We start from the raw sequence: 44,152 nt of genomic DNA, 5'->3' as shown, positions 1-44,152 counted from the left end.
CTCCTACCCCCCTCCCCCCCCCCCCCCAACTCGCTGACCTACACCCCCTCCCCCCCCCGGGTTTCCCCCCCCCCCCCCCCCCCGGGGGCCTGGACCCGGGCCAGCGGACCGGCGAAGATCACCGCCAGCGCATCACAGCGTGCAGTTGATCAATTACCCAACACTTTCTGAGCCGAAGGGAAGTGCCAGACCCATGTCGACCGATGCCGCCGTCCTGGTGCGGCGACCGTCCGGTCCCGCGCTCACCGCCCGGGAGATCGCCGACGTCCTCGTCCCGGCCGCCGACCCGCGCACGGCTCCCTGGCACCACCGCGTGGGCGCCGACGGATCGCGGTTCCGGTTCCGTCTGAGCGCCGCGCCCGGTGACCTCTCCGGACCGGTGGTGGACGGAACGTCCTCGGGCGGAGAGCGCGACTACGACTGCTTCGTCCATGCCTCCATCTACCGGACGGGCGAGGGTACCGACGACAGCCTCGGCGCCCTGCGCGCGTTCTGCCGGTCACTCGTCGCCGAGCTGCACGCCGTGTGGCCGGAGGCGGAGTCGGCGTGGGAGGTCGACGAGGCCTACAGCTACCGGGGCGCTCCTCCGGGGCCGATGGAGGGCGTGGTGGCCCTGCGGCTCGCGAGCGAGGCTCTGCCCGCGGAGTCCGAGTTCTCCCTGGTGGAGGCGGCCAACCGGGCCGCCTCGGGTACCGGGCTGGTCTTCACGGAGGACGACCCCGGGCGACACGTGGTGCCGGCGGGCGAGGCGGACAACGCGGTGAGCTGGACGCTGTCCTCCCGGGCGGAGCAACTCCCCTTCGCCGCCGCAGCCCGCTCCACCGCCATCGCTCCGCTCGACGCCCGTCGGCTGGGCGAGTTCACCGAGCGCCTGCTCGCCGAGCTCGCCCGGCACACCTCTGGCGCCGACCTGGCCTGCTGGGTGAACGGCCGGCTCCACCGCTACGAGGTGGCGCTGCCCCCGCTACCCGACTGACCGGATGCGACAAGCTCAGGGCGTCAGCGATCAAGGCCCAGGGCCTCCGGAAGGCCACGGATCCAGGCGGCTCGATCCGGCTCCTCCGCGGCAAGGCACTCCAGCCCCTCGATGAACCGTCGGCGCTCCCCCGATCCACCCGCACGGGCACTCAGGGCGTCGTCGACGACGCCCTCATGCCGCACGAGGCCCGCCCGGGTTCGAGGCCGACGGCGCGGCCCGATTCACCACCCGCGCATCGCATTGCGCGCCCTCTGACGGCCATTTACCTCCCCATTACGTCGTCGGAGAAGGTATTTCGGCCAACTTGTGGCCGCACACGGTGACGCGTCCACACCAAAGCTGACACTGTACCGTCACATCTCATTCGAACCACCAGCTCTACCGGACGGCACCACCCTCGGCCGCCGCCCGGCTGACTCCGGCCATCCGAATCCGGCCGTCGCAGAAGGAGTTCAGTGTGACTCGATCCCCACGAAAGTCCACCGCCGCAGGCGCGTTGATCGCCGGCGCCGCAATGATCATGGCTGCTCTGACGCCCGGCGTCGCCGCCGCCGAGACCCCCGCCGCCGAGGCCCCCGCCGGGGCGCAGGCCTTCGCGGGCGCGCTGCCGGTGCAGCTGTCGCCCGAGCAGCGCGGCGCGTTGCTGGCCGCCGCGGACGCCTCCCTGGCGCAGACCGCACGGTCGCTGAACCTGGACGCGAAGGAGGCGCTGGTCGTCAAGGGCGTCACCAAGGACGCGGACGGCAGCGTGCACACCCGCTACGAGCGGACCTTCGACGGCCTCCCGGTGCTCGGCGGCGACCTGGTCGTCCACACCGCCCCCGACGGCTCCACCCGGGGCGTCACCAAGGCCACCGACGCGGACATCGCCGTCGACACCACCCCCAAGGAGAGCGCCGAGGCGGCGAAGGGCCTCGCGCTCGACAGCGCCGGGAGCGCGAAGGTTGCGGAGGCGGCGGCCGACGACGCCCGCAAGGTGGTCTGGGCCGCGTCCGGCACCCCGCGGCTCGCCTGGGAGACGGTGGTCACCGGCACGCAGGAGGACGGCACGCCGTCCGAACTGCACGTCATCACCGACGCCGACTCCGGCAAGAAGATCTTCGAGTACCAGGGCATCGAGACCGGCATCGGCAACAGCAAGTACTCGGGCCAGGTCACCATCGGCACCTCGGCGTCCGGCAGCGGCTTCGCGCTGACCGACAACACCCGCGGCGGCCACAGCACCTACGACCTGAACGGCACCACCGGCACCAGGACGCTGTTCACCAACCCGACCGACACCTGGGGCGACGGCACCGTCGCCAACCGGCAGACCGCCGCCGTGGACGCCGCCTACGGCGCCCAACTCACCTGGGACTACTACAAGAACGTCCACGGCCGCAACGGCATCAAGGACAACGGCGTCGGCGCCTACACCCGGGTCCACTACGGCAAGAACTACGTCAACGCGTTCTGGTCCGACAGCTGCTTCTGCATGACGTACGGCGACGGCACGGGCAACGTCAAGCCGCTGACCTCGATCGACGTCGGCGCCCACGAGATGACCCACGGCGTCACCTCCGCCACCGCCAACCTGATCTACAGCGGCGAGTCCGGCGGTCTGAACGAGGCCACCTCCGACATCATGGCCGCCGCCATCGAGTTCTGGGCCGGCAACCCCGAGGACAAGGGCGACTACCTGGTCGGCGAGAAGATCGACATCCGGGGCAACGGCACCCCGCTGCGCTACATGGACAAGCCCTCCAAGGACGGCAAGTCCCGGGACTCCTGGTCGGCCGACCTCGGCTCGGTCGACGTGCACTACTCCTCCGGCCCGGCCAACCACTGGTTCTACCTGGCCTCCGAGGGCAGCGGCGCCAAGACCGTCGACGGCGTGTCCTACGACTCCCCGACCTCCGACGGCCTGCCGGTGACGGCCATCGGCCGGGACGCGGCCGCCAAGATCTGGTACCGGGCGCTGACCACCTACATGACCTCGTCGACCAACTACGCGGCGGCCCGCACCGCGACCCTCCAGGCCGCCGCCGACCTGTACGGCAAGACCAGCGCGACGTACCAGAACACCGCCAACGCCTGGGCGGCCATCAACGTCGGCCCGCGCGTCGTCGACGGCCTCCTGCTGGACCCCGTCGCCAACCAGATCACCGCGATCGGCACCAACGCCGACCTCCGGATCGAGGCCACCAACTTCAACCCCGGCGTCGTCACCTACCACGCCACCGGCCTCCCGCTGGGCCTGACGCTCCACCCGGTCACCGGCCGCGTCACCGGCGTCCCGGCCCTCCCGGGCACGTACACCGTCACCGTCACCGCCAAGGCCTCCCACCACAGCAGCCTCGCGACGACGTTCACCTGGCGGGTCTCCCCGGGCATCTTCGCGAACACCACCCCGCTGCCGATCCCGGACGGCGGCCCGGCGGTCTTCTCCGACATCGTCGTCGACCGGAACCTGGGGCAGGCGCCGAGCGACCTCAAGGTGGCCGTGGACATCAAGCACACCTGGCGCGGCGACCTGGCCATCGACCTGGTCGGCCCGAACGGCACCGTGTACCCGCTGAAGAAGGCCAACCTCGGCGACTCGGGCGCCAACGTCCTCGAGACCTACACGGTGGACGCCTCCGCCCAGCCCTCCAACGGCACCTGGCGGCTCCGCCTGCAGGACACCTACCGCACCGACGCGGGCCAGCTCGACAACTGGAAGATCATCTTCTGACCGCACCCGCACCCGAGTACTGAGCACCGAGCACCGAGGCGAGCCGGTCGGCGACAGCACCCACGTCGCCGACCGGCTCACCTCTCACCCGTCCGGCACGGGCCGCCGCCGCATGACGGTGAGTCAGATCGGCAGGTTCCAGCCCGGTCCGTCCTCGCTTCCGATCCAGACCCGCTGCCCGGTCGCCGAGACCGTGAGGCCGAACCCCTCCTGGTGCGGCTCGCCGACCCGCTGCCAGGCTTCGACGGCATTCTCCACCTGGTCCCAGAGCCGGAGCGGGCCGCGCTGGACCACGGTCCACCCTCCCGCCGGGACGGGCATGGTGCGGGCCTGCGATCCGGTGGCCACGTCCCAGAGGATCTGGTGCCCGCCGGCGCCCATCCGTTCGGCCGAGGGCGCCGCGAGCTGGGCGACCCAACTGCCGGTCCAGGTGGTGATGACCTCGGGGTCGATCCGGGACGGGCGTTCGTCCCCGAGGAGCAGGGAAAGGCTCTGGCGCGGCGGTCGATCGTGCGGGCGGGCGATCATGAAACTCGTGCAGCCGGGCATGAACACCCCCGTTCCCTCGCCAGGGGCCGTCACGACCACGCGCACGAGCCCGAACCCGAACCCCCATCCGGACAGGGTCGCCAGGATGACGCCGCCGGGCTTCACCTGGTGCAACCAGCGGGGCGGCAGGTACCGCACCGCACAGGTGGCGATCAGCCGGTCGTACGCGTCCCCGTCGGGGTCGCCGAGCAGCCCGTCGCCGACGACCAGCCGGGGAGCGAACCCGGCCGCCCCGATCGCGGCGGCGGCACGCCGGGCCACCAGCGGGTCGTACTCAATGCTGGTCAGGTTGGTGTCCCCGAGACGGTGCGCGCCGAGGGCGGTCGAGTAACCGGTCCCCGTGCCGATCTCGAGCACCCGATGACCGGCCTCGACGCCGAGCTGCTGCCACATGCCCAGCACCAGGGAGGGCAGGGTGGAGGATGACGACGGGGTCCCGGTGGCGGTGCCCTCGGTCACGTCCTCGGGACGGACGTGACCGTCGAGCTGGGTGATCAGCGTCTCATTCGAGTACACCTGCTCCAGCCATCCGGGGTCGCTCCCGTGCACGGGACGGTAGGCGGTCGGGTTGCTGCCCGGGACAGGCACGAAGAACGATCCCACGAACAGCTCCCGCGGCACCGCCAGCGCGGCAGCCCGCCACGCCGGATCGTCCACCGCGTCGTCGCCCGTGAGGCCGTCCACCAGGGCGGCGCGCAGCTGAGCCGATGTGCTCACGAGTCGGGGCCCTTCTCCAGGAGGTCGGCGATCGCGTGGGCGATCGCCGCGGTGGTGCCGGTCCCCTGCCAGGCCCACTGCCCGTTGGGGTTGCATTCGAGGAAGTACCAGTCGCCGGCGGCGGTCACCGCGAAGTCGAACGCACCGTAGACCAGCCCCAGTTCGCCCAGGTAGGCGGCCACCGAGCGGGCAACGGGTTCCGGGACCTCGATCGGCGCGCACGTCATCAGGTCCTGCCGCTCACGCCAGTCGAGATCGGGACTGGTGATCCGGATGCCGAACAGCCGGGCCCCCACCGCGGTCACCCGGGCGTCGAACGCCTTCGGCACGGTTGCTTGGAACATGTGCGGGCAGAGGGAGACCGCGTCGGTGATCTCGGCCGGATCGACCTTCCGCACCCACACCGTCTGCGCTGTGCCGTCGGCGGCACGGAACCGGCTGTCCCACACCGGCTTGTACACGGCTCCGCCGGCCTGGCCGGCACAGAAGCGGCGCGCTTCGTCGGGGTCCGTGGTGATGACCGTGTCCGGCACCAGGAACCCGTTCCGATCGGCGGCGGCGAGTTGTGCGGGCTTGTACTCCGCGTTCCGGATGTGCCAGGGGTGGTTCACGTAGTGGGCGCTCGAAAGCGACGCGAGGACACCACCGGCGCCCCAGAACGCTTGTGCGGCAGCGAACTTGGAGGCCTGTTCGGTCGGTCCGGGCGGTGCCTCGTAGGGCGAGGGGCGGCGGACCCAGACCGACCGCACCCGGGTGAGATCGAGTTCCCGATTTGACGTGCGGAGGGCGCCCCGTTGCTCGCCCGTGCCGTAGCGGGCGGTCAACGAGGCGCTCCCGAACAGGTCGACACCCGGGTCCACCCGGACGACCGGAACCCGGCGCTCGGACAGGATGCGGAGCACCAGGTCAGCCGTCACGTCGTGCGTGTTGGTCAGGACCAGGACGGCCGGGTGTCGATTCGGCGCCATGTCAGCCCGTGCCCTGGTCCTGGTCGTTCGCCGGCATGCTGTCCATGTCGGTCGGCGCGTTCTGGCCGCCGCTGCGACCGTCGCCGCCGCCCGTGTTCGTGGGCGTGCTGGTCTCCGTGCTGGTGCCGTGCGCCCCCATCTCGACCTTTCGGCCCCGACCGTCCACGAACACGGCAACCTGCGTTTCGGGGTCGATCACGGCCGAGACGGCGGGGATCGGGGCGGTGTCCGGGTACGGCCCCATTCGGGTCGTGCCCCACGGTGCGGTTGTCATCGGTTCCGCGCCTCCTCATCCATGGTGCGAGCAGCACCATCGACGGTAGAGAGCCACTGCGCCCGGCCTCAAAGAGATTGCGGGTTATTGCGCCGATTCACCCGAGAGAGTCCAGCGCGTCCCCAATCACGGCACGGGCCGCGTCCCCGAACACCGCCGCATCGGAGAGCTGGGTGAACGCCCTGCGGTAGTCGCCGAGTTCGCGGGGCTGCTTGACATTGATCTCGGCCGTCAGGGTCTCCACCACGACGTGCCGGCCGTCGAACATGTAGAAGGCCTCCAGCGGCCAGACGGAGCGCTGAGCAGTGAACGGGATGATCCCCAGCGAGACCGAGACGAGCGGCATCACGGCGAGCAGGTGCCGGAGCTGGCCACGCATCACTTCGGCATCGCCGATGCGGTACCGAAGTACGGACTCCTCCATGAGCACCACGTACCGGTGCCCGCCCTCGTACAGGAACCGGCTGCGGGCCATCCGGGCGGCGACGGCCTCCGCCACATCGTCGGGAGTGCCCTGGAACTGCGTGATGGAGCGCATCAAGGCCGTGGCGTAGGCCGGCGTCTGGAAGAACCCGGGCACGACGTTGGACACGTACACCCGGCACAGCCGGGCCACGTCGTTCAACGCATAGACGTTCTCCTGGACCTTCCGCATGCCGTCGCGTTGGAGCCGACGCCATTCCACGTACATCGAATCCACCGCGCGCACGGTGGCGACGAGATCCTGTACCTGGTCGTCGGCACCGCAGGCGACACACCAGGCACGTACGTCCGCATCCGACGGGGTCGCCTTCGCGGAGAGGATGCGCGAGGTCTTCGCCGGGTGCCACCCACACCGGGCGGACAGCTCCTGCCCGTTGAGGCCTGCGCCCAGCATCAGTTCGCGCAGACGCGCGGCGACGGCCTGCCTGGCAGCTTGGACGGACGACGACTGCGGCGAGGAAGGCACTGGCTTGTCGCGGCGCTCAGACGGTGTACTTCGTGTGGTCGATGCCACGCTCCCAGACGGCCTCGAAGGCTGAGACGCAGAGCTTCACCACGGCCGGGTCCTCGGACAGCTCGTACCTGGGGTCGGCCCAGTCTCCGACACCCGTGAAGTGGTTGAACTCGACCAGCCGACCGTCGAAAACCCAGAAGTCATTGCCCGGCAACGCGATGTCCGACGCCTGGCGGCGCGGAAGCCAGCGCACCTGTTCACCGGCCTTGATGTTCACGGCGGTCCCGGCATGCTCGAAGCGGATGTAGTCGGTCACCGGTTCCGAGACGATCCGGGCCCTGCGCATGATCACGCCACGGCTGAGAGCGTCCCGAACGAGTGGCACCCACCCGGCCCAGCCCTCGGAATCGGGGTCGAGGTCGGGGTGGACTCCGGTCTGTTTGAACCTCTCGAAGTCCGCCGACTCATCGCCCACGCCGTACCAGTCACGCATCTCCAGGTGCACGGCCGAGTGCTGAGCAGCACTCAGGAGATCAGAGAAGTCCGGAACGTTCTGCGTCATCGAGCGCCTTCCTCAGGATCGCCGCCATGCGAAGCGGGACGCGGACTACGCCCTCGCCCTCGGGAATGCCGCTCACGTGGCCCGGAACCCACTCGGTCGTGCTGATCGCGGCCAGCAGTTCCTCGCTGGGCTTCCAGCCCTGGAGAACCAACTCCCGTTTCTCCTCGTCCACCCAGATTGTCGGCGATCCGTTTCCCTGGGTCTCCGGGTCCATCCCGTGGAACCGTAGTGCCATCGTGCCCTCCCGTGCCAAGTCGGGTTGCGCACCCCTGCGTTACCGCTTCCCAGAGACGCGTAAACGCCGACGTGTCGAAGATGCGACGCTCTACAGACTCCTGGAAACCGCCACCACCCGGGCCACTCTCATTCTCCGGTCAGTCCTCGAGCGGGAACTCGCCCTGCCGGATCGCGGTGAGGAAGGAGTCCCAGGCGGCGGCCGGGAAGACGAGCGCCGGACCGTGCGGGTCCTTCGAATCACGCACGGGGACAACGCCGGGCAGGAATTCGGCGGCCACCTCGACGCAGTCGCCGCCGTTGCCTCCACTGTGGCTGCTCTTACGCCAGACCGGCCTCATACCGGGAACTCGCCCTCCTGGACGGCCGTAACGAAGGCCTCCCACGCAGCGGCCGGAAACACGAGCGTCGGACCGTGCGGGTCCTTCGAATCACGCACGGGGACGACGCCGGGCAGGAGTTCAGCGGCCACCTCGACGCAGTTGCCGCCGTTCGTCCCGCTGTAACTGCTCTTGCGCCAGACCAAGTTCATACCGGGAACTCGCCCTCCTGGACGGCTACCACGAACGCCTCCCACGCGGCAGCCGGGAAGACGAGCGCCGGGCCCTGGGGGTCCTTCGAGTCACGCACGGGGACGAGGCCGGGGAATCCGGGGGCCACCTCGATGCAGTCGCCGCCGTCCGGGCCGCTGTAGCTGCTCTTGCGCCAGCTGGCCGCGTCGAGCTCGTTCCGCATCATCTGTGAACCCCTCCAGCGCCTCGGCGATCAGCGCGAGCGATTCGCTCGCCGTGAGCGCATCGCCACGCAGCCGATCATAGCGCCGCCGGTGCCCGGAAACGACGGCCGGATCGTCGCTGGGGAATCCCCTCTCAAGGCTCTCCGAGTACACCGAGTGCCGCCCGTCCGGCATCTCCAGCAGGACCATCGAGGTCTTGATGATCGTCGCCCGGGCCGTGAACGGCACCACCTGGATGACGATGTTGTCGCGTCGGGCGATGTCCAGCAGGTGCTGCATCTGGCGTGCCATCACCTTCGGCCCGCCGACCACCGATCGAATGGCGCTCTCGTCCAGGAGGACGACCAACTGCGGTCCGTCCTCGGCGAGGAACCGCGTCTGCCTCGCGAGCCTCACCGCGACTCGCTCCTGGATCACCTCGGGACGCTCATTCGTCCCGCCCGCCTCGAACATCGCCCGCGCGTACTCCCTGCACTGAAGCAGCCCGTGCATGTAGTCGGTCTGGTAGACATGGGCCCCGACCGCCTCGGCCTCCGTGTCGGCGTGGCTCTGGAACCAGTCCGGATGGTCGACTCCTACGGTCCAGTCCACCCGGTCCCAGAGCCGCTTGAGCGATCCGCCCGTGTCGAGCAACTCGTCGGCCCTCACGACCAGGTCCGGGGGCATGCGCCGCTGGCCGGACTCGTACCGGGTGATGTTCGGCCTGCTGCAGTGCAGCAGCTTCGCCAGCTGCTCCTGCGTGAGGCCGGCCATCTCCCGGTAGAACCGCAGCTCCTCGCCGAAGATCCGCGCCGAACTGGCCGTCACTTCGTTCTTCAGTCGCCGGTGTGCCATGCCAGACCCCCTGACGTACCGCACGTGCGTGGTATCCGATTTCGGCCATCACCGTACCTCCGCCCCCAGGCCGTCAAGACCGGAACGCAATCATCTGCATGCGCAGCGTGACGGCGCGCGCTCCCGTCGCACGCCCCTCCGCCCCCTGCCGACCGCCCGCGCACGAGAAGTCGGCCCCGCCGACTTCCTGCGTACCGACCGGGAAGCCACCGAGGCGGAAGCGGGCCCACGGCGACCTGATGCTCTCCACCAACTCCACCAGTACCCCCGGCGGGGATCGTCGCACGGGCCCTACCGGTCGATGAGCTCTGCGGCCAGAATCTCCACCTCCTCGTTCGGCCCGATGATGGTCAGCCACTGCAGCGAGCGGCGGTTGTCGTGGTGACTCAGCAGATGGCGGGCTTCGGGCGGCCACGGCCCGTACTGAGGCAGTTCCCGCACCAGGACCTCGGCCACGAAGCCGCCGTCCGGGTCGCCCAGGTCGGCTCTCGCATGCACGATGCCCACCAGGCGCAGGGTCGCGCCGGCACACTCCGAACTCAGCTCGATGACAGCCTCGCCGGGTCGCAGGTCGGTTCGAATGACGACCGAGGTCAACCAGAAGAAGTGGCCGCGCAGTTCCTCAAGGCTCACGGCCGAACACTACGACACGGGGACAGTCATGGCCCCGCTTCACGGGAAGTCGATCGGTCCGATTTCCCGCGCGTCCCAGCGGGCACCCCAGCAGGGCATTTGACCGCGGGCAGTCAGCGTTGTGACGCTATGTCAGAACCGTTCGCACTGCTGACTCCCGGGGGGAACCGTGGACGAGCCGCTCCGCATCCGTGTCACCGACGCCGACCAGGGCGCGGCGGCCTCCCTGCTGTCCTGGCTGCGCGCGGAGGACGAGCTGCGCGGGTACGTGGAGCTGGTGGCCCCGCCGCCGCAGCCCGGTTCGCTGGGCGCGCTGGCGGACGTGCTCACCGTCGCGGTCGGCGCGGGCGGGGCCGCGTCCGGTCTGACCAGCGCACTGATCGCGTGGATCCGGCGGCGGACCGGCGAGACCGTCGTCCAGGTGACCCGGGCCGACGGCAGCTCGATCGAGCTGCGGGCGACGGCCGTCCGCGCCCTCGACGCCGACGACGTCGCCGCGCTCGTGCGCGAGGTGAGCGCGTCGCTCGCCGACGGCCCCGCCCCGACGGCACCCCGGGCCAACGCACTCCCGCCCGGCGATGAGTGACCCCGCGCTGCCTCTGGGGCTCCCCGGCGCCCGGGCGCTGGTCATCGGGACCGGCACCCACGTCCCCGGTTCCGTCCTGCCCGACGTCCCGGCCGCCGCCGAGACCGTACGGGCGGTCGCGCAGGCGCTCGTCGACCACTGCGGCCTCGCGCCCGAGCACGTGCGCACCCTCGTCGACCCGGAGAACCCGGTCGAACTCGGTGAGGAGCTGACCCTCGCCGCCGAATCGGCGGACTCCGTCCTGCTCGTGTACTACGTCGGCCACGGTCTGGTGGACGAGCACCGGGAGCTGTACCTCGCCACCCGGGTCACCGACCACCTCACTCGCGGGCTGGCCTACAAGGGACTGCCCTACGCCACCCTGCGCGCGACCCTGGCCACCTCCCGGGCCCGCTCCGTCCTCCTCGTCCTGGACTGCTGCTTCTCCGGCCGGGCGGTGCCCGTCGCCGCCGCCGCGAACCGCTTCGAATCCGCCCTCCCCGGCGGCGGGTTCGTGCTCGCCTCCGCCGCGCCGGAGGAACTCGCCCTGGCACCGGCCGGTTCGCCGTACACCGCGTTCAGCGGCGAGCTGCTGCGCCTGCTGCGCGACGGCGATCCGGTCGGGCCACCGCTGCTGACGCTGGACCACGTGCACCGCGCCCTGGAGCGCAGGCTGCGCGACCGCGGATTCCCCGTGCCCCGCCGGCGCTCGGAGGGCCAGGCCGGGGAGCTGGTGCTGACCGTCAACCCGGCGTACCGGCAGCCGCCCCCGGAGATCGTTCCGCCACAAGACCGCGACGGCACCGGCCCCGCGCTGGCCACCTGCCCGTACCGGGGCCTGGCACCGTACGGCTCGGAGGACGCCCGGTTCTTCTTCGGCCGCGACGACCTGACCGCCGACCTGCTGTCGCGGGTGAACGCCCAACTCTCCGCCGGCGGGCTGCTCGTGGTCATCGGCCCGTCCGGCGCCGGCAAGTCCTCGCTGCTGCGCGCGGGCCTGCTCCCGGCGCTCGACCGGGGCCTGCCCGAGGAGCTGACGCCCTGGCGCTGGCCGCGCCTGGTCCTCACCCCCGGCGAGCACCCGGTGACCGGGCTCGCCCACGTCCTGGCCGAGTTGCACGACGTTCCCACCCCCGACCCCGACCGCATCCGCACCGCGCTGACGGCGGACCCGGACTCCGTCCTCACCTGGCTGCCACAGGACGGCACCCGCCCGGTCCTGGTGGTGGACCAGTTCGAGGAGTTGTTCACCGCGTGCGCCGACCTCGGGGAACGCGAGGTGTTCGTCCGGGCGCTGGCGGCGGCCGCCGAGCGCGCGGTGGTGCTGCTGGGGCTGCGCGCCGACTTCTACGGGCACTGCGCCGCGTACCCGGCGCTGGCGGACGCCCTGCAGAGCGACCGGGGCCACATGCTGGTCCGTCCGATGGCGCCCGAGGACCTCCGGGACGCCATCGAGAAGCCCGCCGAACTCGCCGGGCTGAGCCTGGAACCGGGCCTGGTCGACCTCCTGCTGCGCGAGCTGCGCACCGGCGGGGACGGGCAGCGCGGCCCCGGCGCGGCACTGCCCCTGCTGTCGTACGCGCTCGCGGCCACCTGGCAGAACCGTTCCGGCCGCACCCTGACCCTGGCGGGCTACCAGGCCTCGGGCGGGATCTGGGGCGCGATCGCGCAGACGGCGGAGGCCACCTACCAGGAGCTGGACGCCGCCGGGCAGCAGTCCGCCCGGCAGCTGCTGCTGCGCATGGTGCACGTGGTCGACGGCGCCGAGGACACCCGTCGCCGGATGCCGCTCACCGAGCTGGAGCCCGACGCGGGGGCGAACTCGACCGCCGCCCTCGACGCCCTCGTCCGCGCCCGGCTCGTCGTCGTCGACGACGGGCACGCCGAGCTCATCCACGAAGCCGTCCTGCACGCCTGGTCCCGGTTGCGGAAGTGGATCGAGAACGACCGGGCCGGCCTCCTGGTCCGCCAGCAGTTGCACGACGCGGCGCAGGCCTGGGAACGGGACGGACGCGACGACGAGGCGCTGTACCGGGGCGTCCGGCTGGCGGCGGCGCGCCAGTGGATCGAGGAGTCCGCCGGACGGCACGGCACCACGCCGACGGCCCGGGCCTTCCTCGCCGCCGGCCAGGCCCGGCAGGAGGCCGAGGCACGCGCCGAACGCCGCCGCGTCACCCGCCTGCGCACGCTGGCCGGCACCCTGGCGTTCCTGCTCGTCGTCGCCGTCGCCGGGATCGGCGCGGCCCTCTGGCAGAACCGGATCGTCAACGAGCAGCGCGACTCCCTGGCCTCCAAGCTCGGCGCCGAGGCCGCCGACCGGCTGCGCCCCACCGATCCGGCCCTCGCCCTGCAGGTCGCGCTCTCCGCCCGGAAGGTCTCCGACACCCTGGAGGCCCGCACCAGCATCTACGAAGCGGCGCTGACGACGTACTACACCCCGCTCTCCGGGCACACCGACATGGTCAAGACGCTCGCCGCCAGCGCCGACGGGCGCCTGTTGGCCAGCGCCAGCTCGGACGGCACCGTCCGGCTCTGGGACCTCGCGGCGCCCCGGGGAGCCGGGTCGGTGGCCGTGCTCAGGAGCGGCAGGGCGAGCGTCGCCCTGAGCGCCGACGGACGGCTGCTCGTCACCCTCGACCCCGACGGCTCCGCCCGCCTGTGGGACGTCACCGACCCGGCCCGCCCCGCACCGGTCGCCGCCCTGCCCGACGCCGTCGGCTCGCTGGCCCTCAGCCCGGACGGACGCACCCTGGCCTCCGTCACCGACGGCCGGACGGCCCTGTGGGACCTCACCGATCCGCGACGACCGGTCCGGGCCGCCACGCTGCCCGTCGGCTACGCCAGGCTGCGGTCCGCGTCCTTCAGCCCGGACTCGCGCCTGCTGGCCGTCACGGTCCACACCGAAGGACGCGAACCCGAGGTCCAGCTCTGGAACGTCACCGACCGCACCAAACCGGTCGCCACGGCCACGCTCGCCGACAACGTCCCGTTCACGGTGGCCTTCAGCCCGCGGGCCCCCCTGCTCGCGGTCGGCACCGACGGAAGCGGCGTGGCCCTGTGGGACACCAGCGACCCGGCCAGGCCCGCCCGGATCGTGCAACCGACCGGTTCCGACGCGGGGGCGTCCGCCTCGCCCTTGCCCGTGAACATCGGCGGACTCGACATGGCGACGGCCGTCGCGTTCTCACCGGACGGCCGGAAGCTGGTGTACGGGTCCTCCAGCAACCTCGGCACGGACTTCAGCCACGTCGCCTCCGTGGACGTCACCGACCTTCGCAACCCCACCGAACTCGTCAGCCGCCCCGTCCCCGGATCGATCACCGCGATCGTGGCCGACGACGACCCGTCAACCGTCATCACCGCGAGCGAGGAGCACGAGATCCGGCGCTGGCACCCTGCCGTCGCCACCGGCATTCCCGCCCCCGGGAACTACGGGAACTTCACACCGGACGGCCGGCTCCTGGTGTGGGCCGCCGGCCTCCCCGCCCAGCACGACACCGACGACCACCGCTTCACCCTGTGGCGGACGACCGGGTCGGCCGCCCGGGCGGCCGGGGAGTTCACGGCCGCGGGCACCTCAAGGGTCCAGGCGGTCGACAACCACACCGTGATGACGTTCGACCGCCTCGCCCCCGTCCGGCTGTGGGACGTCACCGACCCGGACCACCCCGCACCGACCGGGACCCTGGACGAGCTCACCGACTTCGTCCCCCACACCGGAGACGCTTCCCCCGGAGCCGACCTGGCGGCCGATGACGGACTCCTCGCGCTCAACGGCCGCGACGGCCTGATCCACCTGTGGGACGTCACCGACCCGCACGCCCCGAAACCGCTGTCCACGGTCGCGTCCCCGGAACCGACCGGGCGGCTCCACCTCACCGGCCGCAAGCTCGTCTCCGTCGACCGCCGGGGCACCCGGATGCACGTCTGGGACCTCACCGACCCCCGCCACCCCAGGGCCACCGCGACGACCGACCTGGGCGAAAAGCCAATCGGCAGTTCGGAGTTGGTGGGCGAGGCCACCGACCTGCTCGCCCTCACCTTCGGCGACAGCCGGACGAACCCGAAGACCGTCCAGCTGTGGGACCTCTCCGACCCCGCGCACCCCGACCGCGGAGAACTGCCCCCGGGCCCGGTGAGCAGCCTCACGCTCAGCCAGGACAGGCGGACCCTCGCGGTGACGACCGACAGGACCCTCGACCTGTGGGACATCACCGACCTCCACCACCCGGTCCTGGCCAAGTCCCTCCCGGCCGAACGGCAGACCGACGCGGTGTTCGGGCAGGACGACCGCCAGCTCGTCACCCTGTCCCTGACCACGATCGACCAACCCGGGCACCTCCACCTGTGGAACGTGGCGGACCCGCGCAAGGCGACCGAGATCGCGATGCTGACCGTTCCCTCGCAGACGTGGGCCCACGGCCTCAGCCCTGACGGGACCAGCCTCCTGATCAGCGAAGGCGGCACCTACGACCACCGCGTCCACCTCGTCGACGTCGACCCCGACCGGCTGACCGCACGCCTCTGCGCCGAGGTCGGCAGCACCATCACCCGCGAGCAGTGGGACCAGTACTTCCCCGACACGCCGTACCGGAAGCCCTGCGGCTGACGGTCGGCGCCACGCACCCGGACACCCTGCCGACCGAGATCGCCGAGCGCAGGACCCACCGCTCGACTCGTCCTGAGACGATCGGTCAGCCCCAGTCCTGCAGCCGCTGGATGAGGCCGGCGTCGCCCTCCACCCGCAGCGAGCCGGCCGGGATGCGCATGTACATGAGCAGGGCCATCTCGCTCGCCGTGCCGTAGACGGCGGCGGTGGGCTTGCTCTCGGCGGCCTCCGCCGCGGTGAGGCGGGTGAAGCGGGAGCCGGCGGCGTCCACCGTCTGGCGCCAGGAGCCGGCCTCGGCCGCGTGGTAGTCCATGGTGGCGGGCTCGCCCGGCCACGGGACCGTGACGGTGCAGACGGTGGCGAGGAACTCCTCGATGGCGTCGGCCGCCTCGGTCGTCGGCAGCTCCTGCGGGGCGCCGGAGGCCAGCTGGGCGTCGTAGGTGTGGATCAGCGACTCCGGGACGCGGCGGCGGGCCGCGGCGGCCACCGTGTGCGGCGAGGCCAGCGGCTCCCACCAGGCCCAGCAGCCCCGGTCCGGGCCGGCCTCGCGCAGAGCGGTGAGCAGCTGCTCCGTCGAGTCGGCCAGCCAGGTTATGAGGGCCTCGCGCTCCCTGGGCGCCGCCTGCCCGTCCTTGCTCGGCCGCTCGTCGCCCGGCGCGGTGTTCAGCACGATGTGGGCCCAGAAGCGGTCCCCCTCGCTGAGGTGGTTCGCCAGGTCGTACAGCGTCCAGCCCGGGCAGGACGGGACGTCGGCGTCGAGGCTGGGGGCCGCGGCGACGGCTGCGCGGAACGCGGCGGACCGCTCGTCGATCATCCGCAGCAGGGTGGGGAAGTGGAGGTTCTCAGTCACGCAGACCTTGTACCACCCGGATCGGAACCACCGCACTCGATTAACCGATCGTTCCAGGACGGGTCGAGCGGCCTCCCCCGGTGGATCCGCGCCTCCTCCCCGGCCGCCACGCCTCCTCCCCGGCCGCCGCGACCGTCCGGGCCGGGGGCGCGGATCGGCCACTACGCGCGGGCCGTCGGGCCGCGCCGCCCCCGGGCAAACCGACCGCTTCGTGACGTGACGGACCTCCGGCGCCCGTAGGCCGCACCGCCGTCGAACGCAAAAGCCGCAGCTCAGCCGGGTGGCGGGCGGGCGACGGCCGAAACATTCGTATCATATGACCTGTGACATTGTTCTGATCTCCAGTCGGTGACAGGATCCACGCCACATCTCCTTCACTCAGCCCGGCTCCACGTCGGACTGCCCCCACTCGAAGAAGGACTCGGCGTGCTCCTGCGCACAAGACTCTCCACGCTCGCAGCCGGCGTCGTCGCCTGTTGCGCCACGGTCACCGCCGTACTGCCGGCCCAGGCCTCCGCGGATCCCGTCGCCGTCACCGCCGTCACCGCCGCCCCGGCCCCGAACGCACCCTCCGCTCCCGCCACCGGGACGACGACCGGGACGACGACCGGGTCCGAGGAGCCCGCCGCGCCCGCGGCCCCGCTGCCCCCGGCGCTGATCGGCGAGCGGCTCATGACCGGCTCGACCGCCACCGCCGCCACCCCCGACACAGCTGAACCCGCCGCGCCCAAGTCCCTTGCCGCGCAGGCCTGCACCCCGGCCGACTTCGCCGCCCGCACCGGGGCCGACCTGGTCGCGTTCATCAGGAGCTCGACCCCCGAGTGCGTCCGCGGCCTGTACAGCAGCGGCGGCACCGACCCGGGCATCTTCCAGCAGTCCCGGATGCTGTCCGTCGCGGCCGCCTTCAAGGACCTGGCCGCCGGCTACACCGGCGACAACGCGACCGGGATCCAGCAGCTGGTGCTCTACCTGCAGGTCGGCTACTACATCCAGTTCCACCACCCCGACGCCACCGGCCCGTACACCGGCGAGCTCACCACCGCCGTCCGGGCCGCGCTGGACGCCTTCTTCGCGGGCACCCGCTGGCACGACGTCAGCGAGAGCAACGGCACCGTGCTCAAGGACGTCGTCTGGCTCACCGACAGCGCCAACGTCCAGGCCGGCTACCTCCGCGCCTACCAGCGGATACTCGACGACTACGACAACTCCTACAACGCGATCCCGAAGATGGTCGGCGCGGTCAACTCCGTGCTGCAGTACCCGCTCTGGCGCGGCAACTCCAACCCGGACTTCGTCCGGGCGCTCGCCGCCGACCCGGGCCTCGCGCAGTCCCTCGCCGACTTCGCGATCCACCGCAAGGACCTGATCGGCGGGCCCAACGAGGTCCTCTCCACCAACGCGGGCAACGACCTGGCCCGGATGGCCGGCAGCGGCCCCGCCGTCGAGCCCCTGGTCAAGCCGCTGGTCCGGAAGGTGCTGGACGCCGCGCCGCTGCTGACGCCCGCGGCGCCGCTGTACGTGCACACCGCCGTCCAGGCCAACTACTACGACGGCGGCCAGTGCTCGTACTACGGCACCTGCGACCTGCCCGCCAAGCTCACCTCGGTGGTCCTGCCGAAGCAGTTGGTCTGCGACAACCGCACGATCCAGGCCCAGGCGCTGTCCGCCGAGGAACTGGCCACCGTCTGCGAGAGCCTGCGCCACCAGGACGCGCTGTTCCACGACGTGGTCAAGGACAACGGGCCCATCCCGAACCAGTACGCGAAGAACGTCACCTTCGGGATCTTCGCCAACAAGACCGACTACACCACCTACTCGTGGGCGATCTTCGGCAACGACACCGACAACGGCGGCCAGACCGTCATGGACGCGACCGACCCGAACGCGCCGGCCGTGACCGTGATGTACCAGAAGAGCTGGAACGTCAACGACCCCGCCCGGGTGTGGAACCTCAACCACGAGTACACCCACTACCTGGACAGCATCCACGACCTCAAGGGCGACTACCGCACCCAGATGTCCGTCCCGGACATCTGGTGGGTCGAGGGCCTCGCCGAGTACGTCTCGCACCGCTACCGCGGCGCCACCGACACCGACGCGATGGCCCAGGCCGCCAAGCACACCTACAAGCTCAGCACCCTCTTCCAGAGCACCCCGGGCAACTCGGACTCGACCCGCGTCTACCCGTGGGGCTACCTGGCCACCCGGTACATGCTGGAGAAGCACCCGGCCGACGTCCAGAGCATGCTGGCCCGGTTCCGCGTCGGCGACTACCCGGGCGGCTACGCGGTCTACAACGGCCTCGGCACCTCCTACGACGCCGACTTCGACGCCTGGCTCGACGCCTGCGCCGCCGGCGCCTGCTACAACCCCGGCCCGACCGCCCTGTTCGACACCTCGGTGAACGGCGCGACCGTCACCGCGAACGACCGCTCCGTGCAGACCGGCCCCGGCCGGATCACCGCCTGGCACTGGACCTTCGGCGACGGCACCTCCTCGGACGAGCGCAACCCGAGCCACACCTACGCGGCCTCCGGCAGCTACACCGTCGCCCTCACCACCACCGACGACTCCGGCCGGATCTCCACCACCCCGACCACCGTCACCGTCACCGCCGGCCCCGTCACCCTGCCGGCCTGCACCGAGCAGCGCGCCGACGCGATGGGCCGCAACTGCTCGCGCACCGGCCGCGCCGCCACCGCCGGCAACACCGACTACCTGTACGTCTACCTGCCCGCCGGGACCACCACGCTGAACGTCACCACCTCCGGCGGCACCGGCACCGCGCACCTCTACTACAACGCGGACACCTGGGCCTCCCCGCAGGCCTTCACGGCCTCCTCCACCGCCGCCGGCACCACCCAGTCCCTCACCGTCACCAACCCCACCGCCGGCTACCGCTACCTCAGCCTCCACGCCGTCACCGACTTCACCGGCGTCACGATCAGCACCCGCTTCTGACCCCACCTCACGGACCGCAAGCGCTCGGGCGGACCCCCCGGCCGAGCGCTTCCGCATGTCCCCCGCCGGCGGGCCGGTCAGGCGCGGCCGCGGAAGGTGGTGCGGTAGGCCTGGGGCGACACGCCGATCGCGGCGTGCAGGTGCTGGCGCAGGGACGCCCCGGTGGCGAAGCCGATCTCGGCGGCGATCCGGTCCACCGGGAGGTCGCTGGTCTCCAGCAGGTGGCGGGCGCGGTGCACCCGCTGCTGGATCAGCCAGCGGCCGGGGCTGGTGCCCGTCTCCTCCTGGAAGCGGCGGGCGAAGGTGCGCGGGCTCATCCGCGCGTGCGCGGCCAACTCCCGCAGGGCGAGCGGGCGGTCGAGGTGTTCCAGGGCCCAGGCCTGGGTCGCCGCGGTGCCGTTGGCGCCCTCCGCGGGCACCGGCTGTTCGATGTACTGGGCCTGGCCGCCCTCGCGCCAGGGCGGCACCACGCAGTACCGGGCGACCCGGTTGGCCACGGCGCTGCCGTGGTCGGCGCGCACCAGGTGCAGGCAGACGTCGAGCCCGGAGGCGGCGCCCGCCGAGGTCAGGATGTCGCCGTCGTCGACGAACAGCACGTCGGCGTCCAGGGCGACACGGGGGAACATCCGACGGAAGGTCGGCGCCAGCCCCCAGTGCGTGGTGGCGGGGCGCCCGTCGAGCAGGCCGGCCGCGGCCAGCGCGAACGCGCCGGTGCAGATGGAGACGATCCGGGTGCCGGGGCGGATCCGGGCGAGCGCCGCGCGCTCCGGCTCCGCCAGGTCGGCGGTGACGAGGTGCATCGCGTACGGCGGGATGACGACCGTGTCGGCGCTCTCCAGCGCCTCGGGCCCGTGCCCGACGGTGATCGTGAAGTCGGCGCTGGTGGTGACCGTCCGGTCGTCCGTCGCCGCGCAGGTCACCACCTCGTACGCCCCCGGCACCCCGGGGAAGACCCGGTTGGGGATGCCCAGTTCGAAGGGGTACACGCCGTCGAGGGCGAGGACGACGACGCGGTGCGGCGGCCGGTCGAGGAGGCCGAGGGGTTCCATCTCAGGCATGGCACGATCCTATCGGTCTTTGGCAATCTTGCCATTTCCCTGGTCAGAGCCGTGCCCCAGGCTTGAGCCATGACCACGAACACGATGCGAGCCATCACCCAGACCACCCTCGGCGCCCCGGACGTCCTCCACGAGGCCGAGGTCGAACGGCCCGAGCCCGGCGTCGGCCAGATCCTGGTGGCCGTCCACGCCGCCGGCGTCAACCCGACCGACTGGAAGCACCGCGGCCAGTCCTACTTCCTCCAGCCGCCGTTCACGCTCGGCTGGGACGTCTCCGGCGTCGTCGAGGCGGTCGGCTTCGGCGTCTCGCTCTTCCAGCCGGGCGACGAGGTGTTCGGCATGCTGCCCTACCCGTACGGCGTCGGCTCGCACGCCGAGTACGTCACCGGCCCCGCCCGGGCGTTCGTGCCCAAGCCCGCCGCCCTGAGCCACGCCGAGGCGGGCGCGCTGCCGCTGGTCTCGCTGACGGCCTGGCAGGCCCTGGTCGACACGGCGCGGGTCCAGCCGGGGCAGCGGGTGCTGGTGCACGCCGCGGCCGGCGGGGTGGGGCACGTCGCCGTGCAGATCGCCAAGGCCCGCGGCGCGTACGTCATCGGCACGGCGTCCGCCGCCAAGCACGACTTCGTCCGCGGCCTGGGCGCGGACGAGGTCATCGACTACCGCACCGCGGACTTCGCCCAGGAGGCCCGCGACGTCGACGTGGTCCTCGACCCGCTCGGCGGGGAGGACCGGCTGCGCTCCCTGGAGACGCTCCGCCCCGGCGGCGTCCTGGTGTCGATCCTGCCCATGGGCCTCGAAGGACTGGCCGAGCGCGCCGCCGAGTTGGGCGTGACGGCGAAGACCCTGCTGGTCGAGCACGACCAGGCGGGCATGGCCGCGATCGCCGCCCTCGCCGAGTCCGGGCAGCTGCGCCCGCACGTCTCCGGCACCTACCCGCTCGCCGAGGCGGCCGCGGCCCACACCGAGGGCGAGACGGGCCGGGTCACCGGCAAGCTGGTGCTCACCGTCCGACCGTGACACCCGGCGGTGCGGATCCGATCCGGATCCGCACCGCCGACTCCTAGGGTCAGGTGATGATGCCGTAGAGCTTGATGTCCGCCGGGAGCTTCGAGGCCGACCCGGTGACAGCCACCTTCCCGTCACTGGACATGCCCTTCGTGGCCTTGCTCTCGGGGTCCGCCATCACGGTGAAGCACAAGCGGGTGCCGTCGCTCTTACCCGTGTTCAGGTGGCTGTCGAGGCTGAAGGACAGCACCTTGCCGTCGACACTCGTCTGCAGCGTCTTGACCTGAGTGTGCTTGTAGTTCTCTTCGTCATAGTAGTAATAATTCCCCCAATCGACCCATTTCCAGCCGCTCGGAGCCGTGAGCTTGTACGTCAGCGTCCCCGGCTTGTATTCACCGTCACGGGGCTCCACACCCAGCGTGATGGTGAAAATATGAAATCCCTTCTTCCCGGCCGGGCCAACAGGGGCGCTTTCCTGCCTGGTGGCCACTGCAGTCGCCGGGTCTCCGGTTGAACTTCTCGCCTGTTCCGCCTGCGGGGCAATCGTTTCGGTGGGCATCATGGGGTATCCACCTTCCTTTCCATGGGAATCCCCCAAGTCGGACGGAGAGTCGTTGCTCAGCGTCACCGCGCGACTACCCGATCACCGGATTCCCACACATGCCCCGGCAAAGCGACCTCGCGAATACCCGCCGTGTCACAATCAGTGCGCACCGCATGCGATCAAACCGTGCCGCTCGTACGCTGATCAGTGGAGGCCGCACACCATGGGAAATTACCCCTACGCCTTCCACATCGCCCTGGACGGGAACGGCATGAACGGCCTGGAGGGCGCGGCCGGCGTCTGCGTCTTCCGCTACGACCCGGACAGCGGCGAGTACGCCTACCGGGTGCGGTACTTCGACGGCGTCGCCGGCGGCCACGCCGTCAGCATCACCCCCGACCGCAGGTTCGGGTTCCTCGGCAACGCCGGGCAGCAACTCCTCTTCTACGACGTCCAGTCGCTGGACGAGAGCGAACGCGTCTCCACCCTGCGGTTCGAACCCCCCGACGCGGCCATCAAGAGCAGCACCCACATGGTGTGGTTGGACGCCACCCACGGCATCACCGCGATCGGTGACGGCTTCTGGCTGCTGGACCTCGACCGCCCGACCGAGGCCCGGCGCATCGGCGACCACCTGCTCAAGCTCCCGCACGCCATGAAGCGCACCGCCTCCGGCCGCTACCTCGTCTACGGCGGCATGGACCACCCGGGCCGCGGCGAGGCGGCCGAGGTCGGCATCTTCGACCTGGAGAAGCGGGTCGCCCGCCGCGTGGGCCTGCCGACGACCTGCTGGCACGTCGCCTGCCATCCGAGCGACGAGCGGTTCTACGCGCTCTCCTTCCGCGTCCTGCCCCAGGAGGGCCGGGACTGGCACGAGTGGGCCATGGCCTACTTCAAGGAGTACGTGTACGAGATCGACGCCGAGACCGGGCAGATCCTGCGGCACTGGGCCGCCGGCCAGTCCTTCCCCGCGCACATCAACTCGGACGTCTGCGTCTCCGACCGCGAGCTGATCTACTGCAACGGCGGCAGCGGCACCATCGTCATGATCGACCTCGCCGACTTCACCTCGTACCGCGTCATCGACGAACGCCCGCGCCTGGCCGCCCAGTTGCGCTCCGCCCGGCAGGCGGCCCGGCAGGTCACCGACGCGTTCACCCGGGGCTCGCCCGGGCCCAGCAGCAAGCACTTCGTCGGCGCCCTGCGGGTCACCCGCGGCACGCTCATCGACGGCATCTACGCCTGCCAGCTCTCCGCCGACCAGTCGCTGCTGTTCACCGCCAACCGGGGGCTCAACACGATCACCGTGTACGACTACCCGGCCAACACCGTACGGCTGCGGGTCGCGATGCCGGAGCTGCGCAGCCACCTCCCCGACCTGCCCGTCTGGACCGATCCCCGCCTGGGGTTCCACCACAGCACGCTGCTGAGCCCACCGCCGGCCGACGCCGGAAACCCGAACTGAGGAGTGGCCATGAGCGCCGAAACCCCCGAGCAGCTGAACGACGACCTCCAGGCCGGCTGGGAACACCTCCGGTCCACCGCGGCCAGCATCGCCGAGCTCCAGACCGCCATGTGGGGCGACTGGGCGGAGATGACGACCGGACTGGCCACCGGCAGGCTCGCCTGGGGGGAGGTCTACAGCGAGTTCTGGAAGTTCGTCGCCGAGGAGGACCTGCGGTTCGCCCTGGAGCTGAGCGAACTCGGCATCGACTACGCCCAGAAGGTCTCGGAGGTCACCTGGGAGCACGAGCAGCGCCTGCGGGACCACCTCCGCAGAGCGGCCCGGCGGCACGACGTCGAACCCTTGCCGACCGAGGAGGCGCCCGGCGACGGCGACACCGCCGACGCACCCGCCAAATCCTCCCGCTCCAGGACCCCGAAGCAGTAGGCGTCAGCCCCCCACCGGCTCCCCGCCCTCCAGCGGCCGGGGCAGCAGCTCCCGCGCGCTCGTCACCTCCGGGTGCGGCCGCAGCCCGGCCCTGACCCGGTCCGTCAGGTGCGGGCTGGTCACCAGCCAGCCGAGCGCCTCGACCAGCGCCTGCCGCGCGGGCCTCGGCCGGTAGCCGAGGCCCGCGGCCTTGTCGTGCCGGTACCAGTAGAACCGCCCCATCGTCCGGGCCTCCGCCCGGGTGGTCGCCGGGGCCCGCGAGGTCAGCACCGCGCGGATCTCCCCCAGCGTCGCCGCCAGGTAGGCGCCGGTGTGGCTGGCGGTGGCCCACGGCCCTCGGGTGCCGCACAGCTCGGAGAGGGTCTGGTGGATGGTCCGCCAGGCCCAGTTCTCGCCGCCGAGCAGGTAGCGCTCCCCCGGCAGGCCGCGCTCGGCGAGCAGCACGTGGCCGGCCGCGACGTCCCGGACGGAGACGAGGTTGCAGCCGCCCGGGTAGGTGGTACGCAGCGGATCGGCCAGGTACCGGGTGATCAGCGCGTTGCTGGGCACCAGCCGCCAGTCGGGCCCGCCGACCACGATGGTCGGGCAGGCCGCCACCACCTCCAGGCCGAGTTCGGCGCCCAGCGCGAAGGCCGTCCGCTCCTGCTCCAGCTTGGTGACGAAGTAGTCCGGCAGGTACTCCTCCCCGGGCAGCCACGCCTCGTCCCGGGCCACCGGGCCGCCCGAGGAGCCGCAGGTGATGGAGGACGAGGTCACCACCACCCGCCGGACCCCGGCCTCCGCCGCCACCCGCAGCACCTCGCGGGTGCCCTCCACGTTGGACCGGGACAGCTCCTCCGGGCTGGTGTCCCAGTACGCGAACACGGCGGCGCAGTGGAACACCGTGTCGCAGCCCTCGAAGGCGGGCCGCAGGCTGAGCGGGTCGCGCAGGTCCGCGTTGACCAGGGGGACGTCCAGGCCGTGCAACTGCCGGAGGTCGCTGCTGCGGCGCACCAGCGCCCGCGCCCGGTGGCCGGCGGCGAGCAGCGCGCGCACCACCTGGGACCCGATCAGCCCGCTGGCGCCGGTCACGCAGGCCCTCACGGGGTGTGCCTCGATCGCCGGTCCCGGGCCGCGGCCTCGCGCAGCCCCTGCCAGAAGCCGGCCACCGCCGGGCGCAGCGACGCGCGGAACTCCTCCAGCAGCGGGGTGCGGACCGGGAGGTCGCCGGGCGTGACGTGCCAGAAGCCGTCCGGCCCCAGCCGACCCGGCGGCGTCGGCACGGTCAGGGCCTGGGAGGCGGCCTGGGCGGCGAGGGTCCGGAGCATCCGGGCGGCCTCGGTCAGCCGCTGGGTGGGCAGTTCGGCCGCCTCCAGGTCGTCGAGCTCCTCCCAGGGCCGGCCGATCCGGAACGGGCGGCCCTCGTACTGGGCCTCGAAGTTGTCCAGGGTGCGGGTGAAGAAGCGCTGGTAGGAGTCCTGCACCAGGGGGTCCCTGAGCTTGGGCCGGGTGTCGGGGCGGATCACCTGCCAGGTGAGCGGCAGGGTGAACCGCTGGCGCACCCGGATCACGATCCGGGTCCGGCCGCCGCCGTCCGCCGGGAGGAAGGTCACCGAGCCGTCGTCGTACGCGGCGGAGCCGTTCGGGCTGCGGACCGTCCGCCAGCAGATCCGCTGCCGCCGCTCCCCGTACTCCACCGACTCCAGCTTGCAGACGTCGATGGGCGGGCCGCCGTAGTACGCCAGGTAGTTCGGCTGCGCCAGGTACAGGTTGCGTTCGATCTGGCGGGTGGGCCGCCCCCGGCCGTCGCGGGACACCACGTGGACCCGGCCGCCGAGGTAGTCGGTCATGTAGCTGATGGACCGGCTGACGTCGACCCGCCGGACGAACTCCGGGTACGGCGCGTTGACGGTGCGCTCGCAGCCGAACAGGATCGAGTGGCCGACGTGCTGCCACCGCATCTGCCAGGCGTCCGCGGGCAGCGCGTCGACCACCGTCTCCAGCGGGCGGAGGAGGTCGGCGATCCGGTCGTAGTCCGCGTGGGTGTAGGCGTCCGGATCGACCGCGAGGGCGACGTCCCGGCGCCGCAGGCCGTCCTTGGCGTTCCCGGTCCGCCAGGCGCGGACGGTGGCGGAGGCCGAGGCCGTCGCGCCGAGCAGCGCGCACAGGGCGGCGGCGGCCGCCGGATTCGCGTCCGCGGCGCGGATCAGCGCGGTGAGGAGCCGGGAGAGCCGGGCGAGCGCCGGGTCGGTGACCTCCGCCGTGCCCGGGGCCACGTGCCAGGCCGCGACGCTGAACAGCCGGTGGGCCCGCCCGTCGGGGGCGAGCCGGCGCACCGCCTCGACGAGCGGCCTGGGCGGGTTGCGCCAGCCCTGGTAGGGCGTCAGGTCGCCGTCGATCCGGTAGGCGTCCGGCAGGCCGCAGTCGCCGAGCACCCGGGCGTTGAGCGGGGAGGAGACCGGGTCGACGCCCATCAGCAGCGCGCCGACCAGGTCCGCCAGCACGCCGTCCGGCGCGGCGATCACCGTCCCCGTCCGCAGGGGTCTGCCGACCTGCGATCCGGCGCAGCCGTGGCTGCTCACCACGGCGTCGACGAGGTGGAAGTCCGGCGGGTAGCGGCGCAGCAGGTCCACGATCACCTCGGCCCCGTCCCGCCGGGCGCGGTAGTGGTGGTGCTTGTCGTCCTGCGGGAGCACGCCGAACAGGTTGGCCAGGCACAGGGCGTAGCCGAACTCGGGGTGGGTGCTGTTCTTGGCGATGTTGATCCGGAAGCCCGCCTCCAGCCAGCCGCGGGCCATGCCGCTGCCGTGCAGGACGGCGGAGTCGGGGAAGTCGGCCGGCTCGACCTCCTCGGAGAGGTCCACCAGGCGGTAGCCGTGGCCCTGCGGGGTGCGCCCGCCGTAGCCGAGCCGGCGGCAGGTCTCGGGGAGCCCGGGGCCGGCCAGCCAGGTGTCCGGGCCGCAGCGGGCGGCGCCGACGGTGACGTCCCGGTAGCCGTGCTCGTGCAGCAGGTCGACCAGGTGCTCGACCAGGGCGGCGCTGACCGCGGTGGCCGGATCGCCGTACGCGGACATGCCCGGGGTCAGCAGCACCGCGAGCCCGCCGGGTTCACCGTGCGCCCGCTCGGCGAGCAGGTCCCAGAGCCCGGCCCGGGCGACGGCGTCCGCCAGCAGCTCGGCGGCGGTCAGCGGTCGGACCCGGGTGGAGCGGGCCACGGCGGCGACGACGGTCACATCTCCCCCAACGCCGGCGGACGGTGCTCCTGCGCGCGGTCGGGCCGTCACCGATTCACCGGAAAGCATCCCAAAGAGGTCGAAAGGGATGCTACTGCCCGGAGGCCGGACAGCGGGGCGGGGCGCGCGCTCGTGTCCCGGGGCACGCTCGCGCCCCGGGCCGGGCGCCGCCCCCTCGCCGGGCCGGGCACCGTCGCCGGGTCGTCGGAACGCAGCGGGCCGTCGGAACGCAGCGGGCCGTCGGAACGCGGCCGGAAAACGAACAGACCGGGGCACAGTCGGACCGAATCGGGCGGGATGGGACGATACCTGCCATGTCAAGCACGTCTCCCCCGGTCCGGGTCACCGATGCCCCGCCCGACCCGCTCCGCCGCCTGCTGCTCGAACTGGGCGAAGCCCTGCTGGGCGGTGGCCTGCCCGTCCATGACGTCGAGGAGGAACTCCACCGGCTGGGGCGGGCGCTGGGGGCTCCGGAGGTACGGGTCGCCGCCCTGACCAACGGGCTCTTCGTCGCGCTGGGGCCGGACGACGCCACCCGGTTCCAGCCGGTCGGCGCCGCGCTGCGGTTCGAGCAGACCGCCGACGTCCTCCACCTGGTGCACCGGCTGCGGGCGGGCGGGCTCGACGGGCCGCGGGCGCTCGCCGAACTGGACGCGATCCGGCGGGCGCCGGCCCGCCGGCCCGCGTGGGTGTCGGACCTCGGGGCGCTGCCGGTCGGGGTGGGGGTCTGCCTCTTCCTGCAACCGGTGGCGGCGAACGTGCTGGCGGCCGGACTCGGCTCGCTGATCGTCGTGGGGCTGACCGTGCTCGCCCGGCGGCTGCCGTACCTGCGGCCGCTGCTGCCCGTCACGGCCGGGTTCCTGGTGGCCCTGCTGGTCCTCTCGCTCGCCCGGGCGTCCCTGCTGGACGGCCCGCTGCGGACCATCGTCGCCACGCTGGCGATCCTGCTGCCGGGTGGACTGCTCGTCACCGGGCTGTCGGAGATCGCCGCGGGCGCGGCCAGCGCGGGTACCGCCCGGCTGGTCTCCGGTGCGGTGCAGCTGGCGCTGTTCCTCGCCGGGGTGGCCGCGGCGGCGACCGCGACCGGCATGCCGGCCACCGCGCTGGCGGACGTGCAGGTCGCCCGGCCGAGCTGGTGGGTGATCGCGCTGGGGCTGGCGCTCGCGGTGGCCGGCGTAGTGGTGAACGTGAACACCCCGCCCTCGGCCGTCCCGTGGATCGTCGTGGTAATCGCGGTGAGCGTCACGGTCCAGGTGGCCGTGGGGTCGACGCACGGCGCGGCGGTCGGCGGCCTGGCCGGGGCGGTCACCGCCGCGGCCGCCGCCACCCTGGTGCACTGGCTGCCGGGCGGTCCGCTCTGGCAGGTGCTCTACCTCCCGGCGTTCTGGATCGTGGTGCCGGGCTCCTTCGGCCTGCTGCACACCGCGCAGATCGAGGTCGGCAACGGCGCGCAGTCGGTGCTGACGGCGGTGTCGGCGGTCTTCGGGGTGTCGATCGGCACCCTGATCGGCGCGGTGATCAGCCGGATACCCCGTCCGCGCCGCGCCGTCCTGCTGCCCCGGACCTGAACCGGGGCCGACCGCCCGGGGCCGACCGCCGTCTCGGGGCAGTGGGCCCCGGGGCGGCGGTCGGGCGGGCGGCGGTCGGGGGACGGCGGCAGTCGGGCGGGCAGCAGCCGGGTGGGCGCCCGGTCAGGGGTGGCGCAGCGCCTCGGTGAGCCGGTACGCCGCCTCGACCACGGCCTGGGAGAGCTGGGCGCCGGGGTGGCGGGTGAGCCGCTCGATCGGGCCGGAGACCGAGACGGCGGCCACCACCCGGTTGGACTGGCCGCGGACGGGCGCGGAGACGGAGGCGACCCCGAGCTCGCGCTCGCCGACGGACTGCGCCCAGCCCCGGCGCCGTACGCCGCTCAGGGCGGTGGCGGTGAAGCGGGCGCCCTGCAGCCCGCGGTGGAGGCGCTCCGGCTCCTCCCAGGCGAGCAGGATCTGGGCGGCGGAGCCCACCTTCATGGGGAGGGTGATGCCCACCGGAACGGTGTCCCGCAGGCCCGAGAGGCGTTCGGCGGAGGCCACGCAGATCCGCACCTCGCCCTGCCGGCGGTAGAGCTGGGCGCTCTCGCCGGTGAGGTCCCGCAGCTGGGCGAGGACCGAGCCGGCCGCGGCCAGCAGCCGGTCCTCCCCGGCGGCCGCCGAGAGCTCGCCGAGCCGGGGGCCGAGCATGAACCGGCCCTGCACGTCCCGGCTGACCAGGCGGTGGTGTTCGAGTGCGACGGCCAGCCGGTGGGCGGTGGGCCGGGCCATGCCGGTGGCGGCGACGAGGCCGCTCAGGCTGACGGGGCCGGACTCCAGGATGCCGAGGATCCAGGTGACCTTGTCGAGCACGCCGACGCCGCTCGTGTTCTCCATGGGTGGGGTACTCCAGTCTCGGGGCCCGGGAGCAGCGGGTGGTCGTCGCTGCTCCCGGCGGCTCCTGGTGGGGAGCCGGGGGGGTGGTCAGCGAGGACGGGCCGGGGAAGTCGGCCGATTGCCTGCGCCGGGCACGAGACGGGTACGCGGAAGGGCCGGGGCGGGAAGCGCCCGGGCGAAGGACAGCACAGAGAGCACCGTGTCTCCTCATCTTTCCCGCGCCACAGTGGCGACAGGCCGGAGTTGGCACTGCCCCCGCACGGCACGGCGCGTACTTCGGACGCCGGGTCGAACGGGGAGTTGCCGGGGCTTCGTAGGGCCGGTCCCTCCACCCCTCTGGATGATTCGCCAGGAACGATACAAGACTTCCCGGGCCGGTCGGCAAGCCCCCCACCACCCAGGGCTCCGGATCAGGCCTCCCTGACCACCTTCCCGACGCACAGCGCCCAGATGACCAGGGCGTCGATCGCGATCAGGACGATCGCCCACAGCGGGTAGTAGGGCAGCCAGAGGAAGTTGGCGAGCATGCCCAGCACGGCGACGCCGACCCCGACCGCCCGGGCCCAGAAGGCACCGCTGAAGACCGCCACACCGGCCACGACCACGACGATCCCGAGGATGAGGTGGATCCACCCCCACCCCTCGGTGTTCATCGAGTACACGTAGCTGCGGGTGACGATCAGCAGACCGTCCTTGCGGACGGCGGCGGCCCCCTGGAACACCGCCATCATGCCGGCGGAGATCAGCATGACCCCGGCGAAGATGGTCCACCCACTCGCATGGGGGTACCGCTGGGGGCCCCGGACGGTGGGGCCGGCCCCGGTAGCACTACTGGCCATGACACGGGCTCCTTCGGTGGCGGCCGCCTCGCGGACACGGGGAGACGGGGAGACGGGGAGAGGTGCTCCGGGCGGCGCGGGGGCGGTCGTGCGCCCGCGGCGGCGGAGCCCCGTCTCTCACGGTAAGACCGGACTCCGCATCCCGCCGCCGTGGGCCGCGGGCCCGGATCCGCTTGACCTTGTCACGGTGTCAACCCTTTCACTCTGGCCGAGGAGGTGGTCCCGATGACCAGGACGGAAGAAGGCACGGCCACGCACACGGCCACGCACACGGCCACGGCTGCGGTCGGGGAAACGGAGGCGGAGACGGAGACGGAGACGGCGCGGGCGCTGCGCGGGCTGGCGCACGGGGACTCCTCGGTGCGCCTGCAGGCGGCGCTGGCCGTCGGCACCGGCCCGCGCCCGGGGTTCGTCGGCGGGCTCGTCGAGCGGTGCGCCGTCGAGCCCGAGTTCTACGTGCGCGAGATGCTCACCTGGGCGCTCACCCGGCACGACCCGGCGCAGACGGTGCCGCTGCTGATCGACCAGCTCCGCTCGGAGCGGGCCCAGGCCCGGAGCCAGGCCCTGCACACGCTGTCCAAGATCGGCGACCGGCGGGCCTGGCCGGCGATCACCCCGGCGCTGCTGGCCGACGCCGACGAGGAGGTGGCCCGCGCCGCCTGGCGGACCGCCGTCGTGCTGGTGCCCGAGGGTGGCGAGCGCGAGTTGGCCGTAGTCTTGGCCGCTCAGCTCGGACGCGGCGGACGCGAGACCCAACTGAGCCTCAGCCGGGCGCTGATCGCGCTCGGGGAGGCGGTGCTGCCGACGCTGTCCGCCGCGACGACGGACCGCGACCCCCGGGTGCGCGCGCACGCGCTCGCCACGGAACGGCTGTGGCAGGACCCGGACGCCGGATTCGAGTTCGCGATCGAGGAGGCGAAGCGCACGGTGGCCCTCGGCGGGGGCGGCCAGGAGGGACGGTAGGCAGTGTTGATCGGCGACGTCGCGCGGCGGTCCGGGGTCAGCGCCCGCATGCTCCGGCACTACGAATCGCTCGGACTGGTGCGGCCGACGGGGCGTACCGGCTCCGGCTACCGGCGGTACTCGGAGGAGGACATCCGGCGGATCCTCCACATCGAGAGCCTGCGCTCGCTCGGCCTCTCGCTGCGCGACGTCGGGCGGGCGCTCGACGACCCCGGTTTCGCGCCCGCCGAACTCGTCGAGGACCTGATCCGCCGGACCCGCGAGCGGATCGCGGCGGAGACCGAGCTGCTCACCCGGCTGCGGCGGCTCGACGCCGCGGAACCCGCCGGCTGGGAGGAGGCCCTGCAGGTCGTCTCGCTGCTCCAGGCCCTGGAGTCGAAGAGCCCGGGGACGCGGCAGCGCGCGGCCCTGTCCGCCGGCGAGGACGTCCCGGTCCCGGTGGAGGCGCTGGTCGAGGCCGTGCTGGGCGAGTCGGACCCGATCGTCGCCGGGGCCCTCCGCTGGGCGCTGGCGCAGGCCGGCGGGGACGGGGCGGTGCTGCTCGCCGAGGGCCTGCGCGCCCCCGAGGCCGAGGTGCGGGAACGGGCCGTCCGGTCGATCGCCGAGCTGCCGGACGGCACCGCGACCGCACTGCTGCGGGACGCCCTCGGGAACCCCGACGCCGTGGTCCGCCGGTACGCGGCCCTGGCGCTCGGGGCCCGGGGCGGCGCCGAGGCCGTCCCGACGCTCGTCGACATGGTCGTCGAGGCGGTGAACGACGCCGACGCGGCCGACGCCCTGGCCGTGCTGGCGGGCGACCCCGCGCTGGCGGAGCGGATCGCCACCGGGCTGGTCGACCGCCTCACCCACGGCGCCCGCGGGCGGGACGACGGGCCGGACGCCGGCGGGCCGGACGCCGACGGGCCGGATGCCGGGCCGGACGCCCTCGGACCGGACGCCCGCCGGCGGCTGACCCAGGCGCTCGCGGACATCCCGGGGAGCACGGCCTCCCGCGCCCTCGAGGAGCTGTCGCGGGACGGGGACCGTGCGGTCGCGCTCACCGCGACGTACATTCTCAAGCTGCGCGACACGCGGTAGTCCGTGCCGCGACCGGGGCGGGTTCGAGGACGGTGGGGGTGGCGTGACAGGGGCCGGGCGGTTCCGTCGGCAGCGGCGGTTGTTCCTCTCGGTGGCGATCGACACCTTCGGCTCCGGCGTCTTCCTGCCGCTGTCGCTGCTGTACTTCGTCACCGTCCAGCACTTCCCGGCGGCCGCCGCGGGCACGGCCGTGACGGTCGGGTCGCTCGCGTCCTTCGCCGTCGTGCCGCTCTGCGGACGGCTCGTCCAGGCCCTGGGGCCCAAGTCCTGCCTGCTCGTCAGCAACCTGCTGACCGCGCTCGGCTTCGTCCTGTTCTTCGCGGCGGGGCACCTGGCCACGGTGGCGGCCGCCACCTTCGTCGTGACGGCCGCCGACCGGCTCTACGGCGCGGCCTGGCCGACACTCGTCGCACGGTTCGCGCAACCGGAGGAGCTCACCGACTGGTTCTCGGCGGTCACCGTGCTCAAGACGACCTCCCTGGGGGTCGGCACCCTGGGGGCGACCGCCCTGATGGCGCTCGCCGGCGGACAGGGCCTGCAGATCGCGCTCGCCCTGAACAGCGCGAGTTCGCTGTTCGCCGCCGTCCTCCTGCTGGGGGTCACCGTGCCGGCCGCCGACCGGCCCGCGCACCGGGCGGCGCGGTCCAACACCCGGGCGGCGCTCGGCGACCGGCCCTTCCTGTCCCTGGTCGCCTCCCAGACGCTGCTGTCGGCGGCCTGGCTGATCCCGACGGTCGCCTTCCCGGTGTACCTGGTCGAGACGCTCCACCAGCCCGCCTACTGGCCGACCGTCGTGGTCGCCGTCCGCTACGCCACCGCCACCACCCTGCAGATGCGGATCAGCCGCCGGCTGTCCGGCTGGAGCCGGTCCCGGGTCCTGCGCCTGTCGATCGGCGCGGTGGGCGGCGCCATCGCCCTGACCGCGACCATCGCCACCGTCCCGCACGCCCTCCAGGGGCCGCTCGCCGTCCTCGTCGCGGTGGTGCTGGCGCTGGCCGAACTGGCCTCGAAGCCCACCGCGGCCGCGGCGGCGGTCGGCATGGCGCCCAAGGGCGACGAAGGCCCGTACATGTCGCTGTTCCAGCTGACCTGGACGGTCTCCTACGCGGTCGGCCCGGCCGTCATCGGCGTGGGCCTGCAGAACCCCCCGCTGCTCTGGACCGCCCTGGCCCTCTGCGTGGCGGCCAGCGCCCTGGCCCACCGCCTCCGAACCCCGCTGCGCCGCCCGCCCGTCGACGCCGCTGCGGGGCAACTGCCGCAGGGCGGGCGGGACGTGCGGGAGGAGGCCGAGGTCCCGTAGGCGGCACGCGGGGGCCCGCCTTCAGCCGGAGCTCCCCGCCGATCCCCCGACACCGCCCGCGAGTCACGCCACGCACCTCGCGGGGCCGCGCCGATTCGGCGGCCGCCCAGCAGGCCCGCCGACTGCCGCCATACGACGCACGATTCCCAGCAGGGCCAACCAACGCCCTTATGCTGCCGCCGAGTTATGCCGGACCGGCAGGCGCTCACCCGATTCGAGGGCGCGACCGACCGCCACCGCACGAGGTACGCCCCAACATCCTGGACACCACAGCTGGCCACCCACGAGTAATGACAGCCCGCCGACCCCGCATCACCGCCGGGTCGGCGACCGCTCGAAAGAACCACCGGCGCGCGGCCGACGCAGAAGCGCAGACGTCCTCCGCGATGCGCTGCCCGCACCGTGGCGCCATCGTGCCCCAACTCCGCTACACCAAGCGCGAGTCAGGGCAGGGCTTCAGCGCCGAATCGGCGGCTGCTCGGCGGGACCGTAGGCGCGCAGCTGGTACGGGAGTGTGGACGGCCGCCGCCACTGGAGGTCGAGGCCGCAGGCGCCGAGGACGGCGCCGAAGGCGTGCCGCATCGCATCCTGGACGGCGGTGCGGGCCCGGGCAGCCCGCTCGGCGGCGGGGGTGTCGCCGTCGGCGGCGGCGGACAGGCGCCGAGAGGGGTTCCAGCGGAGGTCGGCGACTCCGCTGGTGTCGTCACCGTCGTCGACGGGCCGGCACGGCGTGAGGGCGATGCCGGGCGCGTGCAGGTGATCGGCGACCGGCAGACCGGCCAGCGCGGCGGTGCGGCGCACCGCGTCGACGACGTCCGCGCCGATGCCGAGGTCCCCAGGGCGGGGCCCGGCCGGGGCCGGCGCGGAGGCATCGCGGCCGGTGGCCGGAGCTGGGCCGCCCGACGGGCCGACCCTGGTCTCCCCGCCGAGCCGGCCGGCCAGGACCTCGATGCCGAAGGCCGGCAGGAACTCCGCCAGCGCGTTCTCCATGGTGCTGCTGACGACCTGCCGGGCGGCGGGCGCCGCCTGTTGGGGCTCCTCCATGGCCGCGGCGGCGGCCAGCCGGGGGCCGGGCTCCCAGTGCAGGGCGATCAGGCCCGCGCAGTCGTCGGAGTCCCCGTACGGTCGGGCCGGGCGCAGCTGGACACCGGGCCCGTGTCCGCCGTACCCGACGGGCAGGCCGGCCAGCAGGAGCGCCTCGGTCACGCGGTCGGCGAGCAGCGGATCGATCCGGGGCCCGCCGGGGCGGCGCTCCGCAGCCGTGCCCTGCCGTGCGGCAGCCGTGTCCACGCCGTCCTCCTCCGGGTCCCGGGCGGCGGCCCGCCCGCCTGCGCCCCGACCGTACGGCGTACCCGGACGCCCCGTCGGCGAATCCCGGAACCGACGGCTCATTGACGGCAAACCACACATGCTTGCGGTCCCGGAAATCGCCCAGCGCATCGGGCAGATGGGCTGGCGGACCGCCGCCAGGATCAGCGCGGCCTCCTCCGGCCCGAACCCTCCAGGTACTTCACCGACGTGAACCGCCGGTCGGCTGGGTCGATCGACCGAGGCCGATCGACCCGGCCACACGGCACCCGAACTGCACCAGCCCCCCTCGGCCTGGCTTGCCCCCGGCGGTCGCCGCGTCCAGCTTCGACGGCAAGCCCGCCGACCTTCCCTGCAAGGGGGACGGTCGGCTTCGTCTCCGCCGGAACGGCGGCCGGAGTGGCTGCCGGCGGCCGGCGAGCCGGCTCTCGGGCTCGCCGGCCGAGCCGGAGCGGGCGATCAGGCCGGTGGGGCGCAGGCCTGCCGTCGGCGCGGCGGCGGCGGTGTGGGTGTGCAAGGCCTTCCCGGGAGGAGGTCGTTGGGGTAGAGGTGGCCAGGGCGCCGAGTCGGCGGCCCGTGCGCCCGGCAGCGGAGATGATCATCCGGGCGTAGGCTCTCGGCTGATCACAGGGGCAGGAGAGGAAGACATGGGCCAGAAGATCATCCGGTTCTCGGACCTGACCGGCAAGCACGCGGAGAGCGACGGGGACCTGGTACGGGTGGTGGTGCTCCAGCACCCCGACCTGACGGACGGTCCGGTCGAGATCGACGCGCTCGCCGGGGAGTTGGGCGGGGTGCGGGAGGTGGCGCTCGACCTGGTCACCATCGAGCTGCACCACCCGGACCGGGCGGAGCCGCAGACGGTGGTGATGGAGGCCGCGACGTTCGACCGGCTGGCCTCGGCCGCGCCGATGGCCGAGGTGCTGCGCGAAGCCAGGCCGGCCGCGCGGGCCGCCGGGCCGGTGCAGACGGCCGCCGCCGCCAACCGGGAGCGGGTCAACTACGCCAGCCTGGAGCACGCCGGCCGCCCGCACAAGGGCCGCACCACCGAGGCGGAGAAGACGGTCGTCCAGCAGAACCTGGAGCAGATCAACGAGCGGCTCGCCGCCGAGGGCCTCCGCACGATCGACCTGGAGAACGTCGAGCACGTCACCCGGTACGGGCTGGACACCCTGGCCCGGGAGACCGGCGTGATGCTCAGCTGACCCCGCCCGGGCCCGCCCCTGCCACCGGAAACCCTCGGCAGGGGCGGGCCCGGGAGTACCACTAGTCCAGCTGGGACAGCACGTCGGTGACCAGCTTGGTGGCGAAGTCCTTGCCGTTGCCGGAGATCCGGTTGATGTACTCCGCGAGCAGGACCGCCGTGGCCTCCAGGGGGTTCATCTCCTCCTTGGTCCACGGCCCGTACTGGGCGCGCCACAGGTTGGGGCTCAGCCCGGTGCCGGCGGCGATGAGCAGGCCGGCCATGGTGGGGATCACCTCGGGGCTGAAGGTCCTCGGCATCATCCGCATGGTGGCCACCAGGCTGGGGATCGCGTGCTCGATCACGTCCTCCTCCTGCCGTTCGAAGGCCTGGCGCAGCCAGTTCATGTACATGTAGACGAGCGTGCAGGCGCCCTCCACCAGCGCCTCGGCCTCCTCCGGGCCGAAGGACGCGGTGAGCTGCTCGACCATCCGCTGGTGCTCGGGGTCCGTCCCGGACTTGCCGTCGTAGACGGACTTGAGCCGGGAGTCGATCACCATGAGCGCTGCGCTCACATCGCCGACGGGAGCGTGCTGGGGGTCGCAGGACGACACGGGACTCCTCCTAGAGCGGCCACGGCCGGTACGGCCGGTCCGTTCGTAGGGTAGGCGATCGATCGGACGGGATCCGCCGGATCCGCCCGGGGCACCCCTCGGCCACCGGCGCGGAAGGGCCGCCCCGGATCGGCCGGGGCGGCCCGGTGGCGGCGGGACGGGCCCTGTCCCCCGCCTCCCGTCACCCGGCGACGGCATCTCTCTCGTCAGAGTGAGGCACCGGTGGCCGAGTTGACGACGGCCGGCAGCGGGCGGCCGGCCCGCCTTCCGAACCGGCGCCCACCCCTCCGGTCAGGCGCCGGAGGCCGCGGACCTGGCGTTGCGGCGGCGGACCCAGACCGTGGCCAGGACGCCGGCGAGCACCGCGCCGCCGCCCGTCCCCGCGACGGACGGGTTGATCATCGGGACCGCGGCCGCGGGCTCGGCCCCGCCGCACTGGGCGTGGCCGATGACCAGGTTGGCGCCGTTCAGCGACGGCAGCAGGGTGATGTGGACGGCGTTGACGGTCAGCACGCCGTTGGCGTCGGTGGTCTGCTCGTTGAGCACGACCGAGCCGACGAGCGGGATGTCGACCTTGGTGTTGGCGGGGGCGTTGGCCTGGAGGTTGACCGGTATCAGCCCGACGGTGACCGATCCGCCCGCGATCAGACCGCTGCCGGTGGCCCCGGTGGGGGTGGCGGTGCAGGTCGAGTTGACGCCGGTCAGCGCGACCGAGGCGACGCCGAGGTTGAGCCCGAGCCGGTCGACCGTCGCCGAGGCCGACGCGGTGCCGTCGGCCGGGTTCCCGGCGGTGGTCGCGGTGAGCGTCGAATTGGTCGCGACCGGCCCGACGTTGAGGCCGACCAGGGTCTGGGTGCCGCCGGTCGGGTACGTCGACTCGGGCGAGGGCGCCACGGCGACCATCCCGCCCAGTGCCTCCGTGGAGACGACGTAGGCGTCGGCCACGGGGGCGGGCAGCGCGGCGTACGCCGGGGAGGCCAGGGTCAGGGCACCGACGGCGAGCGCGGTTCCGGCGAGGACACGGTTGCGGGTGCGAGTTCTCACGGGTTGGCCTTTCGGACGGAGGGCACGGCGGACCGGTGTGTCCGCGGTGCGGGGCAGGAAGGGGTCGGGAAGGGGTGGTGCATCGACTCCACTGACCGGCCGCGGTGTTCGCTTCCCGGCTCGGGGCCGGGAACCGGGCCCGCGGCCTCACCGGCCAGGGAGAAGCCTCGGCGCTCAGGCGGTGGCGATCTCCTGGGCGGCGGGCGCCGGCAGCGACTCGGCCGTACGGGCCGTCTTGTGCCAGGAGCCCTTGCGTCGCACGATCCGCCAGAAGGCGCGGACCGCGACGAGGTACGTGGTGGCGGCGTAGAGCGCGAGGGCGAGGCCGTAGCCGAGCGCGGCCCGGCGGCTGATCCCCGGTTCGCTGCGGCGCCGGTACAGCGGCCCCCAGAGCGCGAACTCGGCGACCCCCACGACCAGGTAGAGCGCGATCAGCACGGCGCCGCCCTGGCGGAGGAAGGCGAGCACGAACTCGGGGTAGAACACCGCGTTGTAGCCGAAGGCGGCGATCGGCACGGTGTAGACCACCAGGCCGACGACCTGGAGCCAGGGCTGGACCATGAAGTAGAGGACCTCCAGGAAGCCCGGTGTGGTGAACTCCCGGGAGCGCCAGACCTTGCGCAGGTACGGCGCGCACTGCATCGAGCCCTGCGCCCAGCGGACCCGCTGGGTGATCAACTGCCGGACGTTCCACAGGGCTTCCTGGTCCACCCAGGCGGTGGTGGTGTAGCCGTTGCGCCAGCCGGCCAGCATCATCCGCAGCCCGAGCTCGAAGTCCTCCAGCAGCGCCCGGCCCCACGGCTCGCCGCTGCCGCCCCGGTCGATCGAGCGCAGCGCGCTGAGCCGGTTGGCCTGGCCGTTGCCGCCCACGTTGACGGTCCGGGTGAGCCGGCGGGTGATCTGGATGGCGGAGATCGGCCCGCGGAACTCGATGTCCTGGAGCCGGGCCAGCAGCCGGGCGAAGCGGTTGGCCAGCCGGCCCCGGTGGGGCAGCGGCACGGCCACGTCGCGGTTGGACATCCGGACCTCGACCTGGACGGCGCCGACGGCCGGGTCGGCGAAGAAGGACGCCCCGGCGAAGGTGTCCAGCATCCCCGGGGAGGGGCGGCCGTCGGCGTCCAGGACGATCAGGACGACCCGGTCGGCGTCGGTGGACTCCGGCAGCCAGGCCTCGACCGCCCGGTAGGCGGCGTTCAGGGCGTCGCCCTTGCCGGTGCGGGCCTGCGGCAGCCGCCGGCCGACCAGGTGGACCGGCCGGCCCTCGGCCGCCCTGGCCCGTACCACCTCGGCGGTGCGGTCCTCGGAGTGGTCGTCGACGACCCAGACCCGGGCCCGGGGGAAGTGCCGGGCGAGGTAGTCCAGGGTGGTGCCGATCACCGCCTCCTCGTCCCGGCAGGGTATGAGGAAGTGCCAGTCGAACCGGTCCGGGTCGCCCGGGGCGTCCGGGCGGGCCCGCAGGAAGTTGCGCACGATCACCGTGACGTAGGCGAGGAAGCCGATCCCCAGCACGAAGGAGAGGGAGACGGACAGGTCGAGCAGGGTCACGGCGCATCGGCCTCCGCGTCGCGGGTGGACGTTCGGGTGATCAGGAGGAGGAAGAGCAGCAGCGCGACCAGACCGGAGGCCATCATCAGCACCGAGCCGAACAGGACGTGGGTCCAGCCGAACCCCTCCTCGCCGTAGCGGTGCTGCATGGCGACGATCAGCGTCAGCCGGCCCAGGTTGGCGGCGACGACCAGGGCGGCCGCCAGGACGAAGCCCAGCAGGACGCGGCTCGGCCTGCGGCTGCCGAACAGCAGCAGGAGGCCGGCCAGCAGGGCCAGCGGGGCGATCAGCAGGGCGCTGCTGCATCCGGTGGTGAGGGCGATCCCGCGCCCGAGCCCGCTCGCGTCGCCGGCGTACAGCACCGGCGCGTCGGGGGCTTCGAGCAGCAGGGTCCGCAGGCCGAGCGCGTGCGAGACCAGCCACTGCGCCCCGGCCATCTCGTGGAACCGGTAGGCGCGTTCGCCGGCCACCAGGACCGCGCAGAGGCCGAGCAGCAGTGGTCCGGCCGCCCCGGCGAGCACCCGGCCGGACAGCGGGGCGCGGCCGTGCCGCGACAGCGGCGAGCGGGCCGGCCCCGGTGGCCGGGAGGGTTGCGGGTACACGTCTGCGGTCACGAGGAAACCCCTTGGGAAGACGGCGGGTCGGCGGAGGACGGGGGTCGGCGGAGGAGGGGAGCGCGGCGCGACGGCTACCGGCCGTCGCCGCGCCGGTCGGTCCGCCGGTCGTGCCGCCGGTCGGTCCGCCGGTCCCCGTCCCGTGCGTCCCGGTCCGCGGCGAGCCGGCTGCGCCGCAGCAGGGCGACGCCCACCAGCACCAGGGCCGTGCCGGCCGCGGCGGCGATGCCGAGGCCGGGCGAGCCGGTCGAGGCCAGTACGCCGCCGCCGGCCGCCGTGGGGGGAAGGCCGCCGCCTATGGGTCCGTACATGGGTGGGTTCCTCTCGTTGCGACCGGGTTGTCCCGATCTTTGCGATCTGGAGCCGTATGTTGCTGGGCTGATCGGATGATCGGATAGGCCTGACGCGCCCATTCGGGTGGAAATCACCCGTTTGCCGCAATCGCCGCGCGGCGGCGGCAGCAAGCCGGTACGCGCGACCGCCTCGCCGCCGCCAAGTGGACCCGGCGCGGCGGATCCTGATGCACCGGCATGCGAACCACCCCGGCCCCGCGCGGGCCCCAATCGGCCCACATCCGCCAAGTGGGTGACATTGATCGCTCATACGGATGTTTTCCTCCGAATCCACCCATATCGTCTGCTGATACTTCCGCAGCATCCACCCCTCGCCCCCTTCGGAGCGCCATGTCCTCGCCCGATGTCGCCCTGGTCCTCGGCACCCGGCCGGAGATCGTCAAACTCGCCGGAGTGGCCCGCCTGCTCGGCCCGCAGGCCCGCATCGTCTGGAGCGGCCAGCACTGGGACCCGGCCCTTACCACCACCTTCTTCGCCCAGTACGGGCTGCCCCGCCCGCACCACCTGCTGACGGGCGTCGGCGGTGAGCCGCGCGGCCGCCAGATCGGCCGGATGGTCAGCGCGCTGAGCGACCACCTCACGGCCTGCCCGCCCGCGGCCGTCGTCGTCCAGGGCGACACCAACACCGCCGCCGCCGGCGCGCTGGCCGCGCACTGCGCCGGGATACCCGTCGTCCACGTCGAGGCCGGACTCCGCTCCTTCGACCCGGACATGCCCGAGGAGGCCAACCGGCGGCTGATCGCCCCGCTCGCCGACCTGCACTGCGCCCCCACCGCGACCGCGGCGGCGCACCTGCTGCGCGAGGGGATCGAGCCCGACCGGGTGGTGATCACCGGCAACACTGTGGTCGAGGCGACGCTGGAGACCCTGCCCGGCGAGGCCGAGGCCCGCCGCATCGTGGCCGACCACGCCGTCACCCCCGGCGGCTACGTGCTCGCCACCGTCCACCGCCCGGAGAACACCGACGACGCCGCGCGGCTCGCCCAGATCCTCGACCAGCTCGCCGCCCTGGACCTGCCGGTGCTGCTGCCGCTGCACCCCCGGACCAGGGCCGCCGTCGAGGCGTTCGGCCTGCGCGGCCCGGTCGCGCGGCTGCGCCGGATCGAGCCGCTCGACCACGCCGGCTTCCTCGCCCTGGCCCGGCACTGCCGCCTGCTGGTGTCGGACTCCGGCGGCGTCCAGGAGGAGTGCACGGTGCTCAAGCGCCCGCTGGTGGTGGTGCGCAACTCCACCGAGCGCCCCGAGGCCGTCCGGGCCGGCTTCGCCCGGCTCGCCCGACCCGGCCACGAACTCGGCCGCGCCCTGCGGGAGTTGCTCGCCGACGAGGCCGCCGCTGACCGACTGGCCGGGCTCCCGTCGCCGTACGGCACCGGGCAGGCGAGCGCGGAGATCGTCGCCGCGGTCCGCGGCCGCTTCCTCACCTCCGAGCGGCCCGCCGCGCCGCTGCCCGGACTCGACGCCGCACCGGCGGTGGCGGCGGCCGAGCGGTCGGCGGTGACGGCCGAACGGTCGGTGGTGGCACCGGCGGTGGCGGCCGAACGGCGGCGCACCCCTCCGGCAGCCTCGCACAGGACAGCGATCCCCTCAGATACCTGTTCGACCACGAAGTGATTTCGGACAGCGGCCGCCCCCGTTCCGGACAGGTCGCCGAATCTTCGTGAACGGTGCGTCCCCGCGCCCCACCCTGGACTCGCCGGGCGGCGGTCGAAGCCGCAAGTCCCGTACACCGGGCACCACTTCACCGACCGCCCGCCCCGACCCAGGAGGTTTTCTTGAGCACCCACCGTCCCACCCGGAGGAACGTCCTGAGGGCCGCCGGCGGCCTCTCGGCCGCACTGGCGCTCGGCGGCGCGGGCGTCCTCGCGACGGCCTCGGCCGCCCACGCGGCCGACGACGGCTTCGGGCTGCACATCGTGGACCGCAACGAGGGCGATGCCCGGATGCGGTACTACCGCTTCGCGACGGCCGAGATCGGCTGGCAGCCCGCCGTCAACGTGCTGCTCCCCGACGACTACCACACCAGCGGGCGCACCTACCCGGTGCTCTACCTGCTCCACGGCGGCCTCCAGGACTTCATCGAGTTCGACCGCCAGGGCGTCCGCGAGTGGACCGCCGGAAAACCGCTGATCGTCGTGATGCCCGACGGCGGCCAGGCCGGCTGGTACTCCAACCCGGTCAGCACCAACGTCGGCCCCCGGAACTGGGAGAGCTTCCACCTCAACCAGCTGGTCCCGTGGATCGACGCCAACTTCCGCACCTACGCCGAGTACGACGGCCGGGCCGTGGCCGGCTTCTCCATGGGCGGGTTCGGCGCCCTGAAGTACGCGGCCAAGTACTGGGGCCACTTCGCCTCGGTGAGCGCCCACTCCGGCCCGGCCGACCTGCGCCGCAACGGTGGCGCGGTCGTGCACTGGGCCAACGTCTCCGCCGCGGTCAAGGACCTGGCCGGCGGCACGATCTACGGCGCACCGCTGTGGGACCAGGCCAGGGTCACCGCCGACAACCCGATGGAGCGCCTGGACAGCTACCGGAACAAGCGGATCTTCCTGGTCGCCGGCACCAGCCCCGACCCGACCAACCCGTTCGACCAGTTCAACGAGACGGAAGTGCTGGCCGGCCAGCGGGAGTTCCGCGCCCTGCTCGACGGCGCGGGCATCCCGTACGAGGCGCACGAGGAGCCGGGCGGCCACGTCATCCGCGACTACATGTTCCGGCGCGACATCGACGGCATCATCGACCGGCTCCGCAAGGCGTAGCACCCGGGCGCCACCGCACTTCGCACGGCGACGATTTCCCTGCGTACGACCGGTATTGATCATCCGTCAGGTTCGCTACCATGGGCCCCGGTCCAGGGCGGGTCAGGCGGACGGGGTGCGCGTGATCGTACGGCGGGGGTCGGCCTTCGTGGTCACGGAGGTCGAGTTGGGGGCGGCGGGTGAACTCGACCTCACCGGCTGGACGGAGGGGCCGCTTCCGGTCGCGCTGAGCGACGGCACGACCGACCGCGCCCGGCGGATGACGTACTTCGAACCACGGGTGGCCGAGTCCCTGTACGGCTCGCCCCGCCGCCCGGCCCGCTGGCACCGCACGGTGGCCCCCGAGCCGGCCGGGGGCGGGCCGGGACCGGCCGTCGAGGCGGTCGAACTCCTGCGGCTGCCAGCGGTGTTCGGCCCCGCCGCCGAACGGCACGGCCTCGCCGTGCTGCACGTCCGGCTGTCCGCCGATCCGCTGGCCGACCTCCCGCTGCTCGGCGACCTCTCCCGCAGCGGCCACCTGCACGCCGCCGCCCTGCCGCCGGGCGCCCGCCTCGCCCGGGCCGCCCGCCGCCCCTGGACGCTCTGCCACGTCACCTTCGCCGGCGGCGCCCCGCCCGAGGTGATGCCCGCCCCGTACGCCGACTGGGGTGCCCGCGACCAGTGGCTCTGGCTGCTCGCCTCCGCCACCCCGCTGGAACGCTTCCCGCCGGACCCGGAGGACGCCGAGCTGTTCGCCGGGCGGGTCCGGTTCTCCGCCGACTGGCAGGCGCTGGTGCTGCGCGACGGCGCCGCGTTCCTCGGCACCTCACCGGACCCGGGCGGCGACGCGGTGTTCCACGCGGCCGCCGCCACCCTGGTCCGGACGATCTACCTCGACACCTTCCTGCTCGGCCGCCTCCAGCTGCTCGGGCTCAACCGGCTCGCCAACGCCGTCGCCGGGCTGCACGCCCACGAGGCCGACGGGCACCGGCTGCTGGGCCTGGAGCAGCGGGCGATCGAGCTGCGCCGCGCCCTGTGGTCCTCCCACATCACCACCCGCGCCAAGGCCAACGAGCTGCTGGAGCGCTTCCAGGAGCAGAACCGGCTGCCGGAGCTGCTGACCACCGCCGGCACCGCGCTGGCCGACGCCGCCCGGTACGTGGAGACGGCCCGCTCCCGCCGCAGCGCGCTCGCCCTCGGCCTGCTCTCCGCCGTCGGCCTGCCGTTCGGAGCGGCCTACGCCGCCGGCGAACGGGACCTTTCCCCTCTCGAGCTTTCACGAGCTTAGGAAGTCTTTCAGAGCCCTCTCCCGCGCCGTGGTTGAGGACAGGGAGCGGCAGG

General features: G+C 73.1%; 40 protein-coding genes and 1 riboswitch. Of the genes, 16 read left to right on the top strand and 24 right to left on the bottom strand.

All coding sequences use genetic code 11. The features are described from left to right. Positions 1-193 precede the first annotated feature (193 nt). Positions 194-976, top strand: coding sequence for a hypothetical protein (locus ABZW03_RS05030; protein WP_355252367.1), 783 nt, complete (start codon positions 194-196; stop codon positions 974-976). A gap of 517 nt (positions 977-1,493) precedes the next feature. Next, positions 1,494-3,692 (top strand): M4 family metallopeptidase, encoded by a 2,199-nt coding sequence (locus ABZW03_RS05025; RefSeq protein ID WP_355252376.1) that lies wholly within the window; start codon positions 1,494-1,496, stop codon positions 3,690-3,692. A gap of 123 nt (positions 3,693-3,815) precedes the next feature. Here the strand turns inward: ABZW03_RS05025 and tgmC are convergent, their stop codons facing one another. From tgmC to ABZW03_RS04970, 11 genes are all read right to left on the bottom strand, one after another. Then, positions 3,816-4,958 (bottom strand): ATP-grasp peptide maturase system methyltransferase, encoded by a 1,143-nt coding sequence (gene tgmC / locus ABZW03_RS05020; protein WP_355252364.1) that lies wholly within the window; start codon positions 4,956-4,958, stop codon positions 3,816-3,818. Further along, positions 4,955-5,926, bottom strand: a complete 972-nt coding sequence (gene tgmB, locus ABZW03_RS05015) for an ATP-grasp ribosomal peptide maturase (RefSeq protein WP_355252361.1) — start codon at positions 5,924-5,926, stop codon at positions 4,955-4,957. Before tgmB ends, tgmC begins: the two co-directional genes overlap by 4 nt. Position 5,927: 1 nt before the next feature. Then, positions 5,928-6,200: a putative ATP-grasp-modified RiPP gene (tgmA, locus tag ABZW03_RS05010; RefSeq protein ID WP_355252358.1), complete on the bottom strand. Its 273-nt coding sequence runs from the start codon at positions 6,198-6,200 to the stop codon at positions 5,928-5,930. Between the two features lie 97 nt (positions 6,201-6,297). Continuing rightward, complete coding sequence (locus tag ABZW03_RS05005) at positions 6,298-7,149, bottom strand: helix-turn-helix transcriptional regulator (RefSeq protein ID WP_355252373.1); 852 nt, start codon at positions 7,147-7,149, stop codon at positions 6,298-6,300. 16 nt (positions 7,150-7,165) lie between these two features. After that, positions 7,166-7,699, bottom strand: a complete 534-nt coding sequence (locus tag ABZW03_RS05000) for a DUF6879 family protein (RefSeq protein WP_355252355.1) — start codon at positions 7,697-7,699, stop codon at positions 7,166-7,168. After that, the gene (locus tag ABZW03_RS04995; RefSeq protein ID WP_355252353.1) at positions 7,671-7,934 is read right to left on the bottom strand and encodes a hypothetical protein; all 264 of its coding nucleotides are present in this window, start codon (positions 7,932-7,934) and stop codon (positions 7,671-7,673) included. Before ABZW03_RS04995 ends, ABZW03_RS05000 begins: the two co-directional genes overlap by 29 nt. A 139-nt stretch (positions 7,935-8,073) precedes the next feature. Continuing rightward, positions 8,074-8,274 (bottom strand): DUF397 domain-containing protein, encoded by a 201-nt coding sequence (locus ABZW03_RS04990; RefSeq protein ID WP_355252351.1) that lies wholly within the window; start codon positions 8,272-8,274, stop codon positions 8,074-8,076. Beyond that, entirely contained in the window at positions 8,271-8,465 is a 195-nt protein-coding gene (locus ABZW03_RS04985) for a DUF397 domain-containing protein (RefSeq protein ID WP_355252348.1), read from the bottom strand. The genes ABZW03_RS04990 and ABZW03_RS04985 overlap by 4 nt, the downstream gene beginning before the upstream one ends. Further along, positions 8,462-8,593: a DUF397 domain-containing protein gene (locus ABZW03_RS04980; RefSeq protein ID WP_355252345.1), complete on the bottom strand. Its 132-nt coding sequence runs from the start codon at positions 8,591-8,593 to the stop codon at positions 8,462-8,464. Before ABZW03_RS04980 ends, ABZW03_RS04985 begins: the two co-directional genes overlap by 4 nt. Beyond that, positions 8,556-9,503, bottom strand: coding sequence for a helix-turn-helix transcriptional regulator (locus ABZW03_RS04975; RefSeq protein ID WP_355252342.1), 948 nt, complete (start codon positions 9,501-9,503; stop codon positions 8,556-8,558). The genes ABZW03_RS04980 and ABZW03_RS04975 overlap by 38 nt, the downstream gene beginning before the upstream one ends. Before the next feature lie 291 nt (positions 9,504-9,794). Further along, on the bottom strand, positions 9,795-10,136 hold the full coding sequence (locus ABZW03_RS04970; RefSeq protein ID WP_355252339.1) for a hypothetical protein: 342 nt from the start codon (positions 10,134-10,136) through the stop codon (positions 9,795-9,797). A 169-nt stretch (positions 10,137-10,305) separates the two neighbouring features. Between ABZW03_RS04970 and ABZW03_RS04965 the strand changes: the two genes are divergently transcribed. Beyond that, positions 10,306-10,722 carry a hypothetical protein gene (locus ABZW03_RS04965; RefSeq protein ID WP_355252336.1) on the top strand — a complete coding sequence of 139 codons (417 nt, stop codon included), beginning with the start codon at positions 10,306-10,308 and terminating at the stop codon, positions 10,720-10,722. Then, a complete protein-coding gene (locus tag ABZW03_RS04960; protein WP_355252333.1) occupies positions 10,715-15,310 on the top strand; it encodes a hypothetical protein in 4,596 nt (1,531 codons plus the stop codon). Before ABZW03_RS04965 ends, ABZW03_RS04960 begins: the two co-directional genes overlap by 8 nt. An 85-nt stretch (positions 15,311-15,395) precedes the next feature. Here ABZW03_RS04960 and ABZW03_RS04955 read toward each other — a convergent pair whose 3' ends face one another. After that, on the bottom strand, positions 15,396-16,160 hold the full coding sequence (locus ABZW03_RS04955) for a maleylpyruvate isomerase family mycothiol-dependent enzyme (protein WP_355252330.1): 765 nt from the start codon (positions 16,158-16,160) through the stop codon (positions 15,396-15,398). 426 nt (positions 16,161-16,586) lie between these two features. Here ABZW03_RS04955 and ABZW03_RS04950 point away from each other — a divergent pair, with 426 nt between their 5' ends. Beyond that, positions 16,587-19,121: a collagenase gene (locus ABZW03_RS04950; RefSeq protein WP_355252327.1), complete on the top strand. Its 2,535-nt coding sequence runs from the start codon at positions 16,587-16,589 to the stop codon at positions 19,119-19,121. A gap of 77 nt (positions 19,122-19,198) precedes the next feature. On the opposite strand, the gene ABZW03_RS04945 is transcribed toward ABZW03_RS04950, so the two are convergent. After that, positions 19,199-20,179 carry a helix-turn-helix domain-containing protein gene (locus tag ABZW03_RS04945; protein WP_355252324.1) on the bottom strand — a complete coding sequence of 327 codons (981 nt, stop codon included), beginning with the start codon at positions 20,177-20,179 and terminating at the stop codon, positions 19,199-19,201. Between the two features lie 69 nt (positions 20,180-20,248). On the opposite strand from ABZW03_RS04945, the gene ABZW03_RS04940 reads away from it, so the two are divergent. Beyond that, entirely contained in the window at positions 20,249-21,196 is a 948-nt protein-coding gene (locus tag ABZW03_RS04940) for an NADP-dependent oxidoreductase (protein WP_355252321.1), read from the top strand. 49 nt (positions 21,197-21,245) lie between these two features. On the opposite strand, the gene ABZW03_RS04935 is transcribed toward ABZW03_RS04940, so the two are convergent. Further along, the gene (locus tag ABZW03_RS04935; protein ID WP_355252318.1) at positions 21,246-21,746 is read right to left on the bottom strand and encodes a hypothetical protein; all 501 of its coding nucleotides are present in this window, start codon (positions 21,744-21,746) and stop codon (positions 21,246-21,248) included. Positions 21,747-21,951: 205 nt separating this feature from the next. Here ABZW03_RS04935 and ABZW03_RS04930 point away from each other — a divergent pair, with 205 nt between their 5' ends. Then, positions 21,952-23,193 (top strand): hypothetical protein, encoded by a 1,242-nt coding sequence (locus ABZW03_RS04930; RefSeq protein WP_355252315.1) that lies wholly within the window; start codon positions 21,952-21,954, stop codon positions 23,191-23,193. Positions 23,194-23,202: 9 nt separating this feature from the next. Continuing rightward, positions 23,203-23,619, top strand: coding sequence for a hypothetical protein (locus ABZW03_RS04925; protein ID WP_355252312.1), 417 nt, complete (start codon positions 23,203-23,205; stop codon positions 23,617-23,619). Between the two features lie 3 nt (positions 23,620-23,622). Here the strand turns inward: ABZW03_RS04925 and ABZW03_RS04920 are convergent, their stop codons facing one another. Together ABZW03_RS04920 and ABZW03_RS04915 are read right to left on the bottom strand one after the other, a co-directional pair. Further along, a complete protein-coding gene (locus tag ABZW03_RS04920; RefSeq protein ID WP_355252309.1) occupies positions 23,623-24,690 on the bottom strand; it encodes an NAD-dependent epimerase/dehydratase family protein in 1,068 nt (355 codons plus the stop codon). Positions 24,691-24,698: 8 nt separating this feature from the next. Next, positions 24,699-26,831, bottom strand: coding sequence for a DUF362 domain-containing protein (locus ABZW03_RS04915; protein ID WP_355252306.1), 2,133 nt, complete (start codon positions 26,829-26,831; stop codon positions 24,699-24,701). A gap of 314 nt (positions 26,832-27,145) precedes the next feature. Here ABZW03_RS04915 and ABZW03_RS04910 point away from each other — a divergent pair, with 314 nt between their 5' ends. After that, positions 27,146-28,399 carry a threonine/serine exporter family protein gene (locus ABZW03_RS04910; protein WP_355252303.1) on the top strand — a complete coding sequence of 418 codons (1,254 nt, stop codon included), beginning with the start codon at positions 27,146-27,148 and terminating at the stop codon, positions 28,397-28,399. A 123-nt stretch (positions 28,400-28,522) separates the two neighbouring features. Here ABZW03_RS04910 and ABZW03_RS04905 read toward each other — a convergent pair whose 3' ends face one another. Beyond that, on the bottom strand, positions 28,523-29,236 hold the full coding sequence (locus tag ABZW03_RS04905; protein ID WP_355252300.1) for an IclR family transcriptional regulator: 714 nt from the start codon (positions 29,234-29,236) through the stop codon (positions 28,523-28,525). Between the two features lie 204 nt (positions 29,237-29,440). Next, positions 29,441-29,583, bottom strand: a riboswitch (SAM riboswitch). Between the two features lie 63 nt (positions 29,584-29,646). Then, positions 29,647-30,075: a hypothetical protein gene (locus ABZW03_RS04900; RefSeq protein WP_355252297.1), complete on the bottom strand. Its 429-nt coding sequence runs from the start codon at positions 30,073-30,075 to the stop codon at positions 29,647-29,649. A gap of 225 nt (positions 30,076-30,300) precedes the next feature. Here ABZW03_RS04900 and ABZW03_RS04895 point away from each other — a divergent pair, with 225 nt between their 5' ends. The 3 genes from ABZW03_RS04895 to ABZW03_RS04885 are packed head-to-tail and all read left to right on the top strand — an operon-like array spanning position 30,301 to position 33,415. Continuing rightward, positions 30,301-31,038: a HEAT repeat domain-containing protein gene (locus ABZW03_RS04895; RefSeq protein ID WP_355252294.1), complete on the top strand. Its 738-nt coding sequence runs from the start codon at positions 30,301-30,303 to the stop codon at positions 31,036-31,038. Positions 31,039-31,041: 3 nt separating this feature from the next. Next, positions 31,042-32,115 (top strand): MerR family transcriptional regulator, encoded by a 1,074-nt coding sequence (locus ABZW03_RS04890; protein WP_355252291.1) that lies wholly within the window; start codon positions 31,042-31,044, stop codon positions 32,113-32,115. Between the two features lie 43 nt (positions 32,116-32,158). Beyond that, a complete protein-coding gene (locus ABZW03_RS04885; RefSeq protein ID WP_355252288.1) occupies positions 32,159-33,415 on the top strand; it encodes an MFS transporter in 1,257 nt (418 codons plus the stop codon). A gap of 456 nt (positions 33,416-33,871) precedes the next feature. On the opposite strand, the gene ABZW03_RS04880 is transcribed toward ABZW03_RS04885, so the two are convergent. Beyond that, complete coding sequence (locus tag ABZW03_RS04880; RefSeq protein ID WP_355252285.1) at positions 33,872-34,705, bottom strand: hypothetical protein; 834 nt, start codon at positions 34,703-34,705, stop codon at positions 33,872-33,874. Positions 34,706-35,370: 665 nt separating this feature from the next. Here ABZW03_RS04880 and ABZW03_RS04875 point away from each other — a divergent pair. Continuing rightward, positions 35,371-35,928 carry a hypothetical protein gene (locus ABZW03_RS04875; protein WP_355252282.1) on the top strand — a complete coding sequence of 186 codons (558 nt, stop codon included), beginning with the start codon at positions 35,371-35,373 and terminating at the stop codon, positions 35,926-35,928. 61 nt (positions 35,929-35,989) lie between these two features. Here ABZW03_RS04875 and ABZW03_RS04870 read toward each other — a convergent pair whose 3' ends face one another. From ABZW03_RS04870 to ABZW03_RS04850, 5 genes are all read right to left on the bottom strand, one after another. Further along, complete coding sequence (locus ABZW03_RS04870; RefSeq protein WP_355252370.1) at positions 35,990-36,466, bottom strand: hypothetical protein; 477 nt, start codon at positions 36,464-36,466, stop codon at positions 35,990-35,992. 345 nt (positions 36,467-36,811) lie between these two features. After that, positions 36,812-37,564 carry a choice-of-anchor P family protein gene (locus ABZW03_RS04865; protein ID WP_355252279.1) on the bottom strand — a complete coding sequence of 251 codons (753 nt, stop codon included), beginning with the start codon at positions 37,562-37,564 and terminating at the stop codon, positions 36,812-36,814. Positions 37,565-37,738: 174 nt separating this feature from the next. Further along, entirely contained in the window at positions 37,739-39,109 is a 1,371-nt protein-coding gene (locus ABZW03_RS04860; RefSeq protein ID WP_355252276.1) for a glycosyltransferase family 2 protein, read from the bottom strand. Then, the gene (locus ABZW03_RS04855; protein ID WP_355252273.1) at positions 39,106-39,723 is read right to left on the bottom strand and encodes an archaeosortase/exosortase family protein; all 618 of its coding nucleotides are present in this window, start codon (positions 39,721-39,723) and stop codon (positions 39,106-39,108) included. Before ABZW03_RS04855 ends, ABZW03_RS04860 begins: the two co-directional genes overlap by 4 nt. A 74-nt stretch (positions 39,724-39,797) precedes the next feature. After that, the gene (locus ABZW03_RS04850; protein WP_355252270.1) at positions 39,798-40,034 is read right to left on the bottom strand and encodes a hypothetical protein; all 237 of its coding nucleotides are present in this window, start codon (positions 40,032-40,034) and stop codon (positions 39,798-39,800) included. A 372-nt stretch (positions 40,035-40,406) separates the two neighbouring features. Between ABZW03_RS04850 and wecB the strand changes: the two genes are divergently transcribed. From wecB to ABZW03_RS04835, 3 genes are all read left to right on the top strand, one after another. Beyond that, complete coding sequence (wecB, locus tag ABZW03_RS04845; protein WP_355252267.1) at positions 40,407-41,687, top strand: UDP-N-acetylglucosamine 2-epimerase (non-hydrolyzing); 1,281 nt, start codon at positions 40,407-40,409, stop codon at positions 41,685-41,687. A gap of 161 nt (positions 41,688-41,848) precedes the next feature. Beyond that, positions 41,849-42,832: an alpha/beta hydrolase family protein gene (locus ABZW03_RS04840; protein ID WP_355252265.1), complete on the top strand. Its 984-nt coding sequence runs from the start codon at positions 41,849-41,851 to the stop codon at positions 42,830-42,832. 115 nt (positions 42,833-42,947) lie between these two features. Beyond that, entirely contained in the window at positions 42,948-44,099 is a 1,152-nt protein-coding gene (locus tag ABZW03_RS04835; protein WP_355252262.1) for a hypothetical protein, read from the top strand. Positions 44,100-44,152: the final 53 nt, after the last annotated feature.

The organism is Kitasatospora sp. NPDC004799, assembly GCF_040609095.1.
Taxonomy (GTDB): domain Bacteria; phylum Actinomycetota; class Actinomycetes; order Streptomycetales; family Streptomycetaceae; genus Kitasatospora.
This window is presented reverse-complemented; position numbering and strand designations above follow the sequence as displayed.

What these genes read in the sequence shown, in the direction of transcription:
- ABZW03_RS05030 (WP_355252367.1), top strand. Translation starts at nt 194, where the DNA reads ATGTCGACCGATGCCGCCGTCCTGGTGCGGCGACCGTCCGGTCCCGCG.
- ABZW03_RS05025 (WP_355252376.1), top strand. Translation starts at nt 1,494, where the DNA reads ATGATCATGGCTGCTCTGACGCCCGGCGTCGCCGCCGCCGAGACCCCC.
- tgmB (WP_355252361.1), bottom strand. Translation starts at nt 5,926, where the DNA reads ATGGCGCCGAATCGACACCCGGCCGTCCTGGTCCTGACCAACACGCAC.
- tgmA (WP_355252358.1), bottom strand. Translation starts at nt 6,200, where the DNA reads ATGACAACCGCACCGTGGGGCACGACCCGAATGGGGCCGTACCCGGAC.
- ABZW03_RS05000 (WP_355252355.1), bottom strand. Translation starts at nt 7,699, where the DNA reads ATGACGCAGAACGTTCCGGACTTCTCTGATCTCCTGAGTGCTGCTCAG.
- ABZW03_RS04995 (WP_355252353.1), bottom strand. Translation starts at nt 7,934, where the DNA reads ATGGCACTACGGTTCCACGGGATGGACCCGGAGACCCAGGGAAACGGA.
- ABZW03_RS04990 (WP_355252351.1), bottom strand. Translation starts at nt 8,274, where the DNA reads ATGAGGCCGGTCTGGCGTAAGAGCAGCCACAGTGGAGGCAACGGCGGC.
- ABZW03_RS04985 (WP_355252348.1), bottom strand. Translation starts at nt 8,465, where the DNA reads ATGAACTTGGTCTGGCGCAAGAGCAGTTACAGCGGGACGAACGGCGGC.
- ABZW03_RS04975 (WP_355252342.1), bottom strand. Translation starts at nt 9,503, where the DNA reads ATGGCACACCGGCGACTGAAGAACGAAGTGACGGCCAGTTCGGCGCGG.
- ABZW03_RS04960 (WP_355252333.1), top strand. Translation starts at nt 10,715, where the DNA reads ATGAGTGACCCCGCGCTGCCTCTGGGGCTCCCCGGCGCCCGGGCGCTG.
- ABZW03_RS04945 (WP_355252324.1), bottom strand. Translation starts at nt 20,179, where the DNA reads ATGCCTGAGATGGAACCCCTCGGCCTCCTCGACCGGCCGCCGCACCGC.
- ABZW03_RS04940 (WP_355252321.1), top strand. Translation starts at nt 20,249, where the DNA reads ATGACCACGAACACGATGCGAGCCATCACCCAGACCACCCTCGGCGCC.
- ABZW03_RS04935 (WP_355252318.1), bottom strand. Translation starts at nt 21,746, where the DNA reads ATGATGCCCACCGAAACGATTGCCCCGCAGGCGGAACAGGCGAGAAGT.
- ABZW03_RS04930 (WP_355252315.1), top strand. Translation starts at nt 21,952, where the DNA reads ATGGGAAATTACCCCTACGCCTTCCACATCGCCCTGGACGGGAACGGC.
- ABZW03_RS04925 (WP_355252312.1), top strand. Translation starts at nt 23,203, where the DNA reads ATGAGCGCCGAAACCCCCGAGCAGCTGAACGACGACCTCCAGGCCGGC.
- ABZW03_RS04910 (WP_355252303.1), top strand. Translation starts at nt 27,146, where the DNA reads ATGTCAAGCACGTCTCCCCCGGTCCGGGTCACCGATGCCCCGCCCGAC.
- ABZW03_RS04905 (WP_355252300.1), bottom strand. Translation starts at nt 29,236, where the DNA reads ATGGAGAACACGAGCGGCGTCGGCGTGCTCGACAAGGTCACCTGGATC.
- ABZW03_RS04900 (WP_355252297.1), bottom strand. Translation starts at nt 30,075, where the DNA reads ATGGCCAGTAGTGCTACCGGGGCCGGCCCCACCGTCCGGGGCCCCCAG.
- ABZW03_RS04895 (WP_355252294.1), top strand. Translation starts at nt 30,301, where the DNA reads ATGACCAGGACGGAAGAAGGCACGGCCACGCACACGGCCACGCACACG.
- ABZW03_RS04875 (WP_355252282.1), top strand. Translation starts at nt 35,371, where the DNA reads ATGGGCCAGAAGATCATCCGGTTCTCGGACCTGACCGGCAAGCACGCG.
- ABZW03_RS04870 (WP_355252370.1), bottom strand. Translation starts at nt 36,466, where the DNA reads ATGGTGATCGACTCCCGGCTCAAGTCCGTCTACGACGGCAAGTCCGGG.
- ABZW03_RS04850 (WP_355252270.1), bottom strand. Translation starts at nt 40,034, where the DNA reads ATGTACGGACCCATAGGCGGCGGCCTTCCCCCCACGGCGGCCGGCGGC.
- wecB (WP_355252267.1), top strand. Translation starts at nt 40,407, where the DNA reads ATGTCCTCGCCCGATGTCGCCCTGGTCCTCGGCACCCGGCCGGAGATC.